This window comes from Micromonospora sp. NPDC049559, assembly GCF_040676675.1.
Classification (GTDB): Bacteria; Actinomycetota; Actinomycetes; order Mycobacteriales; family Micromonosporaceae; genus JBFAPK01.
In genome coordinates this window covers 1-57,151 of the sequence record NZ_JBFAPK010000050.1, presented here as the reverse complement: position 1 = coordinate 57,151, position 57,151 = coordinate 1, and the positions used below count along the sequence as shown (strand labels likewise).

The following is a 57,151-nucleotide window of genomic DNA, read 5'->3' as shown; positions in this document are numbered from 1 at the left end:
GACATCGCCATGATGTTCCAGCGCCCGGCGCTGCTGCCCTGGCGCTCGGTGCTGGACAACGTGCTGCTGCCGGTGGAGATCTTCGGCTGGAAGCGGGCCCAGCACCGGGCGCGGGCGCAGGAGCTGCTGGAGATCGTCGGCCTGACCGGCTTCGAGAAGCGGCTGCCGCACGAACTCTCCGGCGGCATGCAGCAGCGCGTCTCGCTCTGCCGGGCGCTGATCCAGAACCCCAAGGTCCTGCTGATGGACGAGCCGTTCTCGGCCCTGGACGCGCTCACCCGCGAGGAACTCGCCGTCGAGTTGCAGCGCATCCACCTCCAGCTGGGCACCACGATCCTCTTCGTGACGCACTCGATCCAGGAGGCCGTCCTGCTGGCCGACCGGGTCGCCGTACTGAGCGCCCGTCCCGGGCGGATCCGCAAGCTGGTGGAGGTCGGCATCCCGCGACCGCGCACCTTCGGGCACAACGCGCACCTGGAAGAGGTCGCCGCCTGCTCGGCCGAGCTGCACGAGCTGCTGCTGACCAACGAGCATCTACCGGCGACGACGGGCGCGGAGGCGACGCCGGCGGCCAAGTAACACCGTTCCGCCGAACCTCGCCCGCCGGGAACGTGGGTGGCGGGCGAACCGGGCGCGCCGTAACGTGCCCGGCGTGACCTATCGGACCTGGAGCAGGGTGCTGCTCGCGGCGGTCGTCGCGGGTGTGCTGGCCGGTGCCGGTCAGCTCGGCCTCGCGTACGGCCTGGGTGTCGCACGGATCGCGCGCAGCTTCGACGGCGGCACGGTGAACCAGTGGTACGCCCAGCTCTCCTGGGTGAGCTGGTTCGCGATGGTCGCCGTGGTGGTCGCGGCGGTGGTCACGGAGCGGCTGGCCCGCCGGCGGCGGTTCCCCCGTACGGTCGCGGCCCAGCTCGCGCTCGCCGCCGCCGCCGCGCTCGGGGCCGCCATCGTCGCGCCGCTGAGCATGCAGCCCGCGCTCGGCGCCCAGCTCGCCGGGGCCAGCCCGGTGCGGGCCGTCGGCCTCTGCGCCGCGCTCGGGGCGGTGGTCGGGCTGCTCGCCGCCCTCACCGCGCTCCGGCTGCGCCCGGCGGGCTGGAACGCCCTCGGGCTCGCCGGCGGCGTCTGGTTCCTGGCCCTCTTCTCCGTCCTCCCCTCGCTCGGGCCGGACGACCCCCTCCCCTCGGTACGCCTCGGCGTGCCGGATTCGCCCTGGTTCGGCGGTACGAGGCAGGGTCTCGCGGTCGCCACGATGCCGGTACTCGCCCTGCTCGCGGGCGCGGCGACCGGGGCGCTGGGCCGTTGGCGCGGGCTGCCCACGCGTCAGGTCGCCGCCGCGGGCGTCGTCGGACCCGCCATGCTCGCACTCGCGTACCTCCTCGCGGGGCCCGGTCGTGCGGCGGACGGCTATCAGGTCGCGCCATACTGGGCGGCGGTGATCTCGGTTGCCGCGGGCGCGCTCGGCTCGGCACTCGTCACCGTGGCTCGGTGGCCGTTGACGGTCGGTGACACCACGGGTGCCCAGAGCGCGACCTCGGGCGAGTCACCGCAGCACCTGGTGGATGCCGGCACCGACAGGCGCCACCACGACCCGGGAGAGGAAACCCGCGACAGCATGGACACGCCTGAGTCCTCGATCAGCCAGGAGCTGGGGACCGGTGCCGCACCGATCCCCGCCCAGCGCGCAGCGCACGACGCCGACGCCGGCCAGCCGGGCGACGACCACCCGGCGGCGGGCGCGAGCACGGGCATGACGACGCTGAGCTGGGCCGGTGACGCCCCGACAGTGGGCTGGTCCGGGGAGTCCGCCACGCCGCGACCGGGGGCCGGCTCCGACGCCGACCCGGGCGCACATCGCCCCACCACCGAGGACTTCTGGCCGGCGTGGTCCACGCAACAGACCACCCACGCCCTCGCCGACAGCTACCACGACGGCGACCGCTGGCAGCCCGAACCGCCGGAGCCCGTCACCCGTACCAGCGACAGCTGGGACGCCTTCGCCGCCGCGGAACGGGAGATCGGCCGGCACAGCGGTCCGCTCAACGAGGTCCGCCCCCGCCACCGGGACGATTCGGGCGCCTTCGACCACTTCACCCCCGGCCCCCCGCAACCCGAGGCCCGGCCCGCGCCCGAACCCTTCCTTCCGAGCCCTGCCCCGATTCCGAACCCGGCCCCGAGCGGTCAACCAACCCTCACGCCGGTACCCGTCAACCCGCCGCCCAGCGCGCCGACGCCCCTCACCCAACTGCCGGTCGGACCGCCCCCGGTCGCGCCGGCCCCGATCGCCCCACCCCCCGTCACGCCGACTCCGATCGCGCCACCCCCCGTCGCGCCGCAGCCGATCGCGCAGCCGTCCGCCCCGCCGACCCCCCTCACGCAGCTGCCCACCGCGCCGACACCGGTCGCACCGCCGCCCGTGGCACCGCAACCCGTCGCGCCACCGCCGACGGTGCCCGGCACCGCCACGACCGCACCGACCACGACCGCACCGAGCGCGGCCACCCCGTTCCCGGCCGCGCCACCGTTCGCGGCGGACCCCGCACCGGCACCCCGGCCAACGGCCGAACCCCTGCCGACGCTCGATACCCCGCCGGTGGAGCCGTACGCCGCCCCGACCGCGGCAACACCAACGTCACCCCCGCCGGCACCGGCGCCGGCACCGCGGGAGATCAACCCCGAGCTGCTCGGCGCGGACCGCCTCGCCGCCCCGGCCCGGCGCGAGGTCGCCCCCGAACCCGCCGCCCCGGCCGGTACCGGAACGACCGACACCACCGGCGACGCGAACCCCACCGGCAAGCGCGCCCGGCGCGGACTGTTCCGGCGCAACAAGGGCGCCGACGAGGGCGGCAAGCGCGGTACGGCGACCGACCAGGTGCCCGAGCACGACGAGGAGTACGTCGACTGGGTGAGCGGGCTCGGCGCCGACGACGACGTCGATCCCAGCCTCCGCCGGTCGCTGCGCCCGTCCGCCCGCGACCTCGCCGAGGAGTAACGAGGGCTGCCCCGAGCGGACCACGTCCACCGGACGCGGACCGCTCGGGCACCAACCGCCCGGCCCACGACGGGCCGGGGCCAACGACCGGTCAGGCGAGCGGCAGGTACACCTTGCCCCCCGCCTCGACGAACTCCGTCGACTTGTCCCGCATGCCGCGCTCGGCGTACTCCTTCAGCTCCTGCGTGATCTTCATGGAGCAGAACTTCGGTCCGCACATGGAGCAGAAGTGCGCCGTCTTCGCGGGCTGCGCCGGCAGCGTCGCGTCGTGGTACGACCGGGCGGTCTCGGGGTCCAGCGAGAGGTTGAACTGGTCCTCCCAGCGGAACTCGAACCGCGCCTTGCTCAGCGCGTCGTCCCACGCCTGCGCGCCCGGGTGGCCCTTGGCCAGGTCCGCCGCGTGCGCGGCGATCTTGTACGCGATCACGCCCGCCTTCACGTCGTCCCGGTCCGGCAGCCCGAGGTGCTCCTTCGGGGTGACGTAGCAGAGCATGGCGGTGCCGAACATGCCGATCATCGCGGCGCCGATCGCCGACGTGATGTGGTCGTACGCCGGGGCGATGTCGGTGGTGAGCGGGCCGAGCGTGTAGAAGGGCGCCTCGTGGCAGAGCTCCTGCTGGAGGTCCACGTTCTCCTTGATCTTGTGCATCGGGACGTGCCCGGGGCCCTCGATCATGACCTGCACGTCGTGCTCCCAGGCGATTTTGGTCAGCTCGCCGAGGGTACGCAGCTCGGCGAACTGCGCCTCGTCGTTGGCGTCCGCGATCGAGCCCGGCCGCAGCCCGTCGCCGAGGGAGAAGGTCACGTCGTACCGGGCGAGGATCTCGCAGAGCTCCGCGAAGTTCGTGTAGAGGAAGTTCTCCTCGTGGTGCGCGAGGCACCAGGCCGCCATGATCGAGCCGCCGCGCGACACGATGCCGGTAACCCGGTTCACCGCCAGCGGCACGTACGCCAGCCGCACCCCCGCGTGCACCGTCATGTAGTCCACGCCCTGTTCGGCCTGCTCGATGACGGTGTCCCGGTAGACCTCCCAGGAGAGCTTCACCGGATCGCCGTCGACCTTCTCCAGCGCCTGGTAGATCGGCACCGTGCCGATCGGTACCGGCGAGTTGCGGACGATCGCCTCGCGGGTCTCGTGGATCCGCTTGCCCGTCGAGAGGTCCATCACGGTGTCCGCGCCCCAGCGGGTGGCCCAGGTCAGCTTCTCCACCTCCTCGGCGATCGAGGAGCTGACCGCCGAGGTGCCGATGTTGGCGTTCACCTTCACCAGGAAGCGGTTGCCGATGATCATCGGCTCGGACTCCGGGTGGTTGACGTTGACCGGCAGCACGGCGCGACCGGCCGCCACCTCGTCGCGTACCAGCTCGGGCGGGAGCTGTTCGCGCAGCGCGACGAACTCCATCTCCGGTGTCACCACGCCCGCCCGGGCGTACGCGAGCTGGGTGGGTCGCCGACCGCCGGCACCGGCCAGCGGCGTACCGGCACCGCGCACCGGCGCCACGTCGCCGCGCTCGGCGATCCACGGCCCGCGCAGCGGGGCGAGCCCGACCTCCGGGTCCGATCCGGGCCCGGAGGTGTCGTAGAGCCGGACCGGCGGGTTGTCTCCGGTCAGCTCCACCTCGGCGAACGGTACCCGGATGTCCGGGCGCGATCCCTCGGCGTAGACCTTGCGTCGTGCCTGCATACGAGCGCCTCCTCATAGATCGGCCGGACCAGGTTGGTCGACCGGACCGAACAGCTCAGCCGGACCAGTGGAAGTGGTCCAGCGGTCCGTGACCGCCGCCCAGCACCCACTCGCGGGAACCGGCGAGCGCACGGGCCACGTACTCCTTGGCGAACCGCACCGCGGCCGGCACCTCGTCGCCGAGGGCGACCCGCGCGGCAATCGCGGCGGAGAAGGAACAGCCGGTGCCGTGGGTGTTGCCGGTGGCGACCCGGGGGCCGCGCAGCAGCGTCACGCCGGAGCCGGTCCAGAACGCGTCGACCGCCTCGGCGCCGTGGCGTCCGCCGCCGGCCGCCGTCGGGTCGCCGGGCCCCGGCGCGTCCCGGTCCGCGTCCCCGCCGGTCACCACCACGTACGCCGGCCCGCCGGCCGCGATCTCGGCCGCCGCCCTGGCCATCTCGTCCGGGGTGTCAACGGGCCGGCCGACGATCGCGCCCGCCTCCTCCCGGTTCGGGGTCACCACCAGGGCGTACGGCAGCAGCCGCTCGACGGCCGCGACCACGCTGAGCCGGTGCCCGCTGGTCGAGACGAGGACCGGGTCGACGACCAGGTTGGGCAGCAGCCCCGCGCGGGCCTGGGCGGCGACCGCGTCCGCCACCGCCTCGGTACCGAGCATTCCGGTCTTCACCGCCGCGACCGGCAGGTCGGCCAGGACCGCCTCGATCTGACCGGTCACGATCCGGGCGGGAAGCGGCAGGACGTCGCGTACCTCGCGGGTGTTCTGCGCGGTGACCGCCGTGAGCACGGAGGTGCCGAAGAGGCCCAGGGCGGCGAAGACCTTGAGGTCGGCCTGGATGCCGGCGCCGCCGCCGGAGTCGGAGCCGGCGATGGTGAGCGCCACCGGTGGCGTCACCGCGCCGCCCCGATCCCGTCGTGCGCCGCCGCGCCGTCCGTGTCGTGCGCCGCCACGCCGATCCCGTCCTGCGCCGCCGCGCCGTCCGCGTCGCGCGGGATCGCCGGGTCGACCGCGCCGCCGCCGGCCGCCGCCGCGACCAGCGCGCGGACCAGTCGCGCCGGGTCGTCGGCGGCCATCACGGCACCCATCACGGCGACCCCGGTGGCGCCCGCGGCCAGGCACTCGGCGACCTGCCGGGGGCCGGTGACGCCGCCTAGGGCGAGCACCGGCACCGGGGCACGGCGGACCAGCTCGGCCAGCCCCGACGGGCCGAGCGGTGGCCCGTAGCCCGGCTTGGAGCGGCTCGGATAGACCGGCGAGAGGGTCACATAGTCCTCTGTGGAGAGCCGGGCCAGCTCGGCCCGGTCGTGGCAGGAGCGCCCGACCAGGCGCAGCCGGGGCGGCGGATACGGGCCGGCGGCCGGCAGGTGCACGGCCGTACCGCCGAGCGGGTCGGGACCGGCGACGACGAGGGTGCCGCCGGCCGGCGCGAGGATCGCGCGCAGCCGCTCGGCCAGCGCCAGCCGCTCCGGCCGGGGCAGTTCCTTCTCCCGCAGCACCACCCAGCGCAGCCCGCCGTCGACCGCGGCGCGCACCACGTCGGGCAGCGGCCGGCTGGCGAGCCGCTGGTCGGTGAGGAGCACGATCCCCTCGGGCGGCGCGGGCCGCGCCACCTCGCCGGTTCCGGCCGGTCGGGCCGGGCCGCGCCGATCAGCCGATCGAGCCGTACCGCCGGGGGTCACAGCTCCGGCCGTCCCTCGTCCGGGGTGGAGGCGAGCGCGTGGAAGCGCCGGGGGATCCGGCCCGCCCGGGCCGCGAGCCAGCCCGCCTCGACGGCGTGCCGCATCGCGGTCGCCATCCGGACCGGGTCGGCGGCCCGGGTGACCGCGCTGGCGACCATCACCCCGTCACAGCCCAGCTCCATGGCGAGCGCGGCCTCGGAGGCGGTACCGATGCCCGCGTCGAGGATCACCGGCACCTCGACGCTCTGCCGGATCAGCCGGATGTGGTGGGGGTTGCCGATGCCCAGCCCCGACCCGATCGGCGCGCCCGCCGGCATCACCGCGGCGCAGCCGACGTCGACCAGCCGGCGGGCGAGGATCGGGTCGTCGGTGGTGTACGGCAGCACGGTGAAGCCGTCGGCCACCAGCCGCTCGGCGGCGCTCAGCAGCTCGACCGCGTCGGGGAGCAGCGTCCGCTCGTCCCCAATCACCTCCAGCTTCACCCACTCGGTACCGAACGCCTCCCGGGCCAGGTGGGCGACCTTGACCGCCTCGGTCGCCGTATAGCAGCCGGCCGTGTTCGGCAGCAGCCGTACGCCGCACCGGTCCAGCAGGTCGAGCAGGCCGCCGTTCATCGTCGCGGCGGCGTCGACCCGGCGCAGCGCGAGCGTGACCAGCGCCGTACCGGAGGCACGGATCGCCTGTTCCAGCACGTGCAGGTTCGCCGCACCGCCGGTACCGAGGATGAGCCGCGAGCCGAGCGTCCGCCCGGCCAGCACCCACCGGTCGGCGTCCTCGGCGCTCGACCCGGTCCCGGCGTCCGTCCCGGGCGTGCCCGCCCGCTCGGCGGTACCGGCCGGCGCGTCCACCCCGCTCACCCGCCCTGCGAGGCGGTCAGCACCTCGACCCGGTCGCCGTCGCGCAGCACCGTCGCCGGCCAGCCGGCCCGCGGGACCACCTCGCCGTTGACCGCGACCGCCACGCCGCGGGTCTGCGCGGTCACCGCCGCGACCAGCTCGGCCACGGTCGCCCGGTCGGAGAGCGTCCGACCCACCCCATTCACCGTCAACCTCACTCCGACCCTCATTTCTCGTTGTTCGGCAGCGAACCGACCTCGCCCCGGCCCGCCCCCGGGCTCTCGGTGCCGTTCGGCCGCCCGGACCGCCCCGGGCGCTCGGACGGCACCGGGCGCTCGGACCGCCCCGGGCGCTCGGACCGCACCGGGCGCCCTGAGCGCTCCGCTTGCTCGCCCGGCGCCGCGCCGGGCGGACCGAACCGGTCCGGCGCGAACGGCGCCAGCCCCGGCGCGGGTACGCCGGTGGCGATCAGCTCGGCGAGGAGGTCGGCGGTGACCGGCGTCAGCAGGACGCCGTGCCGGTAGTGACCGGTGGCCGCGACGACCCCGGGCCGGTCGGGCAGCGCGCCGAGGATCGGGGCGTTGTCCGGCGTACCGGGGCGCAGCCCGGCGGACGCCTCGACCAGGTGGTACTCGGCGATCTCCGGGATCAGGTCGACCGCCGCGCGCAGCAGTTCCGACACCGCCCCGGCGGTCACCGACCGGTCCACGCGCTCCTCGACGGTCGCGCCGACCACCACCTCGCCGTCGGTACGCGGCACCAGGTAGGCCGAGCGGCCGTCGGCGTACCCGCGGATCACGTGCCGGAACCCGGGGGCGGCCTCGCCGGGCGCGCGCAGCCGCAGCACCTGCCCCTTGACCGGGCGGATCGGCAGCCCCGCCAGTTCGGCGGCCTGGCAGCCGGCGGCGACCACCACCACGCCGGCGTCCACGTCGGACAGGCGGCGTACCCGGGTCGGCACGACCTCGACCCCGACCCGGCGTACGGCGGTGAGCAGCGCGGCGACCAGCCGGCGCGGGTCGACCTGGTGGTCGTCGGGCGCGTGCGCCCCGCCGCGCACCCGGGGCGAGAGCAGCGGCTCGCGTTCGCGCAGCTCCCCCGCGCGCAACGGGGTGATCGGCAGCCCGAGTTCCCCCTGGTACGTCCAGAGCCGGCTCGCCTCGGCGACGTCGTCGCGGGTGAGCCCGACCACCAGCGTCCCGTCGGTGCGGTAGCCGCAGTCCAGGCCGGAGAGGTCGGCGAGTTCGGCCGCGAAGCCGGGCCAGCGGGCCGCGGAGTCCACCTGGAGGCGGGTCAGCTCCTCCTCGCCGAAGTACGCCTCGCCGACCGGGGCGAGCATGCCGGCGGCGACCGCCACCGCACCGGAGCCCGGCGCCGGGTCGTACACGGTCACCCGCAGCCCGCGCGCCGCGCACCGCCACGCGACGGCCAGCCCGATCGGGCCGCCACCGACCACCGCGACGTCCGGCCGCCGGGCCGTCACCGCGGGCCCCGGGTGCCCTGGTGGGCCGGCGCCGCCTCACGGGGCAGCGCCGCGAGCAGTTCGGCGGTGGCCCGGGCCGGGTCGGCCGCGGCGGAGACCGCGCCGACCACCGCCACCCCGTACGCCCCGGCGGCCAGCAGCTCGGGCACCCGCCGGGCGGTCACCCCGCCGATGGCGATGACCGGTACGCCGACCGCGGCGACCACCCGCGCGATCCCGGGCGGCCCGATCGGGTCCGGCAGCCCGTCCTTGGTGCTGGTGTCGAAGCAGGGCCCGACGCCGAGGTAGCCGGCGCCGTCGGCGACCGCGGCCAGCGCCGGCTCCGGCGCGCGGGCGGTGGCGCCGAGCAGCGCCCCGGGGCCGAGCACCCGCCGGGCGGCGGCCACCGGCAGGTCGAGCGCGCCGACGTGGCCGCCCGCCGCGCCGACCGCGAGCGCGACGTGCAACCGGTCGTTGACCAGGCACGTCGCCCCGACGGGGGCGCACAGCTCGACGACGTGCCGGGCCAGCTCGTACGCCTCGCGGTCGCTGGCGGAGTCCTCGACCCGGACCTGTACGAGCAGCTCGGGTCCGGCCACCGAGAGCGCCGCGCGGACGACGCCGAGCGGGTCCCGGCCGGGCCGGGTGTCGGTGATGAGATGCAGTCGTGCCAGGGATGGCATGGCAACTCTCCTCCCTGCGCCGGCATGATCCGGATCAGGTTCGACGGTCGGGGGCTGCAGCCCCCCTCTCAGCCCGGTGCACCGGACTCCCGTGGGTTACGTGCCTGCCACGTTACGACGCGATCCCCCGATCCGCCAAGGGGCGGCCCGCAGGGAGTTACATCACGTTGCGACGCGGAGAACGACGAGTTACGCCGCCCCGACCGCCGGGCGGCAGGTACCGGGGGATTTGTCCCTCCTATCCGGATCGATCTCCCTCGGTTACCCAACCGTTACCTGATTTGTCTTGTCGTCGTATTGCCGGCCACCGATCTTCCGGCATTAATTTGTTCATCGACAGAGCAAAATTTGATGGTCCGGTTCCGGCACACCGGTCCACCAGCTAGTCGCGACCGTGCCAGGGCCGCCAGTCCTGTCGCGGAAGCCCCACCCCGCGTTCCGCCACGACCGGCGGGACGCGGCCCAGGCCCGGGACGGTCTTCGGCGAGCCGACCCGGGATTTCCGCTGTCCACCCCGGACGAACCTGTCCGCTCCGGACGAAGGAGATCCAACTTGTCCAGATCTCGCCGACGCCGCGCACCGCGCGGCGGGGCCCTCACGCACGCCGCACTGGCCCTGGCCGTCGCGCTCGGCTCGACGACGGCCGCCCTGTTCGCCGCCCCGACCGCCGCGACCGCAGCCCCCTCGGCCGCGCGGGCCGAGCGCGCCCCCGACCGGGCGACCAAGGCGCAGGCCGATCCCTACTCGGTGCTCGTCTTCTCCAAGACGGCGGGTTTCCGGCACGACTCGATCCCGGCCGGCATCGCCACGATCCGCCAGCTCGGCGAGGAGAACGGGTTCACCGTCGACGCGACCGAGGACGCCACGGCGTTCAACGACGCCAACCTCGCCAGGTACAAGGCGGTCATCTGGCTCTCCACCACCGGTGACGTACTCGACGCCGACCAGCAGGCGGCCTTCGAGCGGTACGTCCGGGCCGGTGGCGGGTACGCCGGCGTCCACGCCGCCTCCGACACCGAGTACAACTGGCCCTGGTACGGCGACCTGGTCGGCGCGTACTTCGCGTCGCACCCGGCGCAGCAGCAGGCCACCGTCAAGGTCGAGGACCACGCGCACCCGTCCACGGCACACCTGCCGGACGAGTGGTCGCGCTTCGACGAGTGGTACAACTTCCAGACCAACCCGCGCGGCAAGGTGCACGTGCTGGCCAGCCTCGACGAGACCAGCTACGCGCCGGGCGCCGGGGCGATGGGCGCCGACCACCCGACCGCCTGGTGCCACGACTACGACGGCGGGCGGGCCTGGTACACCGGCGGCGGCCACACCATCGAGTCGTACGCCGAACCGGAGTTCCGGGCGCACCTGCTCGGCGGCATCCAGACCGCCGCGGGCGTCGTGGACGCCGACTGCAGCGCCGGCCTGACCAGCAGCTTCGAGAAGGTGTCGCTGGACACCAACACCAACAACCCGATGGAACTCGACGTCGCCGCCGACGGCCGGGTCTTCTACGTCGAGCGGGACGGCCGGATCCAGATCGTCAAGCCGGACACCGGCACCACGGTCACCGCGGCCACGCTGAACGTCTTCACCGGCAACGAGGACGGCCTGCTCGGCATCCGGCTCGACCCGGACTTCGCCAGCAACAGGTGGCTCTACGTCTACTACGCGCCGAACGGCGGCGGACCGCGCAACTACCTGTCCCGCTTCACGGTCACCGGCGACACGGTCGACCTGGCCAGCGAGAAGATCCTGCTGCAGGTCGACACCCAACGCAACACCTGCTGCCACGCGGGCGGCAGCATCACCTTCGACAGCGCCGGCAACCTGTACCTGGCCGTCGGCGACAACACCAACCCGTTCGAGTCGGACGGCTTCAACCCGATCGACGAGCGGCCGGGCCGGCAGGACTACGACGCCCAGCGCAGCGCCGGCAACACCAACGACCTGCGCGGCAAGGTGCTGCGGATCCACCCCGAGGACGACGGCACGTACACGATCCCGAGCGGCAACCTCTTCCCGCCCGGTACCGCCAAGACGCGCCCCGAGATCTACGGGATGGGCTTCCGCAACCCGTTCCGGATCGGCGTCGACAAGAAGACCAACACCCTCTACGTGGCCGACTACGGCCCGGACGCCGGGGCGGTCAACCCGAACCGTGGCCCCGAGGGCACGGTCGAGTGGAACATCGTCGCCCAGGCCGGCAACTACGGCTGGCCGTACTGCCACGGTGCCAACTACGCCTACAACGACTACCAGTTCCCCTCCGGGCCGAGCGGGCCGAAGTTCGACTGCGCCGCCCCGGTGAACGACTCGCCCAACAACACCGGCCTGACCAACCTGCCGCCGGCGATTCCCGCCACCGTCGACTACGACTACAGCGGCAACCCGCTCTTCCCCGAGATCGGCGGCGGTGGCGCGCCGATGGCCGGCCCGGTCTACCGCTTCGACCCGGAGCTGGCCTCGGACCGCAAGTGGCCGGCGTACTACGACGGGAAGGCGCTCTTCGGCGAGTGGAACCAGTCGAAGATGTACACCTTCCAGCTCACCCCGGACGGCCGCTCGCTGGTCGACATCAACCAGTTGCTGACCGGGATGTCGCTGATCCGGCCGATGGACTTCGAGTTCGGCCCGGACGGCGCGCTCTACCTGATCGAGTGGGGCACCGGCTTCGGCGGCAACAACGACGACTCCGGCGTCTACCGGATCGACTACGTGGCCGGTGACCGGGCGCCGATCGCCGTGGCGGCGGGCGAGCCCACCTCCGGCCCGGCGCCGCTGACCGTACAGTTCTCCAGCGCCGGCTCGCGGGACCCGGACGGGGGCGTGCTGCGGTACGCCTGGGCGTTCGGCGACGGCGGCACCTCGACCGAGCCGAACCCGACGCACACCTACACCGAGCCGGGCAACTACACCGCCCAGCTGACCGTGACCAACCCGAAGGACCGTACCGCCGTCGCCAACGTACCGATCACGGTCGGCAACACGGCGCCGACGGTCACCATCGAGTTCCCGCCGGACGGTGGCTTCTTCAACTGGGGTGACCAGGTCAAGTACACGGTCAAGGTGACCGACCCGGAGGACGGGACGATCGACTGCGACCGGGTGAAGCTCCAGTTCTTCCTCGGCCACGACGAGCACGCCCACCCGATGGACGAGCACTTCGGCTGCTCCGGCACGGTACAGACCGCGCTCGCGTCGTCGCACGGCGCCGACGCGGACGTCTTCGCGGTCTTCGAGGCCACGTACACGGACGACGGCGGGGTCGGCGGTGCCCACCCGCTGACCGGCCGGGACATCGAGCAGTTGCAGCCCAAGCGCAAGCAGGCCGAGTACTACGCCGCCACCGGCCGGGCGCCGGACGGCATCGGCGGCGGGGACCCCGGCGTGCAGCGGGAGGCCACCGGTGACACGGCCGGCGGCTTCCAGAACATCGGCTTCATCGAGGACGGCGACTACTGGACGTTCGCGCCGGCCAACCTCACCGGCATCGACTCGCTGCGCTTCCGGGCGGCCTCGGCCACCACGGGCGGGCGGATCGAGGTACGCACCGGCGCGGTCGACGGTCCGGTGATCGCCACCGCCACGGTGCCCGGTACGGGTGACTGGCAGACCTACACCGACGTCACCGTGGATCTGACCACGCCGAGTACCGGCAGCGGGACACTCTTCTTCGTGGCCCGCAACCCGGTCGGCTCCACCGGCCAGGGCTCGTTCCTGAACGTCAACTGGGTCGACTTCCTCGGCCGGGGCGTGACCGAGAACTCGCCGCCGGTGGTGACCGCCACGGCGACCCCGACCACGGGCACCGCGCCGCTGGCGGTGACCTTCACCGGTACCGCCACCGACGGCGACGGCGACACCCCGCTGACGTACGCCTGGGACTTCGGCGACGGCGGCACGGCGAACACGCTGGAGGCCCGGCACACCTACACCGCCCCCGGCACGTTCACCGCGACGCTGACGGTGACCGACGCCAGGGGTGCGAAGTCGTACGCGACCGCACAGGTGCGCGTCGAGGCGCCGAACACGTCCTGCTTCGGGGCCCGCTCGGACGACTTCACCGGTACGATCCTGGACCGGCAGCGCTGGTCCACGGTCGTGCGCGAGAACCAGCTCTACTCGGTACGGGACGGCGCCCTGGTGCTGCCGACCTCGGTCGGCGACCTGTACGGTACCCGCAACGACGCCACCAACCTGGTGCTGCAACCGGCACCGGGCGGGGCCTGGCAGGCGACGACGAAGGTGACGTTGCCGACCACGGCGGACTACCAGCAGGCCGGCCTGCTCGTCTACGGCGACGACGAGAACTACGCCAAGCTGGACCTGCTGCACTCGGGCAGCCGGCGGATCGAGTTCATCCGGGAGACCGCGGGCACCCCGCGCAACGAGGGCGCCGACAGCGCCGCCGCCCCCGCCGGTGACTCCGTCTACCTGCGGCTGACCAGCGACGGCAGCAACCTCAGCGCGGCGTTCTCGGCCGACGGGCAGACCTTCACGCCGGTCGGCCGGGCAGCCGCCCTCGCCGGCATCGTCAACCCGAAGGTGGGGCTCTTCGCCCTCAACGGCGGTACCACCGCCCCGGTGGTGGACGCCACCTTCGACTGGTTCCAGGTCTCGCCGGACGCCCCGGCCGAGGCGGTCGAGCCGTCGGACGAGTTCACCGGTACCGCGCTGGACAAGTGCCGGTGGGACGCGATCGTCCGGGAGGACGCGACCGGGTACCGGCTGAGCGACGGCGCGCTGCACGTCGACGTGCCGAACGGCGACATCTACGGCACCGGCAACAGCGGGCCGAAGAACTTCATCCTCCAGACAGCGCCGACGGGTGACTGGACGCTGGAGACCAAGGTCGACGGCAGCCTGCTGAACGAGCAGTACCAGCAGGCCGGACTCATCGTCTACGCCGACGACGACAACTACCTGAAGTTCGACTTCATCGCCGACAACACGGTCGGCCAGCCGGTGTCGCGGCGGATCGAGTTCCGCAGTGAGATCGCGGGCGCGGTACAGAACCCGCAGCCGCAGGCGCAGAACCTCACCAGCGCGGTGTGGCTGCTGCGGCTGGCCCGCACGGGCGACGTCTACACCGCGTCGTACTCGGCCGACGGGGTGACCTGGACGGCGCTCGAACCGCTCACCAACGCCGCGGTGGGGGCGACGCCGAAGGTCGGGCTCTTCACCCTCGGCGCCAGCCAGACCGCGTCCAAGACCGCCTCGTTCGACTACTTCCGATTGACCGGGGCGGCCAGCGACACGGTCGCGCCGGTGACGGCGGCGGCGATCTCCGGCACGCCGGCGGGCGGCTGGTACACCGGACCGGTCACCGTCACGCTGACCGCCACCGACAACGAGGGCGGCAGCGGCGTGGACCGCACCGAGTACCAGCTCGACGCGGCGAGCGGCTGGACCCCGTACACCGGGCCGGTGGCGGTCTCCGGTGACGGGGCGCACCAGCTGCGGTTCCGTACGGTCGACAAGGCGGGCAACGTCGAGGCGACGAAGACCACCGACGTGAAGATCGACGGTACGGCGCCGGTGAGCACGGCCTCGTTCGCGCCCGCGAACGACGGTGGGTGGCACGCCGGGAAGGTCCCGGTGACGCTCGCCGCGACGGATGCGGGCTCGGGCGTGGCGAAGATCGAGTGGTCGCTGGACGGTGGCGCCTGGACGCCGTACACCGAGCCGGTCGACGTGGCCGGGGACGGGCAGCACGAGCTGCTCTACCGGGCCACCGACACCGCCGGCAACGTCGAGACGCTGAAGTCGGCGCTGCTGCGCATCGACGGTACGAACCCGACGCTGCTCGTCTCGGGGCTGGCCGACGGCCAGCTCTACGGCGACAGCCAGGACGTACGCGTCTCCTGGCAGGCGGCGGACACCACCTCGGGCATCGCCTCCACCGTCGGCACCCTCGACGGCCGGGCGTACGCCAACGGCACCCTGCAGGCGATGTACGAGCTGCCGCTCGGCCTGCACGAACTGACCGTCACCGCGACGGACAAGGCGGGCAACCGCACCACCTCGTCCGTACGCTTCTTCGTCACCACCTCGTTCCGGGACATGCAGAACCTGCTGGACCGGTTCAAGGCGACCGGGCGGCTCTCGGCCAACGCGCACAAGCAGTTGTCGGCGAAGCTCTCCGACGCGCGCCTGGCCGAGGCGAAGGGCAAGGACGAGCAGGCGATCAAGCACCTGAACGCGTTCCGCGCGCTCGCCTCGGACGCCCGCCTGATCGGCGAGGCCGAGGTGCGCGACACGCTGGTACGGGACGCCGACGCCATGGTGGTCCGGCTGGGCGGCCAGCCGGGTGCCGCCGCGGTCAAGGCCAACGACGGCAGGACGCTGAAGGGGACCGGACGGCTCGACCCGGACCCGACCCGGATACCGCGGGGCGGCCGGCTGTAGGCACCGGTCGGGGTACCCCGTAACGGGTGCCGCGCGGGGTGGCCGGTCCGGCCGGACCGGCCATCCCGCACCGACCAGCTCTTTCCCGGCCCCGCCACCGGCGGGGCCGGGCCTTTTCCCGGCCCGCACCGCCGCCTCCCGGCACCGCCTCCCGGCGCCTCTCCTCCCGCTGCCGCCTCCCTGCACCGCCTCTCGCACGGCCCTCCCCACCGTCACCTCTCGCCCGCCGCCTCCCGGCGCCCCTCCCACTGCCGCCTCTCGCCCGCCGCCTCCCGCCCGCCGCGACGAAGGGAACTCCACATGGGACAGATTCGGACCCGCGCCGCCCGGGTGGCGTGGGCGACCCTGGCGCTGGCCGCCCTGGCCCTGGTGCCGCTGCCGCTCACCGCGACACCGGCCGCCGCGCACGGCGGGAAAATCAACCTGGTGGTGGCCGGTGACGGCGCGACCGGCGTGACGGCCCGGGCGACCTACGCTGACGGGCACGCACTCGACCAGTCGCCGCGGCTCGTGCTCAACGCCACCGGCGAGGGCGGGCGGAAGGTCGGGCCGGTCCAGCTCAACCCCACCGGCGAGGGGCAGGGCTTCTACAGCAGCGGTCCCCTGCTCGCCCCCGGGCGCTGGCAGGTGACGGTCACCGCGCCCGAACCGACGCCGGCCAGCGTCGTGGTCGTGGTCGAGGCCCGCGCGGCGCAGACCGCCCCGCCGGTCGCCGCCGCGCCGATTTCGGCGGCCGAGGGTGACGCCGCCCGCTGGATGTGGTGGGTGGCCGGCGCCGCACTGGCGGTCGCCGCGGTCGCCGGCGTGCTCCTGCTGTTCCGGGTACGCCGCGACGCCGCCACCCGCTGACCTTCCCGTACCACCCGACTACCCTCACCTGAACACCGGAGGCGTTACGGGCTTCCCGTAACGCCTCCGGTGTTCAGGTGACCGGGTGTCGCTCCCGGATCGCGCCGGCCACCTGGCCGACGATTCGTCCGGGATGCCGCAGTACGTCTTCAGCGGTGAAGCGCAGCACCAGCCAACCGGCCGCGCGCAGGGCGTTGAGGCGGGCCACGTCACGCTGGAAGTGCGCACGCTCGCGGTGGTGGTCGCCCTCGTACTCGATCGCTATCCGCCAGGCCGGATAGGCGAGGTCGACCCGGCCGAGGAAGCGTCCGGCACTGTCGTACACGTCGTGCTGGGCGGTCAGCGGCGGAGCGCCCGCGTCGCGCAGGAGCAGGCGCAGCCGGGTCTCCATCGGCGACTCGCTCAGCGGCTCGGCCAACGCCAGGACCTCGGCGAGCATGCGGCTGCCGGGCCAGCCCGGATGTGCCTCCCGGAAAGCGGCGAGGTCTTCGAGCCGCACCACCCGACGGTTCAGCAGGGGCATCCACGGCGACCACGGCCTCGGTACGGGGAGGCTGGCGCCCGAGGTCGAGGGCGGTACGTACCAGCGTGGTTACCGGCAGACCGGCGAAGCTGGTCACATCTGTGGCGGGTAACGCCGAGAGCCGTACGGATAGTCGAGCATTGGCGCGCATTCGGACCGGCTCGGGCAGCACACGTTGACAGCGGTCAGAGGATGGCGTCGAGGGCCGCCAGGTCGTCCGGGGTGGGCTGCCAGACGCCGGCCTCGGCGTTGGCGCGTACCTGCTCGGGCCGGGTCGCTCCGGCGATCACGGAGGCCACGGCCGGCCGGGCCGCGAGCCCGCCGATCGCCACCTGGAGCACCGACACGGACCGCTCGGCGGCGTACTTCTCGATCGCCTCGATGGTGTCCCAGTCGGCGGCGGCGAGCCGCGCGGCGTACCGTCCGCCGCCGGCGAGCCGGCTGCCCGCCGGAGGCTGCTCACCGCGCTTGTACTTGCCGGTCAGCAGCCCGTTGGCGAGCGGGAAGTACGGCAGCATGCCCAGGCCGAACCGCCGCGCGGCCGGGATCACCTCCGCCTCCGGGCCGCGTTCGAGCAGGCTGTAGTGGTTCTGCACGCTGACGAACGGGGTCAGTCCGCGGTCCCGCGCGGTCCAGGCCGCGTCGGCGATCTGCCAGCCCGCGAAGTTCGAGTTGCCGAGGTAGCGGACCTTGCCCGCGGTGACCAGATCGTGCAGCGCGGCGAGCGTCTCCTCGATCGGCGTGCCCGGGTCGGGCTCGTGCATCTGGTACAGGTCGATGTAGTCGGTACCCAGGCGGCGCAGCGACGCCTCGACGGCCCGCATGACGTACCGCCGCGAGCCGCGCGCGCCGTGGTCCGGTCCGTTCATCCCGGACATGTCCATGCCGAACTTGGTCGCCAGCACCACCTCGTCCCGGCGGCCCCGCAGCGCGGCGCCGAGCTGCTCCTCCGAGGCGCCGTGCGGCTCGCCGTAGATGTCGGCCGTGTCGAAGAAGTTGATCCCGACGTCGAAGGCGGCGTCGACCACCGCCCGGGTGCCGTCCAGGTCCAGCTTGCGGCCGAAGTTGTTGCAGCCGATCCCGACCACCGACACCACGAGTCCGGAGTTGCCCAACCGGCGATAGGTCATCTCAGTCACGTGATCAACCCTATGCCCGACCGGGCCGGCGCAAACGGCGGCCGAGGGAAACGCCGCCCCGAGCACCGGCCCGGGCACCGGCACCGGCACCGGGGGCACCGCCCGCGGCCACGGCGGCCGAGGAGGCACCGCCCACCTAGGCCACGTCCCACACCGGCTCCGGGGTCTCGATCACCTCGCCGTCGCCCTGGAAGAGCACGAACCGGTCGAACGACCGGGTGAACCACCGGTCGTGGGTGACCGCGACGACCGTACCCTCGAACGCCGCCAGACCCTGCTCCAGCGACTCCGCGGAGGCCAGGTCGAGGTTGTCGGTCGGCTCGTCCAACAGCAGCAGGGTCGCTCCGGAGAGTTCCAGCAGGAGCACCAGGAAGCGGGCCTGCTGGCCGCCGGAGAGGCTGCCGAAGCGCTGGTCCCCCTGGCCGCTCAGCTCGTACCGGCTCAGCGCCGCCATCGCGGCGTGCCGGTCCATCCCGGCCCGGTGGTCGTCCCCGCGCCAGAGCACCTCGACGAGGGTCTTCTCCATCAGCTCGGGCCGGTCGTGGGTCTGCGAGAAGTGCCCCGGCCGCACCCGGGCGCCGAGGCGAGCGACGCCGTCGTGCCGTACCGGGGCGAGCGCCGATCCGCCGTCGAGCGGTACCAGCGCCGGGTCGGGGTCGGTGCCGCCGCGGGCGAGCAGCCGCAGGAAGTGCGACTTCCCCGTACCGTTGGCGCCGAGTACGGCGACCCGGTCGCCGTACCAGATCTCCAGGTCGAACGGGTACGTCAGCCCGTCCAGTTCGAGCTGCTCGCAGATCACGGCCCGTTTCCCGGTACGCCCGCCGACCAGCCGCATCCGGATGTCCTGGTCCTTCGGCGGCAGCGGCGGCGGCCCGGCCTCCTCGAACTTGCGCAGCCGGGTCTGGGCCGACTGGTAACGCGACGCCATGTCGGAGTTGTAGGCCGCCTTCTGCTTGTACATCAGCATCAGCTCGCGCAGCTTCTGGTGCTCCTCGTCCCAGCGGCGGCGCTTCTCCTCCAACTGGTCGTGCCGGGCGACCCGCGCCTCGTGCCAGGTGGCGAAGCCGCCCGGATGCACCCACGCCGACCCGCCCTCGACCGCCACCACCCGATCGGCGGTCTGGGCGAGCAGTTCCCGGTCGTGCGAGACGTAGAGCACGGACTTGCCGGAGGCCCTGATCCGCCCCTCCAGCCAGCGTTTGCCGGGTACGTCGAGGAAGTTGTCCGGCTCGTCGAGCAGCAGGACCTCGTCGGTGCCGCGCAGGAGCAGCTCCAGCGCGAACCGCTTCTGCTGCCCGCCGGAGAGGGTCCGGACCGGCCGGTCCCGTACCCGGTCCCACGGCAGGGAGAGGACGATCGTGGCGACGGTGTCGAAGAGGACCTCCGCGTCGTAACCGCCGACCTCGCCCCAGGCGGCCAGCGCCTCCGCGTACGCCAGCTGCGCCTTTCCCGCGGCGCTGCTGAACTTGCCCCGGCGCTCGGCGGCGTGCAGCGCCTCCTCGGCGCGCGCGAGCCGTTCCCCGGCGGCGCGCAGCGGCGGGGCGGAGACGGCCAGGGCGAGGTCGTACAGCGTGGAGTCGTCGCCGATCATGCCGATGAACTGCCGCATCACGCCGAGCCCGCCGACCCGGGCGATCGCACCGGTACGTACCGGCAAATCGCCGGCGACCATCCGGAGCAGCGTCGTCTTGCCCGCGCCGTTCGGGCCGACCAGGGCGACCTTCGCGCCCTCCCCCACCCGGAACGACACGCCGGAGAAGAGTTCCCGGCCGTCCGGGAGCGTGTGCGCGACCTCGGCGACGTCTACGTAACCCACGCCGGCATCCTGCCCGACCAGGCCGAGGAAGGGCACCTCACTTTCGGCGGCGCCGAACGGGTGAGCCCTCCGGCCGGTCGACCATCCGAGCGGTCAGCCACCCGGCCCCGCCGGGCCCGGTCAACAATCCGGCCCCGCCGGGGCCCGGTCGGCTATCCGGCTGCACCGGCGGGCGCCGGACGGGTCACCCGGAGCACCCGGTACCCCTTCTGGCTCGCGTGCCGCTCGACGTGCCAGCCCTCGTCGAGGAGCCAGCGCTGCAGCGAATCCCCGCCGAGGTGCCGGGCCACCACCAGCCAGGCCACGCCGTCGGGGGCGAGCCGCGGCAGCCAGCGGCGCAGCATGCCGTGCAGCTCGGTCTTGCCGACCCGGATCGGCGGGTTGGACCAGACCTGCGCGAACGAGAGGTCGGCCGGGACCTCGTCGGGCTCGGCCACGCGTACCCGGTCGGCCACGCCGGCGCGCGCGGCGTTCCCGGCGGTCAACTCCCGGGCCCGCGCGTTCACGTCGACCGCCCAGACCGTGGCCCGCGGTGCCTCGCTGGCCAGTACGCAGGTGATCGGGCCGAAGCCGCAGCCGAGGTCCAGAAGCGGACCGGCGGTGCCGGGCCCCGGCAGGTCGGCCTTGCGCAGCAGTACGGTGGTGCCGGGGTCGAGCCGGTCGGCGGAGAAGACGCCCGCAGCCGACCGGAGGGAGTAGTCGCGTCCGGCGACGGTGAACTCGACCTCGCGAGGGTTCAAGGCGGTACCGGGTTGCGGGCTGAAGTAGTGTTCGCCGGTCACGCCCCGCATTCTCGCCTACCGTCGGGCCGAGGCGACGCCGTGGGCCGCCCGGTCCGGCCGTACCCCCCGGCCACCGCCGGTTTTGTCTGCTCTTTCATCTACCGCCATTCCTCCACCGGCGCGGACATCCATCGATGTCCGCTACCCTGTGCGACATGCCGAGGGGGCGCGGACCTGGAGTTGGCGGCTGGCCGCCGACACCGGAGCACGAGCCGGGTGACCCGGACGGCGACGTTCCGAGATCGATCCCGGCGCAGCGGCGCCCCCGCCCCGACGAACCGGAGCATCACGCGACCCACGGCGGCGAGAGACACTCCACACCGGGACCGCGTGGGCGCTTCGGACCGCCGCCGGAAACCCCGCATGCCGGGGCCCCGCCGGGCCTCCCGCCGTACCCCACGCCGCCGTACCCCGCGCCACCGCGTCCACCGGCCACCGGGGCGGGCGGAGCGCCGCCCGGACGGCGCGGAACCGGCGCCTTCCCGGGCCGGTACGACTCCGGCGCCTTCCCGGGTCGGCATCAGCCCGGCATTCCCGCGGAGCGGCCGGATGCCGGCGCGGCCCGGCACGGCGCCAACACCTCTCGGCACGGCCCGGACGCCTTCCCGAATCCACCCGGCCCCGGCGCCTTGCGGGATCAGCGCGGCGGCGGGCTGTCCCGGAAGGCCCCGCACGACGGCTACCCTCCGCCGCCCCCGAGCGGGCAACCGCCCGTCGCGGCTTCCCGCCCCCTCCGGCTGCCCCCGGCGCCGCCCCGCCCGACCCCGCCCGCGACACCGTCATCGGCGTCACCGGCGACACCGCGCTCGGCCCCACCCGCGCCACCCCGCCCAGTCCCGCCGGTCGTACCGCGCCCGACCCCGCCCGGAACACCGCGCCCAGCCCCGCCCGAACGGCGAGGAGCGGCCCCGGAGGCCGGCCCCGGGACGGTGCGGCCGGTACCGCCCGCACCCCCCGGATCCGCGCCGCCTGCCGCGTCCCGGCCGGCCCCGCCGGGACGACCCGCCGACGGCTCGGGCTTCGGTGCCCGGACGGCGCCGCCACCCCGGCACTCGGCCACCGCCGACCCGGCCGTATTCAGCACCGGCGAGCGGTCCGGGCTGGCCAGGCCCGGCGCCACGATCCCGGCCCCCCGGACCGATACGGCTGCGGGCCGCCCCCGGCACGGTGCTTCGGCGCCCCCGCCCGGTACCGTCGCCGACCGCACCCGGGACGGCGTGCCACCGGCGGCGGGACCCGGCCCGGGCCGCCCCGTACGGGGTGACCGACCGTCCCGCGACGACGACCCCCGACCCGGCGACCGCCTGGCGTACGAGGGCCCACGCTGGGGCGCCACCTCCCCCGACGCCCGCGCGCCTCGGCGCGGCCCCACGCGAGCCGGGATGCCACCGCCGGACCGCCCGCACGAGGACGCGGCGGTGGCGCTCGGGTCCACCGGCGCACGATTCCAGCCGTTCGACCGGCTGATGCCTCCGGGGCCCGCGCCGGCCGCAGCACCCGCGGAGACACCAGCCCGACCGGCGGCCCGCGCCCGACCGGCGCGCACAGAACTGCCGCACACAGAACCACCGCGTAGAGAACCGCCGCACACAGAACCGGCGCGTAGAGAACCTACCCACACTGGATCCGCCCGTACCCGCGCCCGGGCCGCTCGGTCCGGGGAGCCGTCCACCTGGCAGACCGTGATCGTCGGGCTCGGCGGGCTCGCGCTGCTCGCCGTCTGCGGGATCGGCTCGTACTTCCTGCTCGCGGACGAGTGGCAGGGGCGGAGCATGCGCGCGGCCGAGGTCGCCGCCGAGCCGAGCGTGGCGGCACGGGACATCAGCAGCCGCGCGGTCGATCCGGCGCCGCTGACCATCAAGGAGGTCTACCCCGAGGAGCGGCTGGTGATCGCCTCGGGCGGGAAGGCGTACCAACTGCTCAAGACCGAGGCCGTGGACGACTGCCGGATGGCGGCCACCCAACAGATCAGCGGACTGCTGCAGCGCCTGGGCTGCAACCAGGTCGTCCGGGGAACGCTACGCACGTCCGACGGCAGGTACCTGCTCACCAGCGGGATCTTCAACCTCAACGACGCGACCGGCGCCGGCCAGGCCCGCGAGCAGATCAAGCCCATGGTGACCGGCGGGCGGGAACGTTTCCTCGGCATGGCGGCCGGTACGGGAACCGAGCCCGTCGCGACCGCCAACACCCAGGTCGGCTGGCACGTACGCGGGCACTTTCTGGTCTACTGCGTGCTCGCCCAGGCCGACGGGCAGCCGATCGCCAGCACCGACGCGGACGCCCAGCGGGTCATGTTCGAGGTGATCGAGCAGTACCTGCGCGGCGCGGTGCTCGAACGGCGGGCCACCGCGCCCCGCTGACGGACGGGCGGATCGCGCCGGCCGACCCGGCCGTGACCCGGCTGGCCCGATCACTGCTCCGCGGGGACCCGCAGCCGGCGGGTCAGCGCCGCGCGGTGCGCGTACTCGGTCGGGTCGTCCGGGTAGCCGACGGCGACGAGGGTGAGTCCGTGCGCCGGCGCTACCGTCACCTCGCTGGACCGCTCCCGGCGGCTCAGCAGGCTCGCCGGCCAGTCGGCCGGGCGCCGCCCTTCCCCCACCGCCAGCATCGCCCCGACCAGGCTGCGCACCATCGCCTGGCAGAACGCGTCCGCCTGCACGGTCGCGACGAGGATCCCATCCGGGTCCCGCCGCCACCGCAGGTCGGTGACCTCCCGCAGCGTCGTCGCGTTCTCCTTGCGCCGGCAGTACGCCGCGAAGTCGTGCTCGCCCACCAGGCCCGCCGCCGCGTCCCGCAGCGCGGCGAGTTCCAGCGGGCGCGGCCAGGCGAGCGTGTCGTGCCGGCGCAGGGGTTCCGCCCCGTGCGGGGCGTCGGTGACGCGGTACTCGTACCGGCGGTAGGTCGCCGAGAAGCGGGCGTCGAAGTCGGCCGGAACCTCGGTCGCGGCGTGGACCCGCACGTCGGGCGGGAGCATTCCGGCGAGCCGGCGCAGCAGCGTGGGGCCGAGCCGGGCCCAGACGGCGGTGGGGAAATCGACGTGGCAGACCTGACCGGTCGCGTGCACGCCGGCGTCGGTGCGACCGGCGACCGTCAGGCCGGTCACGCTCGCCGGTCCCGCGATGCGGGCCAGCGTCTCGGCAAGCACACCCGCGACGGTACGGCGGTCCGGCTGCGGCGCCCAACCGGAGAAGTCGGTGCCGTCGTACGCGACGTCGAGCCGTACCCGGGTCTGGTCTTCCGGTACTGACATACCCCTACCCCAGACATGGACCGGGCCCGGCACCCCTGTGGTGTGGGGATGCCGGGCCCGAATCGACCTTGCTCAGGACTTGTTCTCGGTGCCCTCGTCGGTGTCCTCGAGGGCGGCCGGCTTGTCGCCGGTCACCGACTCGGGAGCGTCGGCGTCCTGGTCCGAGGCGGCGGCCGGAGCGGCCTCCTCCTCGGGGGCGAGCGCCTCGACCTTGTCCTGCTGGGCGGCCTGCCGGGAGGCGGCCTTGCGGGTGGCCTTGGCGGGAGCCGCGACGGTCAGCTCCTCGACCAGCTCGATGATCGCCATCGGGGCGGCGTCACCCTTGCGCGGACCGGTCTTCACGATCCGGGTGTAGCCGCCGTTGCGGTTGGCGTACCGGGGCGCGATCTGGTCGAACAGGGCGTACACCACGTCCTTGTCCCGCACGACGGCCAGCACCCGGCGGCGCGAGGCCAGATCGCCGCGCTTGGCCTTGGTGATGAGCTGCTCCGCGAGGGGGCGCAGCCGCTTGGCCTTCGTCTCGGTGGTCTTGATCTTGCCGTGCTGGAACAACGACGTGGCCAGGTTGGCCAGCATCAGTCGCTCGTGCGCCGGGCTGCCGCCAAGACGGGGGCCCTTGGTGGGCGTGGGCATGGTTGGTGCTCCTCGTTTAAGGTCGGTCAGCCGCGGTTACAGCTGCTCGGTCTCGCGGTAGTCGTCGCTGTCGTAGTCAGCCTCGCCGAAGGAGTCCACGACTTGGGCCGGGTCGAAGTTGGGAGCCGAGTCCTTCAGCCCCAGACCCATCCCGGCGAGCTTCATCTTGACCTCGTCGATCGACTTCTGACCGAAATTGCGGATGTCGAGGAGGTCGGCCTCGGTACGCCCGATGAGTTCACCAACCGTGTTGATGCCCTCGCGCTTGAGGCAGTTGTAGGAGCGGACGGTGAGGTCCAGCTCCTCGATCGGCAGCGCCAGGTCGGCGGCGAGCTGCGCGTCCTGCGGCGACGGGCCGATGTCGATGCCCTCCGCCGACTCGTCCAGCTCGCGGGCCAGGCCGAAGAGCTCGACGAGGGTGGAACCGGCCGACGCCAGCGCCGTACGGGGACCGATCGACGGCTTGGTCTCGACGTCGATGATCAGCCGGTCGAAGTCCGTACGCTGCTCGACACGGGTCGCCTCGACGCGGTAGGTCACCTTCAGCACCGGCGAGTAGATCGAGTCCACCGGGATGCGGCCGATCTCGGCACCGGCCTGCTTGTTCTGCGCGGCGGTGACGTAGCCCCGGCCCCGCTCGACGGTCAGCTCCATGTCGAGCCGGCCCTTGCTGTTCAGGGTCGCGAGCTTGAGATCCGGGTTGTGCACGGAGACGCCGGCCGGCGGCTGGATGTCACCGGCGGTGACGTCGCCCGGCCCCTGCTTGCGCAGGTACATGCTGACCGGCTCGTCGTGGTCGGAGCTGACGCAGAGCTCCTTGACGTTCATGACGAGCTCGACCACGTCCTCCTTGACACCGGGGATCGTGGTGAACTCGTGCAGGACGCCGTCGACCTTGATCGAGGTCACGGCCGCGCCCGGGATCGACGACAGCAGCGTACGCCGCAGCGAGTTCCCGAGGGTGTAGCCGAAGCCCGGCTCGAGCGGTTCGATGGTGAACCGGGAGCGGGTCTCGCTGATCGACTCCTCGGAGAGGGTCGGCCGCTGGGTGATGAGCATTTCGTTCTCTTTTCGTTCGGGGCACCCGCCATTTGATGCCCACCAAACTGTCTTGGCGCCCGGTAGTGGTTCCTGGCAAGGCGCACGACGCCGCCGTGTGCGTTCTGTGCACACAAGGCGGCGCGCAACGCCGCCAGGGGCCACTACCGGGATGCCAAAAATTACTTCGAGTAGAGCTCGACGATGAGCTGCTCCTGCACCTGCGTGTCGATGACCTGCCGGGCGGGGAGCGAGTGCACCAGGATCTTCATCTGGCTCGGGATCGCCTCGAGCCACGCCGGTACGGTCTTCGAGCCGGCCTCGGCCTGCGCCACGATGAACGGCGTCAGCTCCTTGGACTTGGCCCGGACCTCGACGATGTCGTGCTCCTTGACGCGGTACGACGGGATGTCGACCTTCTTGCCGTTGACCGTGAAGTGACCGTGCTTCACCAGCTGGCGGGCCATGTCCCGGGACTTGGCGTAGCCGGCCCGGTAGACCACGTTGTCCAGCCGCGACTCGAGGATCTGCAGGAGGACCTCACCGGTCTTCGCCTGCTTGGCCACGGCCTCCTCGTAGTAGCTGTGGAACTGCTTCTCGAGCACGCCGTAGACGCGGCGGGCCTTCTGCTTCTCCCGCAGCTGGAGCAGGTACTCGGTCTCCTTGGTGCGACCCCGACCGTGCTGCCCGGGCGGGAACGGCCGGGACTCGAACGGGCACTTCGGGCCATCGCACTTGCTGCCCTTGAGGAACAGCTTCATCTTCTCCCGCCGGCAACGGCGGCAGTCAGCACCGGTGTAACGAGCCATCTTCCTCTACCTCTCAGACCCGACGACGCTTCGGCGGACGGCACCCGTTGTGCGGCTGCGGGGTGACGTCGGAGATCTGCCCGACCTCCAGCCCGACGGCCTGCAGCGAACGGATGGCGGTCTCCCGGCCGGAGCCGGGGCCCTTGACGAAGACGTCGACCTTGCGCATGCCGTGTTCCATCGCCCGACGCGCGGCGGCCTCGGCGGCGAGCTGCGCGGCGAACGGGGTCGACTTGCGGGAGCCCTTGAAGCCAACCTGGCCGGCGGAGGCCCAGGAGATGACGGCACCGGTCGGATCCGTGATGGAGACGATGGTGTTGTTGAAGGTGCTCTTGATGTGCGCCTGCCCGTGGGCGACGTTCTTGCGTTCCTTGCGCCGGACCTTCTTTACGGCGGCTCCGGCGCGAGCCTTCGGTGGCATAAGTCTGTGCGCTCCTATGGAAAACCCCGGCCGGCCCCGACGGGCCCGGACCGGTATTCCGGTCAGTTCTTACTTCTTGCCCGGCTTCTTCTTGCCGGCGACGGTCCGCTTCGGGCCCTTCCGGGTCCGCGCGTTGGTACGGGTCCGCTGGCCACGGACGGGCAGGCCCCGGCGGTGCCGGATGCCCTCGTAGCAGCCGATCTCGACCTTGCGGCGGATGTCAGCGGCGACCTCGCGGCGCAGGTCACCCTCAACCTTGTAGTTGGCCTCGATGTGGTTCCGGAGCTGCAGGAGCTCCTCGTCCGTGAGGTCCTTGGCGCGCTTGTCCGGCGAGATGCCGGTGGCGGCGAGCGTCTCGATCGCGCGGGTCCGGCCGACCCCGAAAATGTAGGTGAGCGCGATCTCCATCCGCTTGTCGCGGGGGAGATCGACGCCGACTAGACGTGCCATGTGCGGGCGTGCTCCTCGTGGTTTTCTCGCGGAGGTCTGGACCCGACCCACCCCGCCTGCCCAGGCCCGCCGGCGCGCCGGCGGGAACTGACGGGCCCCGGCCTCCGACCGGGGGTACGCCGTGCACGACTACGCGCGGCACGGCTGGGACGAGCTTCTAGTTGTAGTGCGATCTGCCCGCCGGAACTGGCCACCTCGCCGACGCCCCTCGGGGGCCGGCGACGGGACTCAGCCCTGGCGCTGCTTGTGGCGCGGGTCGCTGCTGCAGATGACCATGACCCGGCCGTGCCGGCGGATCACCCGGCAGTTGTTGCAGATCCTCTTGACGCTCGGCTTGACCTTCACGGTTTGCCTTACTTCCCAACTACGCCCGGCAGCGCGGGGCGTCGCCTGGCTTCGGAAACGGACATAGTGCTGATCCGGCCGCGTCAGGTGGTTGCGTGAACGAGGTTCACTTGTAGCGGTAGACGATGCGCCCGCGGGTCAGGTCGTACGGCGACAGCTCGACGACGACCCGGTCCTCGGGCAGGATGCGGATGTAGTGCTGCCGCATCTTGCCGCTGATGTGAGCCAGCACCTTGTGGCCATTGGCCAGCTCCACCCGGAACATGGCGTTCGGGAGTGGTTCGATGACCCGGCCCTCGATCTCGATGGCCCCGTCTTTTTTGGGCATGTCCTCCGCTGTCCTGACGTCGGTTTCTCCGGATGGCCCACAACGCCTTACACGAGCGGGCCCGATCCGCCTCAAGGGCCAAGACCTACGTCAAGAGCCACCCTGAAACAAGATCGACCACTCGCGCCAGCCGCGGCTCCGGGCTCCCATCGAAGCGCAGGATGGGCATGCCGGAGTGGACGCTGTGCGCCGATCAGCCAGTCTACGCTCGTACGAGCACGGACACCAAACCGAGGTGTGTCACGGCACGGAAGTGGTCGCGGCGCGGGGGTTCCGCGGGCGGGGGGATCCGGCCGGCCGGCACGGTCGGCGGGCGAGTCCGCCCGGCGAGTTCGGTGCTGCGGGCAGCCGTCGCCAGGCACGGCGACTTCGGCGCCCCGGGTCGGGGCCGCGTCAGCGCGCCCAGCCGCCCCGCCCGTACCGGTCCCGGCGGTCGCGCCGCCGCTGGCGGCCCGGCCGGTCACGGGGGTCGCCCCCGGAGAGGACCGTGATCGTACGGCCGAGCAGGATCGCGCCCCAGGGGCCGGCCACCCAGATCGGCCAGAAGCCGTGCGGTTGGCCGGTGGAGAGCGCCACGCCGCCCCAGATCACGGTGACCACGGCCACGCCGGCGACGTACTGGCCCCAGGACCAGGCGAGCCAGCGCCGGGCGCCAGGCCGGTACCGGTCGCCCGACTTCGGCGCCGGGGGCGGCACCGGTTCGGCGGCCGGCACCACCTGCGAGTCCCGGGGCGCGCGGGGCGCCGGCAGGTCGTCCAGCAGCCCGTCCAGGTCCGCGTATGTCTTGGCGGCGTAGGTCCGCTGGAGGCGCTCGTCGTACTCGTTGAGGTCGAGCCGGCCCTCGTTCAGCGCAATCCGGAGCCGCTCGGCCACCGCCTCCCGGTCCGCGTCCGCCGCCCGCATCTCGCCCCGCCGTTCCACGGCACCAAGCATGCCACCACCGCGCCAGGCTAGGACAGCGTGGAATCCGCCGGCTCGCGCGAGGTGACCAGGTCGCCGAGCCGGGCCCGGCCGCCGTCCGGGGCCGTCAGGACCCAGACGCCGTCGTCGAGCAGCGCGATCGAGTGCTCCACGTGGGCGGCGACGGAGCCGTCCCGGGTCACCACCGTCCAGCCGTCGTCCAGCTCGACGGTACGGGGCGAGCCAAGCGTGATCATCGGCTCGATGGCCAGCGCCATGCCCGGGATCAGCCGGGGTCCGCGGCCCGGGCGACCGTGGTTGAGCACGTGCGGGTCCTGGTGCATCTCGGTACCGATGCCGTGCCCGCCGTAGCCGTCCACGATCCCGTACCGGCCGCCCTTGCGTACCGCCATCTCCACCGCGTACGAGATGTCGGTGAGGCGGCCCCGGCCGTTGGCGGCGCCCCGTGCGGCCGCGGCGATCCCCGCCCACATCGCGTCCTCGGCCACCTCGGCCATGCGGAGCAGTTCCGGCCGGACCTCGCCGACGCCGACGGTGATGGCCGAGTCGCCGTGCCAGCCGTCGAGCACCGCGCCGCAGTCGATCGAGATGAGGTCCCCCTCGCGGAGCACCTGCTCGGCGGCCGGGATGGCGTGCACGACCTGCTCGTTGACGGAGGAGCAGATCGTCGCCGGATAGCCGTGGTATCCCTTGAAAGACGGTACGGCGCCGGCGTCCCGGATGACCGATTCGGCGATGGCGTCGAGATCCGCCGTGCTGACGCCCGGTGCGACCGCCTCCCGCATCCGGTTCAGGGCGGACGCGACCACCAGCCCGGCGGCCCGCATCTTGTCGATCTGCTCCGGGGTCTTCAGCTGGATGTCCAGCTGGTGACGGCGCATGCGGAACAACCTCTCCCTCGCGACCGCCGAGGGCTCGCCTCGCTCGCTCCTCGCGTTCGCAGCTGTTACCTTCGGCGAACCGCGGCCGCTGGCCCGCGCCTCGCGCGCCACCCGCGCCAGCGGTCGCCGCCTACCCGAACTACCCGGGCGCCGGTACGTCAAGCGCCCACGGTCGAACTTTAGCCCCCGTACGACCGGAGGGCGTCGATGGCGCGGACGGTGACGTCCTCGACCGGCCCGGTGGCGTCGATCCCGATGAGCTTGCCCTGGGCGCCGTAGTAGTCGATCAGCGGCGCCGTCTTGTCCGCGTACTCCCGGAGGCGCTCGGCGATCGTCTCGGCCTTGTCGTCGTCGCGCTGGAACAGCTCGGAGCCGCAGCGGTCGCAGATGCCCTCGTGCGTGGGGGCGTCGAACTCGATGTGCCAGATCTTGCCGCAGCCCCGGCAGGTGCGTCGGCCGGAGAGCCGCCGGATCACCTCGTCGTCGTCGACGACCAGCTCCATCACCAGGTCGAGCGCCGTGCCGAGGTCAGCGAGGAGCTTGTCCAGCGCGGCGGCCTGCGGCGTGGTCCGCGGGAAGCCGTCGAGCAGGAACCCCTCGCCGGCGTCCGGCTCGGCCAGCCGGTCGCGCACCATGTTGATGGTGACCTCGTCCGGTACCAGCTTGCCGGCATCCATGTACCGCTTGGCCTCGACCCCCAGGGGCGTGCCCTGGGAGACGTTGGCCCGGAAGATGTCCCCGGTCGAGATCTTGGGCACGGCCAGGTGGGCGGCGATGAACTCGGCCTGGGTCCCCTTGCCCGCCCCGGGGGGACCAACCAGAACGAGGCGCATCTACCGCAGGAACCCTTCGTAGTTCCGCTGCATGAGTTGGCTCTCGATCTGCTTCACGGTCTCCAGACCGACGCCGACCATGATCAGCACAGCGGTACCGCCGAACGGGAAGTTCTGGAACTGCTGGTTGTCCAGCCAGATGAAGAAGAAGTTCGGCAGGACCGAGATGATGCCCAGGTAGAGCGCGCCGGGGAGGGTGATCCTGCTGAGGATGAAGTCGAGGTAGTCGGCGGTCGGCTTGCCCGGGCGGATGCCGGGCACGAAGCCGCCGTACTTCTTCATGTTGTCCGCGACCTCGGTCGGGTTGAACGTGATGGACACGTAGAAGTACGTGAAGAAGATGATCAGCAGGAAGTAGCTCGCGATGTGCAGCGGCGCGCCCGGGGCGACGATGTTGTTCTGGAGCCAGGCCTGCCACTTCGCCGGGTTGTTCTGGTCGAAGAACTGCAGGGCCAGCTGCGGCAGGTAGAGCAGCGACGAGGCGAAGATGACCGGGATCACACCCGCCTGGTTGACCTTCAGCGGGATGTAGGTGGAGGTACCGCCGTACATCCGCCGACCGATCATGCGCTTCGCGTACTGCACCGGGATCCGGCGCTGTGCCTGCTCGATGAAGACGACCAGCGTGATGACCACCAGGACCAGGGCGATGACCAGGAAGAACATCTCCCAGCCCTTGCTGGTCTTGATCGTCCAGCCCTCACCGGGCAGCCGCGCCGCGATCGAGGTGAAGATCAGGACCGACATGCCGTTGCCGACGCCGCGGTCGGTGATCAGCTCGCCGAGCCACATCACCACGCCGGTACCGGCGGTCATCGTGATCACCAGGGTGGTCAGCGTGAGCCAGTCCGGGAGGCCGGTGCCCTCGGGGATGATCGCGAACTTCGGGTCCGACTGGGGGCAGTTGCCCTGGAAGAGCTGGCCGGAGCGGGCCAGCGCCACGAACGCGGAGGCCTGCAGGATGCCGAGGCCCAGCGTCAGGTAGCGGGTGTACTGGGTGATCTTCGCCTGGCCCGCCTGGCCCTCCTTGCGGAGCTGCTCGAGCCGCGGGATCACGACCGTGAGCAGCTGCAGGATGATCGAGGCGGTGATGTAGGGCATGATGCCCAGCGCGAAGACCGAGAGCGACAGCAGCGCCCCGCCGGAGAAGAGGTTCAGCAGGGTGAAGACGCCCCCTGTGTCACCGCTCTCGACGGCCTTGAGGCAGTTCTGCACGTTGCCGTACGAGACGCCGGGGCTGGGCAGTGTCGCGCCGAGCCGGTAGACCGCGATGATGGCTACTGTGAACAGCAGCTTCTTGCGCAGGTCAGGCGTGCGGAACGCACTGAGAAAGGCGGAGAGCAACTTCTTCCTCCTGCGCAAGGCGGGCCTTGGGTGATCCGTGGCCGGTCGGGGTGGTTGTCAGGCGAGTGCCCGATATCCCTAGCTGGGAACGGACTCTAACAGCCCGGCGCGTGTCTGGGCAGGTGCGCCCGGGAACATACACCGGCTCCGATATTAGCGGGACCAAGGTCCCTTGGTAGACCGTGGCGCCCGTCAGTTGGGAACAACTGGACGAGCGCCACGGTACCTTGCGTGCTAGAGCTCGGTGACCGAGCCGCCGGCAGCGGTGATCTTCTCCTTGGCCGACGCGCTGAACGCGTTCGCCGACACCTGGAGCGTCACACCACCGAGGTCGCCGGTGCCGAGAATCTTGACCGGCTGACCCTTGCGGACCGCGCCCGCCTCGACCAGCTCGACCGGGCCGACCTGGCCGCCGTTGGGGAACAGTTCGGCGAGCCGGTCCAGGTTGACCACCTGGTACACGACCTTGAACTGGTTCTTGAAGCCCTTGAGCTTCGGCAGCCGCATGTGGATGGGCATCTGCCCACCCTCGAAGGCCGCGGAGATGTTCTTGCGGGCCTTCGAACCCTTGGTGCCTCGACCGGCGGTCTTGCCCTTGGAGCCCTCACCGCGACCCACACGGGTCTTGGCGGTCTTGGCACCGGGAGCCGGGCGCAGGTGATGGACCTTGATCGTCATTACTCGACCTCCTCGACCTTCACGAGGTGGTTCACCGTGAAGATCATGCCCCGAATCTCGGGGCGGTCCTCCTTGACCACCACGTCGTTGATCCGCTTGAGACCGAGCGACCGCAGGGACTCGCGCTGGTTGCGCTTGCTGCCGATCTCGGACCGGACCTGGGTGACCTTGAGACGGGCCATCAGGACGTCACCCCCGCCCGCGTCGCCAGCATGGCCGCCGGCGCCACGTCCTCGACCGGGAGACCACGACGCTTCGCGACCGCCTCGGGCGACTCCAGCCCCTTCAGGGCGGCGACGGTGGCGTGCACGATGTTGATCGGGTTCGACGAGCCGAGGCTCTTGGAGAGCACGTCGTGGATGCCCGCGCACTCCAGCACGGCACGCACCGGACCACCGGCGATGACACCGGTACCGGCGCTGGCCGGCTTGAGCAGCACGACGCCGGCGGCGTCCTCGCCCTGGACCGGGTGCGGGATCGTCGAGGCGATCCGCGGCACCTTGAAGAAGTGCTTCTTGGCCTCCTCGACGCCCTTGGCGATCGCCGCGGGCACCTCCTTGGCCTTTCCGTACCCCACGCCGACCGTGCCGTCGCCGTCGCCCACGATCACCAGAGCGGTGAAGCTGAAGCGACGACCACCCTTGACCACCTTGGCGACGCGGTTGATCGCGACGACCCGCTCGAGGTGCGGGGTCTTGTCGACGGGCGCGTTCCCGCGGCCGCCCTCGCGGCGGTTGTCGCGGCGACCACCCTCGCTGCCACCGGACCCGCCGCCACGGCGCTGTTGACCTGGCATCAGCAGCCTTCCTTCCTGTTCGTGACGGGGTTAGAAATCGAGCCCGGCTTCGCGGGCGGCGTCCGCCAGAGCGGCCAGCCGCCCAGCGTACTTGTTGCCGCCGCGATCGAACACGACCTGAGTGATGCCCGCGGCCTTGGCCCGCTCGGCGAGCAGCGTGCCGACCTTGCCGGCCAGCGCGCTCTTGTCGCCCTCGGTGCCGCGGATGGTGGCGTCCAGGGTCGAGGCGGAGACCAGGGTGTGCCCCTTGGTGTCGTCGACGATCTGGGCCACGACGTGCCGCAGCGAGCGGGTGACCACGAGGCGCGGACGCTCGGCCGTACCGCTGACCTTCCGGCGTACCCGGAAGTGCCGACGCGCCCGCCCGACGGCGCGCTGAGCGGCGACGCCGCGGCGACGCTTGAGCAGCGTGGCGCTCACTTCTTACCTGCCTTTCCAGCCTTACGGCGGATGACCTCGCCCTGGTACTTCACGCCCTTGCCCTTGTAGGGCTCCGGCGGCCGGATCTTCCGGATGTTCGCGGCGACCTCACCGACCTGCTGCTTGTCGATGCCCGAGATGTGGAACAGGGTCGGCCGCTCCACCGTGAAGGTGATGCCGGCCGGCGGCGTCACCAGGACCGGGTGCGAGAAACCGAGCGCGAACTCGAGGTCCGATCCCTTCGCGGTGACCCGGTAGCCGGTACCGGCGATCTCGAGGGTCTTGCGGTACCCCTCGGTCACGCCGACGATCATGTTCGCGACCAGCGTGCGGCTCAGGCCGTGCAGCTCCTTGGCCTTGCGCTCGTCGTTCGGCCGGTTGACGTGCAGCTGGCCGTCCTCGCCCCGCTCCGCCGTGATCGGCTCGGCCAGGGTGTGCGAGAGCTCACCCTTGGGACCCTTCACCCGGACGGTCGGCCCCTCGATCGTGACGTCAACACCGGCGGGCACCGGGATCGACTTACGTCCAATACGCGACATTTCTACCTGTCTCCCGTTACCAGACGAAGGCGAGGACTTCCCCGCCAACGCTCCGCTTGCGGGCCTGCTTGTCGGTGAGCAGCCCCTGGGACGTCGAAATGATCGCCACGCCCAGCCCACCGAGCACCCGCGGGAGCCCGTCCGACTTGGCGTACACCCGCAGACCGGGCTTGGACACGCGCTTGATGCCCGCCAGGCTCCGCTCACGGTTCTGGCCGTACTTCAGCTCGACGACCAGTCGCTTGCCGACGACGCCCTCCTCGGGCTCCTCGACCGACCAGGTGGCGATGTAGCCCTCGGACTTGAGCACCTCGGCGATGTTCGCCTTGATCTTCGAGTAGGGCATCGTCACCCGGTCGTGGTACGCCTGGTTGGCGTTACGCAGACGCGTGAGCATGTCTGCGATCGGGTCGGTCATAGTCATGGGTTGTTGTCAGCCTTTCTCACCGCGGTTCCCGGGGCGCTCGGGCCCGGGGCCTACGGCGTTGCGATCCTCGCCCCGACCGTTGGTCGGGACGCAGCTGGGCCTTTACCAGGATGCCTTGGACACGCCGGGCAGCTCACCGCGGTGGGCCATCTCCCGGATGCACACCCGGCAGAGGCCGAACTTGCGGTAGACCGCCTTCGGACGCCCGCAGCGCTGGCAGCGGGTGTACGCGCGAACCGAGAACTTCGGCTTCGCGGCAGCCTTGAGGATCAGCGCCTTCTTCGCCATTCGCTCAGTTCTCCTTGAACGGGAAGCCCAGGAGCTTCAGCAGCTCCCGACCCTCGTCGTCGGTCTTGGCGGTGGTCACCACCGTGATGTCCATGCCCCGGGTCCGATCGATCCGGTCCTGGTCGATCTCGTGGAACACCGACTGCTCGGTCAAGCCGAACGTGTAGTTGCCGTTGCCGTCGAGCTTGCGCCCGTCGAGGCCACGGAAGTCGCGGATACGCGGCAGCGCGATGGAAAGCAGCCGGTCCAGGAACTCCCACATCCGGTCGCCGCGCAGGGTCACCTTCGCGCCGATCGGCATCCCCTCGCGCAGCTTGAACTGCGCGATGGACTTGGTCGCCCGCCGGACCTGCGGCTTCTGGCCGGTGATCGTGGCCAGGTCGCGGACCGCGCCGTCGATCAGCTTCGCGTCCCGGGCCGCCTCGCCGACACCCATGTTGACGACGATCTTGACGAGACCCGGAACCTGCATCGGGTTGGCGTACTCGTACCGCTCCCGCAGTTTCGCGACGATCTCGTTGCGGTACCGCTCCTTGAGGCGCGGCGTGATCTTCGTTTCGGTAGCCGTGGTCATCACAGGTCCTTACCGGTGCTACGCGCGATCCGAACCTTCTGGCCGTTCTCGTCGATCCGGTACCCGACCCGCGTCGGGTTGCCGTCGGAGTCCAGGACCTGCACGTTCGACACGTGGATCGGGGCCTCCTGCGTGACGATGCCACCGGTCTTGGCGCCGCGCTGGGTGGTGCTGATACGGGTGTGCTTCTTGACCCGGTTCACGCCCTCGACCAGGACCTTGTCCTGCCGCGGGTAGGCCGCGATGACCTTGCCCTTGGCGCCCTTGTCCTTGCCGGCGATGACGACGACCGTGTCGCCCTTCTTGACCTTCACGGTCACAACACCTCCGGCGCGAGAGAAATGATCTTCATGAACCGCTTGTCCCGCAGCTCACGGCCGACCGGGCCGAAGATACGGGTACCGCGCGGGTCCCCACCGTCCTTGATGATGACGGCCGCGTTCTCGTCGAAACGGATGTACGACCCGTCCGGCCGCCGCTTCTCCTTGGCGGTGCGGACGACGACCGCCTTCACGACGTCGCCCTTCTTCACCCCGGCACCGGGGATCGCGTCCTTGACGGTGGCCACGATGACGTCGCCGATGCTCGCGTAGCGCCGACCGGAGCCACCGAGCACCCGGATGCACAGGATCTCCCGGGCACCCGTGTTGTCGGCGACGCGCAGTCGCGACTCCTGCTGAATCACGTCTATCTCCTATGTCTGCCAGTTCTCGGCCGGCCGCGCCGGCCGAGCTTGGCGGAACCAGAACCGCCGTACGGGGGCTCTTACTTGGCCTTCTCGAGGATCTCCACGACCCGCCACCGCTTGGTGGCGGACAGCGGGCGGGTCTCCATGAGCAGCACCCGGTCGCCGATGCCGCACGCGTTCTGCTCGTCGTGCGCCTTCAGCTTGCTGGTGCGGCGCATGACCTTGCCGTACAGCGCGTGCTTGACCCGGTCCTCGACCTCGACGACCACGGTCTTTTCCATCTTGTCGCTGACCACGAGGCCCTCACGCACCTTGCGCTGCGGGCGCGCGGCGGCGGCCGTGTTGTTCTCTTCGCTCATGATGCAGTCACCTCAGTCGGCGCGGCCGAGAGCCCCAGCTCGCGCTCACGCATGATCGTGTAGATCCGGGCGATCTCCCGACGGATGACCTGCAGCCGGCGGTTGTTGTCCAGCTGGCCGGTCGCGGCCTGCACGCGGAGGTTGAACAGCTCCGCCTTGGCCTCCCGGAGCTTCGTGACCAGCTCCTCCTCGGAGAGCTCACGCAGCTCGGCGGCCTTAACGCCCGCTGCCATCAGGATTCACCCACTTCGCGCGTCACAATGCGGCACTTCATCGGGAGCTTGTGGATCGCGCGACGCATCGCCTCTCGCGCGATCTGCTCGTTGGGGAAGGACATCTCGAAGAGGACCCGCCCCGGCTTCACGTTCGCGACCCACCACTCGGGTGAGCCCTTACCGGAACCCATCCGGGTTTCGGCCGGCTTCTTGGTCAGCGCCTGGTCCGGGAAGACCGTGATCCAGACCTTGCCACCACGCTTGATGTGACGGGTCATCGCGATACGGGCCGACTCGATCTGCCGGTTCGTCACGTACGCCGGTTCGAGCGCCTGGATTCCGAACTCGCCGAACACCACCCGGTTGCCGCCCTTGGAGGCGCCGCTCCGTTCGGGGTGGTGCGGCTTGCGGAAGCCCTTCGGGGGCTTACGCGGCATCAGCATCTGTCAGCCCTCCTGCTGCGTTTCTGCCGGGGCCGGCGCCGCGGCGACCGCGGTGCTGTCGACCGACTCACCGGTCGGGGTGTCACCGCTGCTCTGCGCGCGGTCCGCCGCGGCGGCCCGCCCGGCCTCGGTACCGCCGGCGGTCGTGCCGGAGGAGCCGGACCGACCGCGACGCGGCCGCTCGGGACGGTCGCCACGCTCCCGGCGCGGACGCGCCGGACCCGCCTCGGCCGGAGCCTCCCGGCCCGGCACGGCGTCACCCTTGTAGATCCACACCTTCACGCCGATGCGGCCGAAGGTCGTACGCGCCTCGAAGAAGCCGTACTCGATGTTGGCCCGCAGCGTGTGCAGCGGCACCCGGCCCTCGCGGTAGAACTCGGTACGGCTCATCTCGGCGCCGCCGAGCCGGCCGGAAACCTGCACCCGGATGCCCCGCACGATCGGGTTCTTCATCGCGGACTGCATCGCCTTGCGCATCGCCCGCCGGAAGCTGACCCGGCTGGAGAGCTGCTCGGCCACGCCCTGGGCGACCAGCTGCGCGTCCGACTCGGGGCTCTTCACCTCGAGGATGTTGAGCTGCACCTGCTTGCCGGTGAGCTTCTCCAGCTCGCCCCGGATCCGGTCCGCCTCCGCACCCTTCCGGCCGATGACGATGCCCGGCCGGGCGGTGTGGATGTCGACCCGTACCCGGTCCCGGGTGCGCTCGATGTCGACCTTGGAAATCCCCGCGCGCTCCAGGCCCTTGGACATCATCCGCCGGATCTTCACGTCCTCGGCGATGTAGTCCTTGTAGAGCTTGTCCGCGTACCAACGCGACTTCCAGTCGGTCGAGATGCCGAGCCGGAACCCGTGCGGGTGAACCTTCTGCCCCATTACTCGGCGCCCTCCGTCTTGCTCTCCGTCTCAGCGGCCTCGGCCTGGGGGGCCTCCGCCGCCTTCTTGGCCGGCGCCGCCTTCTTGGCCGCCGCGGCCTTGCTCGGCCGTGCCGTCGGCGCGACGGCCTCGACCGCGATCGTGATGTGGCAGGTGCGCTTGCGGATCCGGTACGCCCGGCCCTGCGCGCGCGGCTGGAACCGCTTCAGCGTCGGGCCCTCGTCGACGTACGCCTCGCTGACGAGCAGCGCGTCGGGGTCCAGCCGCTCGTTGTTCTCCGCGTTGGCGATCGCGCTGGCGAGCACCTTGTACACCTGCTCACTCGCGGCCTGCGGCGCGAACTGCAGCACCGTGAGCGCCTCTTTCGCGGGCAGACCGCGGACGAGGTTGACCACCCGGCGCGCCTTGTTCGGCGAGATGCGCACGTGCCGCGCAACCGCCCGCGCGCCCGGAAGAACCGGAGCGTCGCCCTTCACTGGCATCGCTGTAACCCCTTGATCCTTTATCGTTCGGCCAGGTCCGCCTGGTGTCTCGGCCCAGCGGACCGGACATCAGTCGGCGAACTTCAGCGCCGGCGGCTCTTCCGGTCGTCCTTCTCGTGACCCTTGAACGTACGGGTCAGCGCGAACTCGCCGAGCTTGTGCCCGACCATCGCCTCGGTGACGAACACCGGGACGTGCTTGCGCCCGTCGTGTACGGCGATCGTGTGTCCGAGCATCTCCGGGATGATCGTCGAGCGCCGCGACCAGGTCTTGATGACGTTCTTCGAGCCCTTGTCGTTCTGCGTCTCCACCTTCTTGAGCAGGTGGTCGTCGACGAACGGGCCCTTCTTCAGGCTGCGAGGCATGTCTACCTAATCTCCTTAGCCGCGCTTGCGCGTCGCGTAGCGGCGGCGGACGATCAGCCGGTCGCTCGGCTGGCCCTTACGACGGGTGCGGCCCTCGGGCTTACCCTGCGGGTTCACCGGGTGGCGACCACCGGAGGTCTTGCCCTCACCACCACCGTGCGGGTGGTCGACCGGGTTCATCGCGACACCACGGACGGTCGGGCGCTTGCCCTTCCACCGCATCCGGCCGGCCTTACCCCAGTTGATGTTCGACTGGTCGGCGTTGCCGATCTCGCCGATGGTGGCGCGGCAGCGCACGTCGACCCGCCGGATCTCGCCCGAGGGCATCCGGAGCGTCGCGTAGGCGCCCTCGCGGCCGAGCAGCTGGATGCCGACGCCGGCCGAACGGGCCAGCTTGGCACCGCCGCCCGGGCGCAGCTCCACGCCGTGGATCGTGCTACCGACCGGGATGTTCCGCAGCGGCAGGTTGTTGCCCGGCTTGATGTCGGCGCTCGGGCCCGACTCGACCGTGTCGCCCTGCTTGAGGTCCTTGGGGGCGATGATGTACCGCTTCTCGCCGTCCGCGTAGTGCAGCAGCGCGATCCGGGCGGTCCGGTTCGGGTCGTACTCGATGTGCGCGACCTTCGCCGGTACGCCGTCCTTGTCGACCCGCTTGAAGTCGATCAGACGGTACTGGCGCTTGTGCCCGCCGCCCTGGTGCCGCGCGGTGATCCGGCCGTGGGCGTTGCGCCCGCCCTTCTTCGGCAGCGGAGCCAGCAGCGACTTCTCGGGAGTCGAGCGGGTGATCTCGGCAAAGTCGGCGACGCTGGAGCCACGCCGGCCCGGCGTCGTCGGCTTGTACTTACGGATAGCCATTGTCTATACCCCTCAGCTGACCGGGCCGCCGAAGGCCTCGATGCGGTCACCGTCGGCCAGCTTCACCATCGCCCGCTTGGTGGCCTTGCGCTGGCCGAACCCGGTGCGGGTGCGCTTGCGCTTGCCCTCGCGGTTGAGCGTGTTCACCGTCAGGACGCGGACGTTGAAGATCTGCTGGATCGCGATCTTGATTTCGGTCTTGTTGGCGTCCGGGTGGACCAAGAACGTGTACCAGTTCTTGTTGAGCTCGCTGTAGCTCTTCTCCGAGACCACCGGCGCCACGATGATGTCGCGCGGATCGGGGATCGTCGTCACTTCGCAGCCTCCTCGGCGGCCTCGGTCCGGACGCGAAGGAACTCGTCGAGCGCGTCCTTGGTGAAGACCACGTCATCGGCCGTCAGCACGTCGTACGTGTTGAGCTGGCCAGCCTCGATCAGGTGCACCCGCTGCTGCTCGGTGTTGCGCAGGTTGCGCAGCGAGAGCCAGTTGAGCTCGTCGGTCGCGCTCAGCACGATCAGCACCCGCTTGGCCTCGGTGACCTTGTTCAGGGTCGCGATCGCCGCCTTGGTCGACGGCTTCTCGCCACCGACGAAGGTCTCGACCACGTGCACCTGGCCGGCGCGGGCCCGGTCGGAGAGGGCGCCACGCAGGGCGGCGGCCTTCATCTTCTTCGGGGTCCGCTGGGCGTAGTCGCGCGGGACCGGGCCGTGGACGACGCCACCGCCGGCGAACTGCGGCGCGCGGATCGAACCCTGCCGGGCCCGACCGGTGCCCTTCTGCTTGTACGGCTTCTTGCCGCCGCCGGCGACCTCGCCGCGGGTCTTGGCCTTGTGGGTGCCCTGTCGCGCGGCGGCGAGCTGGGCGACCACGACCTGGTGCATCAGCGCGATGTTCGCCTGCACGTCGAAGACGCTGTCCGGCAGCTCGACGGAGCCGCCCTTGGTGCCCTCGGCGGTCAGGATGTCAACGGTGGTCACTTGGCCGCACCGCCCTTCTTCGCCTGCGCCTTCGCCGCGGAGCGGACCAGGACCAGCGCGCCCTTGGGGCCGGGGATGGCGCCCTTGACGAGCAGCAGGTTGTTCTCGGTGTCGACGGCCTGGACGGTCAGGTTCTGCACGGTGTAGCGCACGCTGCCCATCCGACCCGCCATCCGGACGCCCTTGAAGACGCGACCCGGGGTGGCGCAGGCGCCGATCGAGCCCGGCGAGCGGTGCTTGCGCTCGACACCGTGGCTCGCGCGCAGGCCGTGGAAGCCGTGCCGCTTCATCACACCGGCGAAGCCCTTGCCCTTGGTCTTACCGGTCACGTCCACCGGAGCCCCCGGCGGGAACGCGTCGACGGTGACCTCCTGGCCGAGCTCGTACGAGTCCGCGTCGACCGTGCGCAGCTCGACGATGTGCCGCCGCGGCGCCACGCCGGACTTCGCGAAGTGACCGGCCCTCGGCTTGTTCACCTTCCGCGGGTCGATCGCGCCGTACGCCAACTGGACCGCCGAGTAGCCGTCCTTGTCGGCCGTACGGACCTGAGTCACGACGCACGGGCCGGCCTGCACCACGGTCACGGGGACAACGCGGTTGTTGTCCCAGACCTGGGTCATGCCGAGCTTGGCGCCCAGGATGCCCTTTACTTGCCTGTCCATTAGTCCGGTCCCTACAGCTTGATCTCGATGTCGACGCCAGCCGGCAGGTCGAGGCGCATGAGCGAGTCGACCGTCTTGGGGGTCGGGTCGATGATGTCGATCAGACGCTTGTGCGTGCGCATCTCGAAGTGCTCGCGCGAGTCCTTGTACTTGTGCGGCGAACGGATCACGCAGAAACGGTTGATCTCCGTGGGCAGCGGCACCGGGCCCGCGACCTGCGCCCCGGTGCGCGTCACCGTCTCGACGATCTTCCGCGCCGAGGAGTCGACGACCTCGTGGTCATAGGCCTTGAGCCGGATGCGGATCTTCTGTCCCGCCATGGTGGCTTCTGTTCCTTCTCTCGATGCCGCTGTCTTGCGGGGCCCTGCCCCACTCCGCCGACCCCCGCGGTCGGGCGTGTCGCGCCCGGTGGCCAGACTCCGCCCCGAATAGTCCGAGGGACTCTGGCCGCGCGGGAAGTCGAGGCGCCGGTCGTGCCTGGCACTGCCCCGACGCCGTGCGAGGGTGGTTGACCACGAGGGGCCAACCACCCTACGCGCGACTGTTCTCCGATCCGATACCCGGTGGCCGGGCACAGACCAGCGAATGGTCGGTACGCAACCTGACTAGTATGCCGTATCGCTGAACGGCATGCTAATCGGGGTTACCCAAATTACTTGACGATCTTCGTGACGAAGCCCGCGCCGACGGTCCGGCCGCCCTCGCGGATCGCGAACTTGAGGTTCTCCTCCATCGCGATCGGCTGGATCAGCTTGACGCTCATGGTGGTGTTGTCACCCGGCATGACCATCTCGGTGCCCTCGGGCAGCGTGACGACGCCCGTAACGTCCGTGGTCCGGAAGTAGAACTGCGGACGGTAGTTCTGGAAGAACGGGGTGTGCCGGCCGCCCTCCTCCTTGGAGAGGATGTAGACCGTCGCCTCGAACTCCGTGTGCGGGGTGGTGGTACCCGGCTTGATGACCACCATGCCGCGCTCGACGTCCTCGCGCTTGATACCCCGCAGCAGCAGACCGACGTTCTCGCCCGCGCGGGCCTCGTCGAGCAGCTTGCGGAACATCTCGATGCCGGTGACGACCGTCTTCTGCGACTTCTCGCGGATACCGACGATCTCCACCTCCTCGTTCGGCTTGAGCACGCCGCGCTCCGCGCGACCGGTGACGACCGTGCCACGACCGGTGATCGTGAAGACGTCCTCGATCGGCATCAGGAACGGCTTCTCGGTCTCCCGCTCCGGCTGCGGAATCGCGGTGTCGACCGCGTTCATCAGCTCCATGAGCTTTTCGGTCCACTCTTCGTCGCCCTCGAGCGCCTTGAGCGCCGAGACCCGCACGACCGGCAGGTCGTCACCCGGGTACTCCTGCGTCGACAGCAGCTCGCGGACCTCGAGCTCGACCAGCTCGAGCAGCTCCTCGTCGTCCACCATGTCGCTCTTGTTGAGCGCGACCACGATGTACGGCACGCCGACCTGGCGGGCCAGCAGCACGTGCTCGCGGGTCTGCGGCATGGGGCCGTCGGTCGCCGCCACCACCAGGATCGCGCCGTCCATCTGCGCGGCACCGGTGATCATGTTCTTGATGTAGTCGGCGTGACCGGGGCAGTCGACGTGCGCGTAGTGCCGCGCCTCGGTCTGGTACTCGACGTGCGCGATCGAGATCGTGATACCGCGGGCCTTCTCCTCCGGCGCCTTGTCGATCTCGTCGAACGGCGTGTACGGGTTGACGTCCGGGTACTTGTCGTGCAGGACCTTCGTGATGGCCGCCGTCAGCGTCGTCTTACCGTGGTCGATGTGACCAATGGTGCCGATGTTGACGTGCGGCTTAGTCCGCTCGAACTTCGCCTTCGCCACTGGTGTCCTCCTGTGGACTTCTTGGTTCGTACGCCCGGCGCGCCATCTGGCGCTTAGGACTCTGTCGACAGCCTCCCCGGCCCCTGAGAACCGGGGAGCAAGGCCACCCGGCCGGCCGTTTCCGGCCGGGTAGCCGTTGGGTCTTGCGGTGGTGAAACCTTCAGGCCCGGTCTCGCGCAGCTCGGCCCGTCAAGGCCGCGAGCGAACTACTCGCCCGTTGCCTTCGCGATGATCTCCTTCGCCACGTTGGCCGGAACCTCGGCGTAGGAGTCGAACTGCATGCTGTAGCTAGCCCGGCCCTGGGTCTTCGACCGCAGATCGCCGACATAGCCGAACATCTCCGACAGCGGCACCAGGGCGCGGACGACGCGGGCACCGCCGCGCTCCTCCATCGCCTGGATGATGCCACGGCGGGAGTTGAGGTCGCCGATCACGTCGCCCATGCTCTCCTCGGGCGTCGTTACCTCGACGGACATCATCGGCTCGAGGAGCGCCGGGTCGGCCTTGCGGGCCGCCTCCTTGAGCACCATCGAGCCGGCGATCTTGAACGCCATCTCGGACGAGTCGACCTCGTGGTACTGACCGTCGAGCAGCGTCAGCTTCAGCCCGACCAGCGGGTAGCCGGCCAGGATGCCGTACTGCATGGCGTCCTGCGCACCGGCGTCCACCGACGGGATGAACTCCTTCGGGATGCGGCCACCGGTCACGGCGTTCGCGAACTCGTAGGTCGGCGACTCGTTGTCGAGCGGCAGCGGCTCGACGCTGACGATGACCCGCGCGTACTGGCCCGAACCACCGGTCTGCTTCTTGTGCGTGTACTCGACCTTCTCCACCTTGCGGCGGATGGTCTCGCGGTACGCCACCTGCGGCTTGCCGATGTTGGCCTCGACGTTGAACTCGCGCCGCATCCGGTCCACCAGGATGTCCAGGTGCAGCTCGCCCATGCCGGCGATGACCGTCTGCCCGGTCTCCTCGTCGTTCTTGACGCGGAAGGTCGGGTCCTCCTCCGCCAGCCGCTGGATCGCGGTGCCCAGCTTCTCCTGGTCGGACTTGGTCTTCGGCTCGATCGCCACCTCGATGACCGGCTCCGGGAAGGTCATCGACTCCAGGATGACCGGGTTGGCCGGGTCACAGAGGGTGTCGCCGGTGGTGGTCTGCTTCAGACCCTGCACGGCGATGATGTCGCCAGCCTGGGCGGAGCTGCGCTCCTCCCGCTTGTTGGCGTGCATCTGGTAGATCTTGCCGATCCGCTCCTTGCGGTCCTTGGTGGAGTTGATCACCTGCGAACCGGACTCGAGCTTGCCGGAGTAGACCCGGACGTAGGTCAGCTTGCCCAGGTGCTTGTCCGTCTGGATCTTGAAGGCCAGACCCGAGAAGGGCTCGGTCACGGAGGGCTTGCGCTGCATCGGGGTTTCGCCGTCGAGCGCGGTGCCCTCGATCGCCGGGATGTCCAGCGGCGAGGGCAGGTACGCGACGACCGCGTCCAGCATCGGCTGGATGCCCTTGTTCTTGAACGCGGTACCGCAGAGCACCGGGTTGGCGTTGCCGGCGATCGTGGCGCGCCGGATGGCCGCCCTGATCTCGTCCGCGGAGAGCTCCTCACCCTCGAGGTACTTCTCCATCACCGCGTCGTCGACGTCGGCCAGCGTCTCCAGCAGCTTCTCGCGCCACTCCGCGGCCGAGTCGGCGAGGTCGGCCGGGATCTCCTCGACCGCGTAGTCCTCGCCCTTCTGGGTCTCGCCGCGCCAGGTCAGCGCCCGCATCTCGATCAGGTCGACGACGCCGATGAAGTCGGCCTCGGCGCCGATCGGGACCTGCAGCACCAGCGGCGTGGCGTTGAGCCGGTCGACCATCATCTGCACGCAGCGGAAGAAGTCGGCACCGGTCCGGTCCAGCTTGTTGACGAAGCACATCCGCGGGACGTTGTACTTGTCCGCCTGCCGCCAGACGTTCTCCGTCTGCGGCTCCACACCGGCGACACCGTCGTAGACGGCGACCGCGCCGTCGAGCACACGCAGCGACCGCTCGACCTCGACCGTGAAGTCGACGTGGCCGGGCGTGTCGATGATCTGGATCGTGTGGCCCTTCCACTCACACTTGGTGGCGGCGGAGGTGATGGTGATACCCCGCTCCTGCTCCTGCTCCATCCAGTCCATGACGGCAGCGCCCTCGTGGACCTCACCGATCTTGTACGTGATACCGGTGTAGAACAGGATCCGCTCAGTGGTCGTGGTCTTACCGGCATCGATGTGCGCCATGATGCCGATGTTGCGTACCTTGGCGAGCGCTTCTGCGGCGGCCACGTCAATCCCTACTCTTCGTCATCGTCGTCGTCTCGGACCTGCGACCACGCTTCCGGTCTCCGCCCGGTGGGTACCGGACTCGGGCCGAAGACGTGGCTCGTTACCAGCGGTAGTGCGCGAAGGCCTTGTTGGACTCGGCCATCTTGTGGGTGTCCTCGCGCCGCTTGACGGCGGCACCGAGGCCGTTGCTCGCGTCGAGCAGCTCGTTCATCAGGCGCTCGACCATGGTCTTCTCGCGGCGCGCCTTGGAGTACGTCACCAGCCAGCGCAGCCCGAGCGTGGTGGCCCGGGCCGGACGCACCTCGACCGGCACCTGGTAGGTCGCGCCACCGACGCGGCGGCTGCGGACCTCGAGGGTCGGCTTCACGTTGTCCATCGCCCGCTTGAGCGTGACTACCGGGTCGGTGCCCGACTTCTCGCGGCAGCCCTCGAGCGCGCCGTACACGATGCGCTCGGCGAGCTGACGCTTGCCACGCAGCAGGATCTTGTTCACGAGCTGGGTGACCAGCGGCGAGTTGTACACCGGGTCAGCGACCAGCGGTCGCCGCGGAGCGGGTCCCTTACGCGGCATGTCAGCTCTTCTCCTTCTTCGCGCCGTAACGGCTGCGCGCCTGCTTGCGGTTGCGGACACCCTGGGTGTCGAGCGAACCGCGAACGATCTTGTAACGCACGCCGGGGAGGTCCTTCACCCGGCCGCCGCGGACGAGCACGATGGAGTGCTCCTGCAGGTTGTGACCGACGCCCGGGATGTACGCGGTGACCTCGATCTGGCTGCTGAGCTTGACACGAGCGACCTTGCGCAGCGCCGAGTTCGGCTTCTTCGGGGTGGTGGTGTAAACGCGCGTGCATACACCGCGCCGCTGAGGGCTGCCCTTCAGCGCCGGCGTCTTGGTCTTACTCGTCTTGGCCTGGCGGCCCTTGCGGACCAACTGCTGGATCGTGGGCACCGGGTTTCTCCGCTCCCTTCGGCCACTCCTCGCGGCCGCGTCGCTCGTCATAGCCGCTCTCGCGAGCGACTCTCCTACATTCCGACCGGACCTTCGGCTGGAGGCCCGGCACCCGCGGTCGGGCGTGTCGCCCGGTTCACGGTCCCGGCGCGTCGCTCACGCGCGCACCGGATCTGTTCACACGCGCTCTCGCGCGCTCGATCTTCGGCTTTTTCGTGCCGCAACCGATCACGAGACGCTACTCGGGCGCACACACGAGTTGCCCGGGCACGCCCGGGCTCAGGGGAAAGAGTACCCACCGTGAGCGTGCAGGTCAAAACGGGGGCTTCGGAAGACTGCACCAAATCCCTCGGCGGGCCGCGCCGCAGTCCCCTTGTCCGGGCCGTCCCGCCGTTCCGTCCGCAATGAGTGACTCCGACTGTCAAGTGTACCGGCTCCGGTCGGCAGCGACCCGCGGGGCCCACCTGCCCGTCCAGCGGCTCAGTCGAGGTGCAGCAGCAGGCTGATCGCGAACGCCAACACCGTCGCCACCAGGCCGGCGCCGCCACAGGCCAGGCCGGCGATGGCCAGCCCACGGCCGGTGAACCGGATCGCCGGGGGCGGTCCGACCCGGCGGATCTGGCGCAGCCCGAGCAGCCCCAGCACGATCGCGGCGGCGCTGGCGAGGCCGCCCAACACCGCGAACGCGCCCGCCACCCAGCCGGCCGACGGGCCGGCCACCCCGAAGCAGGCGACCAGCACCGCGACCAGGATCGAGGCGATGCCCACCACCAGCGACCCGATCGCCAAGCCGGACGTGACGGGGGGCACATCCAGGTGCACCAGGGCGAAGTGCGTACCGGGGACCGCCTCGACCCGCCGGGGCGCCTGCCGCGAGTCCCGCGGTGGCGGCGGCGGTACCGCGGCGGGCAGCCCGCCGCCGGGGGGCATCCCGCTTGCGGGCGACGCCCCGGGCAGCGGCGAGGCGCCCGGTACCGGGTATCCCGACGGCTGCGCGACCGGCGCGTACGGGGCTGCCGGCCGCATCGCGCCGGCGGTCCACGGCCCCGGCGGGTACGCCCCGGGCGATCCGACCGGCCAGGGCGCGGCCGGATACCCCACCGGCGGGTACGCCCCGGGCGGGAATGTCCCGGGCGGATACGGCGCCATCGGCGGGGATGGAGCGGCTGGCGGCGCCGGTACCGCGGTCGGGGGTGGTGCGGCGGGGTCGGCGGGCGCTGGCGCTGGCAGCCCGGAGGCGGGCTCGGCGTCCTCCGGGGTCGAATCACCCGGCAGGCTGTAGGACGGGGAGTGGTACTGCACCTCGTGCCCCGGGGGCTGCTCCGGCCGTCGCCAGGCCGCGTCGTCCGGCGGCGATGGCTGCCCCTCTTGCGTCACCGATGGTCCCCCTCCGACAGCCGGATCGCGCCGCACCCGGCGCCGCCGGCGAACCAGTACGAGCAGTTCGGGCCGGTACGAAACAGTGCCGCGCCGGGACTCGGGCCGGGCGTCCGGGACGTCCCGGCGGGGCCGGGTCCGGCGACGAACCCAGCATGAGGCTACCCGCGCCGCGCTCGCCCCAGCGCCCGACCAACCTCCGGCCAGGACGCCCGACCAGGCCCCGCCCGGCACACCCGGCCGGCCCTCGCCCGGCACACCCGACCAACCTCGGACCAAACCGCCCGACACGCTCTCGGTTGCCACGCCCTCGACCGCACGCCCCATCGACCCCAACCGGCGAGGATGCCCCGGAGGCCACCGGCGTGGACGATGCCCGGACGCCGCCGCCGGTTCCGGACGGGGCGTCAGTCGACGTTCGGGGCGAAGTCGTGGCCGCCCGGGTCGGCCGCGACGTGCAGCACTCCGACGATCACCGCGGCGACCAGCGCGGCCGTCACGAGCACGAGCCCCGTCCAGGCGAGCCGCTCCCCCCGGCGCAGCCAGACGGCCCCGGTCAGGTAACCCGCCGAGGCGTACGCCTCCCGCCGGGCCTGCTTCGCCAGCAGCAGCGCCATGGTCGCCGGGACGATCCCCCCGACGAAGAGACCGGTGAGCGCGGCCACCAACCCCAGCGCGAAGACCGTACGGGCCTTGGTCGAACGGACCGGATCCGGGTCGAGCGGGTGCCGCGGGGCCGGACCGGGTACCGCCACCGGCATCGCGCGGCCGGGCTCGGCCACCGGCATCATCTCCACCTCGTCAGCCTACAAAGACGCGGGCGCCCCGCGCGCCGTCGGTGACGGCGGGCGGGGCGCCCGGTGCGGTTACCTCAGCGGTACGACCCGAAGTCGAAGTCGTCCAGCGGCACCGCCTGGCCGCTCGCCGGCCCGAAGCCGTAATCGGTCTCCGGGTAGCCGGTCATCGAGTAGACCTTGGCCTTCGCCTCCTCGGTCGGCTCCACCCGGACGTTGCGGTACCGGCTGATACCGGTACCGGCCGGGATGAGCTTACCGATGATGACGTTCTCCTTGAGCCCGATCAGCGAGTCGCTGCGGGCGTGGATCGCCGCGTCCGTGAGCACCCGGGTGGTCTCCTGGAAGGAGGCCGCCGAGAGCCACGAGTCGGTGGCCAGCGACGCCTTGGTGATACCCATCAGCTGCGGACGACCCGCCGCGGGCTCACCGCCCTCGGCGACGAGCCGGCGGTTCTCCGACTCGAAGAGCGCCCGGTCGACCAGCACACCCGGCAGGAACTCGGTCGAGCCGGAGTCGATCACCGTGACCCGCTTGAGCATCTGGCGGATGATGATCTCGATGTGCTTGTCGTGGATGAGCACACCCTGCGACCGGTAGACCTCCTGGACCTCCTGGGTCAGGTGGACCTGGACCGCCCGCGGGCCGAGGATCCGGAGCAGCTCGTGCGGGTCGATGGTGCCCTCGGTGAGCTTCTCGCCGACCTCGACGTGCGCACCGTCCTGGACACCCGGCCGCAGCCGGACCCGCTTCGAGATCTTGTCGTAGACGATCTCGTCGCTGCCGTCGTCCGGCACCACGATGATCTTCCGCGACCGCTCGCCGTCCTCGATCCGGATGCGCCCGGGGGTGTCGGCGATGGGCGCCTTGCCCTTGGGCACCCGGGCCTCGAAGATCTCCGTGACACGCGGCAGACCCTGCGTGATGTCCTCACCGGCGACACCACCGGTGTGGAACGTACGCATGGTCAGCTGGGTACCGGGCTCACCGATCGACTGGGCGGCGATGATGCCGACCGCCTCGCCGACGTCCACGGTCTTGCCCGTCGGCAGCGAGCGCCCGTAGCAGGCACCGCAGACGCCGAGCTTCGACTCGCAGGTGAGCACGCTGCGCACGCGGACCGTCTCGACCCCGGCGGCGACGAGCTTGTCGATCAGTACGGAGTTGAGGTCCGCACCCCGCTCGATCACCAGGTTGCCGTTGGCGTCCTTGACGTCGTCGGCCAGGGTACGGGCGTGCACGCTGGTCTCGGCGTGCTCGTGCACCACGACCCGGCCGTCGTCGAGCCGCTGGCCGACCTGCATCTGGATGGCGCGGTCGGTACCGCAGTCCTCCTCGCGGATGATCACGTCCTGCGAGACGTCCACCAGACGACGGGTCAGGTAACCCGAGTCGGCGGTACGCAGGGCGGTGTCCGCGAGACCCTTACGGGCACCGTGCGTGGAGATGAAGTACTCCAGCACGGAGAGACCCTCCCGGTAGCTGGCCTTGATCGGCCGCGGGATGATCTCGCCCTTCGGGTTGGCCACCAGACCACGGATCGCCGCGATCTGCCGGAGCTGGAGCAGGTTACCGCGGGCACCCGAGTTGATCATCTTCCACAGCGGGTTCTCCTGCGGCAGCGCGGTCTCCATCTCCTTGGCGATCTCGTTGGTCGCCTTGGTCCAGATCTCGATGAGCTCGCCGCGACGCTCCTCGGCGGTCATCAGACCACGCTGGTACTGCTTGTCGATCCGGTCGGCTTCCTTCTCGTACCGCTCCAGGATGTCCGGCTTGCGCGGCGGCGCGATGACGTCCTGCATGCCGATCGTCACGCCGGACCAGGTGGCCCAGTGGAACCCGGCCTCCTTGAGCCCGTCGAGGGTCGCGGCCAGCGCCACCTTCGGGAAGCGCTCGGCGAGGTCGTTCACGATCGCCGAGAGCTGGCCCTTGCGGATCTCGTAGTTCACGAAGCGGTAGCCCTGCGGCAGCGTCTCGTTGAACAGGACCCGGCCGAGCGTGGTCTCGACGGTCAGCGGCTCGCCCGGCGTCCAGTCCTCCGGCGCGGTCCACGGCTCGGCACCGACGCCGTTGTCCACGCCGATGACGCCCCGAAGACGGATCTTCACGGGGGTCTGCAGGTGCAGCTCACCGTTGTCGAACGCCATCCGCGCCTCGGCGTCCGAGCTGAACGCCCGCCCCTCGCCGACCTCACCGGGGGTGAGGTGGGTCAGGTGGTAGAGGCCGATGACCATGTCCTGGGTGGGCATGGTGACCGGCTTGCCGTCGGCCGGCTTGAGGATGTTGTTCGACGACAGCATCAGGATCCGCGCCTCGGCCTGGGCCTCGGCGGAGAGCGGTACGTGCACCGCCATCTGGTCACCGTCGAAGTCGGCGTTGAACGCGGTGCAGACCAGCGGGTGGATCTGGATCGCCTTGCCCTCGACCAGCTGCGGCTCGAAGGCCTGGATACCCAGCCGGTGCAGGGTCGGCGCCCGGTTCAGCAGTACCGGGTGCTCGCCGATGACCTCTTCCAGCACGTCCCACACGACCGGCCGCTGCCGCTCGACCATCCGCTTCGCGGACTTGATGTTCTGCGCGTGGTTCAGGTCGACCAGGCGCTTCATCACGAACGGCTTGAACAGCTCCAGCGCCATCTGCTTGGGCAGGCCGCACTGGTGCAGCTTGAGCTGCGGGCCGACCACGATGACCGAACGGCCCGAGTAGTCGACGCGCTTGCCCAGCAGGTTCTGCCGGAACCGGCCCTGCTTGCCCTTGAGCATGTCGGAGAGCGACTTGAGCGGGCGGTTACCCGGACCGGTGACCGGCCGGCCGCGGCGGCCGTTGTCGAACAGCGCGTCGACGGCCTCCTGCAGCATCCGCTTCTCGTTGTTGACGATGATCTCGGGCGCGCCCAGGTCGATCAGGCGCTTGAGCCGGTTGTTCCGGTTGATCACGCGGCGGTACAGGTCGTTCAGGTCGGACGTGGCGAAGCGGCCACCGTCGAGCTGCACCATCGGGCGCAGGTCCGGCGGGATGACCGGTACGCAGTCCAGCACCATGCCGAGCGGCGAGTTGCGGGTGTTCAGGAACGCCGCGACGACCTTGAGTCGCTTGAGCGCCCGGATTTTCCGCTGGCCCTTGCCGGTACGGATGACCTCGCGCAGGTTCTCGGCCTCGGCGTCGAGGTCCATGTTCTGGACCAGCGCCTTGATCGCCTCCGCGCCCATGCCGCCGGTGAAGTACTCCCCGAACCGGTCGCGCAGCTCCCGGTAGAGCAGCTCGTCGGTGACCAGCTGCTTCGGCTCCAGCTTGCGGAAGGTGTCGAGCACCTCGTCGAGCCGGTCGATCTCGCGCTGCGCCCGGTCGCGGATCTGGCGCATCTCGCGCTCGCCGCCCTCTTTGACCTTGCGCCGCACGTCCGCCTTGGCGCCCTCCGCCTCGAGCTCGGCGAGGTCGGCCTCCAGCTTGGCGGCCCGCTTCTCGATCTCCGAGTCGCGGCTGTTCTCCGCCTGACGCTTCTCGGCCAGGATCTCGTTCTCGATGGTGGAGAGGTCGCGGTGCCGTGCCTCGGTGTCGACGCCGGTCACCACGTACGAGGCGAAGTAGATGATCTTTTCGAGGTCCTTGGGGGCCAGGTCGAGCAGGTAGCCCAGCCGGCTCGGGACGCCCTTGAAGTACCAGATGTGCGTGACGGACGCGGCCAGCTCGATGTGGCCCATCCGCTCACGGCGCACCTTGGAGCGGGTCACCTCGACGCCGCAGCGCTCGCAGATGATGCCCTTGAAGCGGACCCGCTTGTACTTACCGCAGTAGCACTCCCAGTCCCGCTGCGGACCGAAGATCTTCTCGCAGAAGAGCCCGTCCTTCTCCGGCTTCAGGGTGCGGTAGTTGATCGTCTCGGGCTTCTTGACCTCGCCGTGCGACCACTGACGGATGTCGTCGGCGGTGGCAAGGCCAATGCGCAGCTCGTCGAAGAAATTGACGTCGAGCACGTTATATGTCCCTCGTGTCGTGTCGTACTTGCTGGCTCGTGGGCTGGGTCGGGGGCCCGGTCACCCGGAGCGGGACGAAACCTCGCCGTCCCGCCGGGTCGATCCGGCCCCCGACCGCAACCTCAGATCTCCTCGACGCTGCTCACGCCTTCACCAGGACGCCGGGACAGGTCGATGCCGAGCTCTTCCGCGGCCCGGAACACCTCGTCGTCGGTCTCGCGCATCTCGAGGGCCACACCGTCGCTGGAGAGCACCTCGACGTTGAGGCACAGCGACTGCAGCTCCTTGAGCAGCACCTTGAACGACTCCGGAATGCCCGGTTCCGGGATGTTCTCGCCCTTGACGATCGCCTCGTAGACCTTGACCCGGCCCAGGACGTCGTCGGACTTGATCGTCAGCAGCTCCTGCAGGGCGTACGCGGCGCCGTACGCCTGCATCGCCCAGCACTCCATCTCGCCGAACCGCTGGCCACCGAACTGCGCCTTACCACCCAGCGGCTGCTGGGTGATCATCGAGTACGGGCCGGTCGACCGAGCGTGGATCTTGTCGTCGACCAGATGGTTCAGCTTGAGGATGTAGATGTAGCCAACCGCGATCGGGTCGGGCAGCGGCTCGCCGGAGCGACCGTCGAACAGCTGCGCCTTGCCGCTCGCGCCGATCAGCTGCTTGCCGTCCCGGTTGGGCAGGGTCGACGAGAGCAGACCGGAGATCTCCTCCTCCTTGGCGCCGTCGAAGACCGGCGTCGCCACGTTGGTGTCGGGCTCCGACTCGTCGGCCGAGATCGAGCGCAGCGCGCGCTTCCACTCGGCGTCGTCCCCGTCGACCTTCCAACCGGTCTTGGCCACCCACCCGAGGTGGGTCTCCAGTACCTGACCGATGTTCATCCGGCTCGGCACACCCAGCGGGTTGAGCACGATGTCGACCGGCGTGCCGTCCTCCAGGAACGGCATGTCCTCGACCGGAAGGATCTTGGAGATGACACCCTTGTTACCGTGCCGGCCGGCGAGCTTGTCGCCGTCCTGGATCTTCCGCTTCTGGGCGACGTAGACCCGGACCAGCTCGTTCACCCCCGGCGGCAGCTCGTCGCCGTCCTCCCGGGAGAAGGTCCGTACGCCGATGACCGTGCCGGTCTCGCCGTGCGGCACCTTCAGCGAGGTGTCCCGGACCTCGCGCGCCTTCTCACCGAAGATCGCGCGGAGCAGCCGCTCCTCGGGCGTCAGCTCGGTCTCACCCTTGGGCGTGACCTTGCCGACCAGGATGTCGCCGGTGACGACCTCCGCACCGATCCGGATGATCCCGCGCTCGTCGAGGTCGGCGAGCATCTCCTCGCTGACGTTCGGGATGTCGCGGGTGATCTCCTCCGGACCCAGCTTGGTGTCCCGGGCGTCGACCTCGTGCTCCTCGATGTGGATCGAGGTGAGCGCGTCCTGCTGCACGAGGCGCTGCGACAGGATGATCGCGTCCTCGTAGTTGTGCCCCTCCCAGGGCATGAACGCCACGAGCAGGTTGCGCCCGAGCGCCATCTCGCCCTCGTCGGTGCAGGGCCCGTCGGCGATGACCTGGCCGGCCTCGACCCGGTCACCCTCGAAGACGATCGGCTTCTGGTTGACGCAGGAGCCGGCGTTCGAGCGACGGAACTTGTGCAGCAGGTAGGTACGACGGTGGCCGTCGTCCTGGTGCACCGTCACGTAGTCGGCGCACAGGTCCTCGACCACGCCGCCGACCTCGGCGACGACCACGTCACCGGCGTCGACCGCGGCCCGGTACTCCATGCCCGTACCGACCAGCGGCGCCTCGGCCTTGACCAGCGGCACCGCCTGGCGCTGCATGTTCGCGCCCATCAGCGCCCGGTTGGCGTCGTCGTGCTCCAGGAACGGGATCATGGCGGTCGCGACCGACACCATCTGGCGCGGCGAGACGTCCATGTAGTCGACCGCCGCCGGTGCGACGAAGTCGACCTCACCGCCCTTCCGGCGGACCAGCACCCGGTCCTCGGCGAAGCTGCCGTCGCTGGAGAGCGGGGCGTTGGCCTGCGCCTTGACGAACCGGTCCTCCTCGTCCGCGGTCAGGTAGTCGATCTGGTCGGTGACCCGACCATCGATGACCTTGAGGTACGGCGTCTCGATGAAGCCGAACGGGTTGACCCGGCCGAAGGTCGACAGGGCACCGATCAGGCCGATGTTCGGGCCTTCCGGCGTCTCGATCGGGCACATCCGGCCGTAGTGGGACGGGTGCACGTCACGGACCTCGAAGCCGGCCCGCTCGCGGGACAGACCGCCCGGGCCGAGCGCGCTCAGCCGGCGCCGGTGGGTCAGGCCCGCCAGCGGGTTGGTCTGGTCCATGAACTGGGACAGCTGCGACGTACCGAAGAACTCCTTGATCGCCGCCACCACCGGGCGGATGTTGATCAGGGTCTGCGGCGTGATCGCCTCGACGTCCTGGGTCGTCATCCGCTCCCGGACGACGCGCTCCATCCGGGAGAGGCCCACCCGGACCTGGTTCTGGATGAGCTCGCCCACGGTACGCAGGCGACGGTTGCCGAAGTGGTCGATGTCGTCGGCCTCGTAGCCCTCCTCACCGGCGTGCAGCCGGCAGAGGTACTCGACGGTGGCGACGATGTCGTCCTCGGTGAGCGTGCCGGTGGTGATCGGCACCTCGAGCCCGAGCTTCTTGTTGAACTTGTACCGACCGACCTTGGCTACGTCGTACCGCTTCGGGTTGAAGAAGAGGTTGTCGAGCAGCGTCTGGGCGTTCTCCCGCGTCGGCGGCTCACCCGGCCGCAGCTTGCGGTAGATGTCCAACAGCGCCTCGTCCGCCCCGGCGATGTGGTCCTTCTCCAGGGTGGTCATCATCAGCTCGGACCAACCGAACCGTTCGCGGATCTGTTCGCTGGTCCAGCCGATCGCCTTGAGCAGGACCGTGACGGCCTGCCGGCGCTTGCGGTCGATACGGACACCCACGGTGTCGCGCTTGTCGATGTCGAACTCCAGCCAGGCACCCCGGCTCGGGATGACCTTGACGCTGGAGAGGTCGCGGTCGGAGGTCTTGTCCGGCTGCTTGTCGAAGTACACGCCCGGGGACCGGACGAGCTGGCTGACCACGACGCGCTCGGTGCCGTTGATGATGAAGGTGCCCTTCGGCGTCATCATCGGGAAGTCACCCATGAACACCGTCTGGCTCTTGATCTCGCCAGTGGTGTTGTTGGTGAACTCCGCCGTCACGAACAGCGGGGCGCAGTAGGTCAGGTCCTTCTCCTTGCACTCCTCGATCGAGGCCTTGACCTCGTCGAAGCGCGGGGAGGAGAACGACAGGGACATGGTGCCGGAGAAGTCCTCAATGGGACTGATCTCGTCGAGAATTTCCGCGAGACCCGAGCGAGCGTGCGGGTCGTCGGCCGACCGGCCCTGCCAAGCCTCGTTGCCAACCAGCCAGTCGAAGGACTCGTTCTGGATGGCCAGGAGGTTGGGGACCTCGAGGTGTTCGGTGATCCGGCCGAATGAGATTCGGCGAGGAGCGAAAGCGCTCGACGTACGACTGGTCTTCGCAGGGCGGGAAGCTGCCAAGATGCGTCCTTCCGAGGACCGGTGCTGCAGAACGGCTGTTACGCGTGCACTCCAATGACCCCACTCCAAATATCCAGAATCGGACATTCCGAGCAGGGGTCAAGTCGGAAGGCAGCGCAAACTAGCAGTGTAGCCGAACGGCTAACCGCTGTCCAGCCCACCCTGCAGGATGTCGCGGAGCGTGCCTCCGGCACCTTGATCGGTGCCGCCGGGCCGCTCAGAACGCGGCAAATCCCGCCGAGCCGCCGGGCGCTCGACCGCGGCGGTGGAGCATGCCGCTGTCGTTACCCGAACGATGGCCGTCGCAAGCGCGGAAGGTCTTGCTGATGTCAGCGTGCCTGCCGCTGCGGGCCGCGTCAAGGGCTGTCACGCGGGTCGACTTCCTCATTACCCGACAGTCAGGCGATCCGCCCAGGCCAGAGCCATGACCCGCCGGGATCAACTCGCTGATCACCGGGCGCGCCGCGACCGGCCGAACGCGAAGCGGGCGGCGATCCGTTCCCGGATCGCCGCCCCCCCGCGGCGCCCCCGGGGCGGCGGCGCCCCCCAGGCGACCCGCCCCCACCGCTACCCCCCCCGGGCCCGCCCCGCAGAATAGTCAACT

General features: G+C 71.0%; 57 protein-coding genes and 1 riboswitch (1 of these 58 cut by a window edge). Of the genes, 5 read left to right on the top strand and 52 right to left on the bottom strand.

Annotated elements, in window-relative coordinates; genetic code table 11:
• On the top strand, positions 1–579 hold the 3' portion of the coding sequence (locus AB0J86_RS35100; protein ID WP_363862008.1) for an ABC transporter ATP-binding protein. 222 nt of this gene lie to the left of the window's left edge; the window shows 579 of its 801 coding nt (coding positions 223–801); its start codon lies off the left edge, out of view; the stop codon is at positions 577–579.
• A 73-nt stretch (positions 580–652) separates the two neighbouring features.
• Complete coding sequence (locus AB0J86_RS35095; RefSeq protein WP_363861999.1) at positions 653–2,989, top strand: hypothetical protein; 2,337 nt, start codon at positions 653–655, stop codon at positions 2,987–2,989.
• Between the two features lie 91 nt (positions 2,990–3,080).
• Here AB0J86_RS35095 and thiC read toward each other — a convergent pair whose 3' ends face one another.
• From thiC to thiE, 7 genes are all read right to left on the bottom strand, one after another.
• Positions 3,081–4,673, bottom strand: coding sequence for a phosphomethylpyrimidine synthase ThiC (gene thiC / locus AB0J86_RS35090; RefSeq protein ID WP_363861998.1), 1,593 nt, complete (start codon positions 4,671–4,673; stop codon positions 3,081–3,083).
• A 55-nt stretch (positions 4,674–4,728) separates the two neighbouring features.
• On the bottom strand, positions 4,729–5,565 hold the full coding sequence (locus tag AB0J86_RS35085; protein WP_363861997.1) for a PfkB family carbohydrate kinase: 837 nt from the start codon (positions 5,563–5,565) through the stop codon (positions 4,729–4,731).
• Positions 5,562–6,281: a thiamine phosphate synthase gene (locus AB0J86_RS35080; protein ID WP_363861996.1), complete on the bottom strand. Its 720-nt coding sequence runs from the start codon at positions 6,279–6,281 to the stop codon at positions 5,562–5,564. Before AB0J86_RS35080 ends, AB0J86_RS35085 begins: the two co-directional genes overlap by 4 nt.
• A gap of 65 nt (positions 6,282–6,346) precedes the next feature.
• On the bottom strand, positions 6,347–7,108 hold the full coding sequence (locus AB0J86_RS35075; protein WP_363862007.1) for a thiazole synthase: 762 nt from the start codon (positions 7,106–7,108) through the stop codon (positions 6,347–6,349).
• 95 nt (positions 7,109–7,203) lie between these two features.
• Entirely contained in the window at positions 7,204–7,404 is a 201-nt protein-coding gene (thiS, locus tag AB0J86_RS35070) for a sulfur carrier protein ThiS (protein ID WP_363861995.1), read from the bottom strand.
• Between the two features lie 8 nt (positions 7,405–7,412).
• Complete coding sequence (thiO, locus tag AB0J86_RS35065) at positions 7,413–8,669, bottom strand: glycine oxidase ThiO (protein WP_363861994.1); 1,257 nt, start codon at positions 8,667–8,669, stop codon at positions 7,413–7,415.
• Entirely contained in the window at positions 8,666–9,331 is a 666-nt protein-coding gene (thiE, locus tag AB0J86_RS35060) for a thiamine phosphate synthase (RefSeq protein ID WP_363861993.1), read from the bottom strand. The genes thiO and thiE overlap by 4 nt, the downstream gene beginning before the upstream one ends.
• A riboswitch (TPP riboswitch) is annotated at positions 9,326–9,433 on the bottom strand. (Overlaps the previous gene by 6 nt.)
• A gap of 646 nt (positions 9,434–10,079) precedes the next feature.
• Between thiE and AB0J86_RS35055 the strand changes: the two genes are divergently transcribed.
• Complete coding sequence (locus AB0J86_RS35055) at positions 10,080–15,737, top strand: ThuA domain-containing protein (protein ID WP_363862006.1); 5,658 nt, start codon at positions 10,080–10,082, stop codon at positions 15,735–15,737.
• A 300-nt stretch (positions 15,738–16,037) separates the two neighbouring features.
• Complete coding sequence (locus tag AB0J86_RS35050) at positions 16,038–16,586, top strand: hypothetical protein (protein WP_363861992.1); 549 nt, start codon at positions 16,038–16,040, stop codon at positions 16,584–16,586.
• Between the two features lie 73 nt (positions 16,587–16,659).
• Here the strand turns inward: AB0J86_RS35050 and AB0J86_RS35045 are convergent, their stop codons facing one another.
• The 4 genes from AB0J86_RS35045 to AB0J86_RS35030 all read right to left on the bottom strand — a co-directional run bounded on the left by AB0J86_RS35045 (position 16,660) and on the right by AB0J86_RS35030 (position 20,846).
• Positions 16,660–17,109 carry a DUF559 domain-containing protein gene (locus AB0J86_RS35045; RefSeq protein WP_363861991.1) on the bottom strand — a complete coding sequence of 150 codons (450 nt, stop codon included), beginning with the start codon at positions 17,107–17,109 and terminating at the stop codon, positions 16,660–16,662.
• Between the two features lie 185 nt (positions 17,110–17,294).
• Positions 17,295–18,239, bottom strand: coding sequence for an aldo/keto reductase (locus AB0J86_RS35040; RefSeq protein WP_363862005.1), 945 nt, complete (start codon positions 18,237–18,239; stop codon positions 17,295–17,297).
• A gap of 145 nt (positions 18,240–18,384) precedes the next feature.
• Positions 18,385–20,064 (bottom strand): ATP-binding cassette domain-containing protein, encoded by a 1,680-nt coding sequence (locus AB0J86_RS35035; RefSeq protein ID WP_363861990.1) that lies wholly within the window; start codon positions 20,062–20,064, stop codon positions 18,385–18,387.
• A gap of 152 nt (positions 20,065–20,216) precedes the next feature.
• Entirely contained in the window at positions 20,217–20,846 is a 630-nt protein-coding gene (locus tag AB0J86_RS35030) for a methyltransferase (RefSeq protein ID WP_363861989.1), read from the bottom strand.
• Positions 20,847–22,528: 1,682 nt separating this feature from the next.
• Here AB0J86_RS35030 and AB0J86_RS35025 point away from each other — a divergent pair.
• A complete protein-coding gene (locus tag AB0J86_RS35025; protein WP_363861988.1) occupies positions 22,529–23,209 on the top strand; it encodes a hypothetical protein in 681 nt (226 codons plus the stop codon).
• A 50-nt stretch (positions 23,210–23,259) separates the two neighbouring features.
• Here AB0J86_RS35025 and truA read toward each other — a convergent pair whose 3' ends face one another.
• The 41 genes from truA to AB0J86_RS34820 all read right to left on the bottom strand — a co-directional run bounded on the left by truA (position 23,260) and on the right by AB0J86_RS34820 (position 56,547).
• Complete coding sequence (gene truA / locus AB0J86_RS35020; RefSeq protein WP_363861987.1) at positions 23,260–24,099, bottom strand: tRNA pseudouridine(38-40) synthase TruA; 840 nt, start codon at positions 24,097–24,099, stop codon at positions 23,260–23,262.
• Positions 24,100–24,171: 72 nt separating this feature from the next.
• Entirely contained in the window at positions 24,172–24,732 is a 561-nt protein-coding gene (gene rplQ, locus AB0J86_RS35015; protein WP_363861986.1) for a 50S ribosomal protein L17, read from the bottom strand.
• Between the two features lie 36 nt (positions 24,733–24,768).
• Positions 24,769–25,791 (bottom strand): DNA-directed RNA polymerase subunit alpha, encoded by a 1,023-nt coding sequence (locus AB0J86_RS35010; protein ID WP_363861985.1) that lies wholly within the window; start codon positions 25,789–25,791, stop codon positions 24,769–24,771.
• 161 nt (positions 25,792–25,952) lie between these two features.
• A complete protein-coding gene (rpsD, locus tag AB0J86_RS35005) occupies positions 25,953–26,579 on the bottom strand; it encodes a 30S ribosomal protein S4 (protein WP_363861984.1) in 627 nt (208 codons plus the stop codon).
• Between the two features lie 13 nt (positions 26,580–26,592).
• The gene (gene rpsK / locus AB0J86_RS35000; RefSeq protein WP_007073011.1) at positions 26,593–27,000 is read right to left on the bottom strand and encodes a 30S ribosomal protein S11; all 408 of its coding nucleotides are present in this window, start codon (positions 26,998–27,000) and stop codon (positions 26,593–26,595) included.
• A 69-nt stretch (positions 27,001–27,069) separates the two neighbouring features.
• Positions 27,070–27,450, bottom strand: coding sequence for a 30S ribosomal protein S13 (gene rpsM / locus AB0J86_RS34995; RefSeq protein WP_363861983.1), 381 nt, complete (start codon positions 27,448–27,450; stop codon positions 27,070–27,072).
• A 228-nt stretch (positions 27,451–27,678) separates the two neighbouring features.
• Positions 27,679–27,795, bottom strand: a complete 117-nt coding sequence (gene rpmJ, locus AB0J86_RS34990; RefSeq protein WP_089012514.1) for a 50S ribosomal protein L36 — start codon at positions 27,793–27,795, stop codon at positions 27,679–27,681.
• 106 nt (positions 27,796–27,901) lie between these two features.
• Positions 27,902–28,123, bottom strand: coding sequence for a translation initiation factor IF-1 (gene infA / locus AB0J86_RS34985; protein ID WP_007073013.1), 222 nt, complete (start codon positions 28,121–28,123; stop codon positions 27,902–27,904).
• 393 nt (positions 28,124–28,516) lie between these two features.
• Positions 28,517–29,056: a DUF1707 domain-containing protein gene (locus AB0J86_RS34980; protein WP_363861982.1), complete on the bottom strand. Its 540-nt coding sequence runs from the start codon at positions 29,054–29,056 to the stop codon at positions 28,517–28,519.
• A gap of 17 nt (positions 29,057–29,073) precedes the next feature.
• On the bottom strand, positions 29,074–29,925 hold the full coding sequence (gene map / locus AB0J86_RS34975; protein WP_363861981.1) for a type I methionyl aminopeptidase: 852 nt from the start codon (positions 29,923–29,925) through the stop codon (positions 29,074–29,076).
• A 179-nt stretch (positions 29,926–30,104) separates the two neighbouring features.
• Complete coding sequence (locus tag AB0J86_RS34970; RefSeq protein WP_363861980.1) at positions 30,105–30,758, bottom strand: adenylate kinase; 654 nt, start codon at positions 30,756–30,758, stop codon at positions 30,105–30,107.
• Positions 30,759–32,102, bottom strand: coding sequence for a preprotein translocase subunit SecY (secY, locus tag AB0J86_RS34965; RefSeq protein ID WP_363861979.1), 1,344 nt, complete (start codon positions 32,100–32,102; stop codon positions 30,759–30,761).
• A gap of 234 nt (positions 32,103–32,336) precedes the next feature.
• The gene (rplO, locus tag AB0J86_RS34960; protein ID WP_363861978.1) at positions 32,337–32,780 is read right to left on the bottom strand and encodes a 50S ribosomal protein L15; all 444 of its coding nucleotides are present in this window, start codon (positions 32,778–32,780) and stop codon (positions 32,337–32,339) included.
• On the bottom strand, positions 32,780–32,962 hold the full coding sequence (gene rpmD, locus AB0J86_RS34955; RefSeq protein ID WP_363861977.1) for a 50S ribosomal protein L30: 183 nt from the start codon (positions 32,960–32,962) through the stop codon (positions 32,780–32,782). The genes rplO and rpmD overlap by 1 nt, the downstream gene beginning before the upstream one ends.
• Positions 32,962–33,576 carry a 30S ribosomal protein S5 gene (rpsE, locus tag AB0J86_RS34950; protein ID WP_363861976.1) on the bottom strand — a complete coding sequence of 205 codons (615 nt, stop codon included), beginning with the start codon at positions 33,574–33,576 and terminating at the stop codon, positions 32,962–32,964. The genes rpmD and rpsE overlap by 1 nt, the downstream gene beginning before the upstream one ends.
• Before the next feature lie 30 nt (positions 33,577–33,606).
• Positions 33,607–33,996 carry a 50S ribosomal protein L18 gene (gene rplR / locus AB0J86_RS34945; RefSeq protein WP_363861975.1) on the bottom strand — a complete coding sequence of 130 codons (390 nt, stop codon included), beginning with the start codon at positions 33,994–33,996 and terminating at the stop codon, positions 33,607–33,609.
• Positions 33,993–34,535, bottom strand: coding sequence for a 50S ribosomal protein L6 (rplF, locus tag AB0J86_RS34940; RefSeq protein WP_363861974.1), 543 nt, complete (start codon positions 34,533–34,535; stop codon positions 33,993–33,995). Before rplF ends, rplR begins: the two co-directional genes overlap by 4 nt.
• A gap of 16 nt (positions 34,536–34,551) precedes the next feature.
• Positions 34,552–34,959: a 30S ribosomal protein S8 gene (gene rpsH, locus AB0J86_RS34935; RefSeq protein ID WP_363861973.1), complete on the bottom strand. Its 408-nt coding sequence runs from the start codon at positions 34,957–34,959 to the stop codon at positions 34,552–34,554.
• Positions 34,960–35,064: 105 nt separating this feature from the next.
• Positions 35,065–35,250 carry a type Z 30S ribosomal protein S14 gene (locus AB0J86_RS34930; protein ID WP_007073023.1) on the bottom strand — a complete coding sequence of 62 codons (186 nt, stop codon included), beginning with the start codon at positions 35,248–35,250 and terminating at the stop codon, positions 35,065–35,067.
• 4 nt (positions 35,251–35,254) lie between these two features.
• On the bottom strand, positions 35,255–35,824 hold the full coding sequence (gene rplE, locus AB0J86_RS34925; protein WP_363861972.1) for a 50S ribosomal protein L5: 570 nt from the start codon (positions 35,822–35,824) through the stop codon (positions 35,255–35,257).
• Positions 35,824–36,144: a 50S ribosomal protein L24 gene (gene rplX / locus AB0J86_RS34920; RefSeq protein WP_363861971.1), complete on the bottom strand. Its 321-nt coding sequence runs from the start codon at positions 36,142–36,144 to the stop codon at positions 35,824–35,826. The genes rplE and rplX overlap by 1 nt, the downstream gene beginning before the upstream one ends.
• Positions 36,141–36,509 carry a 50S ribosomal protein L14 gene (rplN, locus tag AB0J86_RS34915; RefSeq protein ID WP_007073026.1) on the bottom strand — a complete coding sequence of 123 codons (369 nt, stop codon included), beginning with the start codon at positions 36,507–36,509 and terminating at the stop codon, positions 36,141–36,143. The genes rplX and rplN overlap by 4 nt, the downstream gene beginning before the upstream one ends.
• Positions 36,510–36,589: 80 nt before the next feature.
• The gene (gene rpsQ / locus AB0J86_RS34910) at positions 36,590–36,871 is read right to left on the bottom strand and encodes a 30S ribosomal protein S17 (protein WP_363861970.1); all 282 of its coding nucleotides are present in this window, start codon (positions 36,869–36,871) and stop codon (positions 36,590–36,592) included.
• Entirely contained in the window at positions 36,868–37,104 is a 237-nt protein-coding gene (gene rpmC, locus AB0J86_RS34905; RefSeq protein WP_088982056.1) for a 50S ribosomal protein L29, read from the bottom strand. Before rpmC ends, rpsQ begins: the two co-directional genes overlap by 4 nt.
• Entirely contained in the window at positions 37,104–37,529 is a 426-nt protein-coding gene (gene rplP, locus AB0J86_RS34900) for a 50S ribosomal protein L16 (protein ID WP_363861969.1), read from the bottom strand. The genes rpmC and rplP overlap by 1 nt, the downstream gene beginning before the upstream one ends.
• A 3-nt stretch (positions 37,530–37,532) precedes the next feature.
• Complete coding sequence (rpsC, locus tag AB0J86_RS34895; RefSeq protein ID WP_363861968.1) at positions 37,533–38,402, bottom strand: 30S ribosomal protein S3; 870 nt, start codon at positions 38,400–38,402, stop codon at positions 37,533–37,535.
• Positions 38,402–38,884 carry a 50S ribosomal protein L22 gene (gene rplV, locus AB0J86_RS34890; protein ID WP_363861967.1) on the bottom strand — a complete coding sequence of 161 codons (483 nt, stop codon included), beginning with the start codon at positions 38,882–38,884 and terminating at the stop codon, positions 38,402–38,404. The genes rpsC and rplV overlap by 1 nt, the downstream gene beginning before the upstream one ends.
• A gap of 83 nt (positions 38,885–38,967) precedes the next feature.
• Complete coding sequence (gene rpsS / locus AB0J86_RS34885) at positions 38,968–39,249, bottom strand: 30S ribosomal protein S19 (protein ID WP_007073032.1); 282 nt, start codon at positions 39,247–39,249, stop codon at positions 38,968–38,970.
• Between the two features lie 15 nt (positions 39,250–39,264).
• A complete protein-coding gene (gene rplB / locus AB0J86_RS34880; protein WP_363861966.1) occupies positions 39,265–40,104 on the bottom strand; it encodes a 50S ribosomal protein L2 in 840 nt (279 codons plus the stop codon).
• Positions 40,105–40,116: 12 nt separating this feature from the next.
• The gene (rplW, locus tag AB0J86_RS34875) at positions 40,117–40,419 is read right to left on the bottom strand and encodes a 50S ribosomal protein L23 (RefSeq protein ID WP_363861965.1); all 303 of its coding nucleotides are present in this window, start codon (positions 40,417–40,419) and stop codon (positions 40,117–40,119) included.
• Positions 40,416–41,081: a 50S ribosomal protein L4 gene (gene rplD, locus AB0J86_RS34870; protein ID WP_363861964.1), complete on the bottom strand. Its 666-nt coding sequence runs from the start codon at positions 41,079–41,081 to the stop codon at positions 40,416–40,418. The genes rplW and rplD overlap by 4 nt, the downstream gene beginning before the upstream one ends.
• Positions 41,078–41,743 carry a 50S ribosomal protein L3 gene (rplC, locus tag AB0J86_RS34865; protein WP_363861963.1) on the bottom strand — a complete coding sequence of 222 codons (666 nt, stop codon included), beginning with the start codon at positions 41,741–41,743 and terminating at the stop codon, positions 41,078–41,080. Before rplC ends, rplD begins: the two co-directional genes overlap by 4 nt.
• Before the next feature lie 11 nt (positions 41,744–41,754).
• Positions 41,755–42,063, bottom strand: coding sequence for a 30S ribosomal protein S10 (rpsJ, locus tag AB0J86_RS34860; RefSeq protein ID WP_007073037.1), 309 nt, complete (start codon positions 42,061–42,063; stop codon positions 41,755–41,757).
• Positions 42,064–42,395: 332 nt separating this feature from the next.
• A complete protein-coding gene (gene tuf, locus AB0J86_RS34855; RefSeq protein WP_363861962.1) occupies positions 42,396–43,589 on the bottom strand; it encodes an elongation factor Tu in 1,194 nt (397 codons plus the stop codon).
• 206 nt (positions 43,590–43,795) lie between these two features.
• On the bottom strand, positions 43,796–45,892 hold the full coding sequence (gene fusA / locus AB0J86_RS34850; RefSeq protein WP_363861961.1) for an elongation factor G: 2,097 nt from the start codon (positions 45,890–45,892) through the stop codon (positions 43,796–43,798).
• Positions 45,893–45,992: 100 nt separating this feature from the next.
• A complete protein-coding gene (gene rpsG, locus AB0J86_RS34845; RefSeq protein ID WP_212823082.1) occupies positions 45,993–46,463 on the bottom strand; it encodes a 30S ribosomal protein S7 in 471 nt (156 codons plus the stop codon).
• 1 nt (position 46,464) lies between these two features.
• On the bottom strand, positions 46,465–46,839 hold the full coding sequence (gene rpsL / locus AB0J86_RS34840) for a 30S ribosomal protein S12 (protein WP_014440718.1): 375 nt from the start codon (positions 46,837–46,839) through the stop codon (positions 46,465–46,467).
• A gap of 480 nt (positions 46,840–47,319) precedes the next feature.
• The gene (locus AB0J86_RS34835) at positions 47,320–47,865 is read right to left on the bottom strand and encodes a DUF4190 domain-containing protein (RefSeq protein ID WP_363861960.1); all 546 of its coding nucleotides are present in this window, start codon (positions 47,863–47,865) and stop codon (positions 47,320–47,322) included.
• A gap of 758 nt (positions 47,866–48,623) precedes the next feature.
• The gene (locus tag AB0J86_RS34830; protein WP_363862004.1) at positions 48,624–49,004 is read right to left on the bottom strand and encodes a hypothetical protein; all 381 of its coding nucleotides are present in this window, start codon (positions 49,002–49,004) and stop codon (positions 48,624–48,626) included.
• Positions 49,005–49,087: 83 nt separating this feature from the next.
• Positions 49,088–52,984 carry a DNA-directed RNA polymerase subunit beta' gene (locus AB0J86_RS34825; RefSeq protein WP_363861959.1) on the bottom strand — a complete coding sequence of 1,299 codons (3,897 nt, stop codon included), beginning with the start codon at positions 52,982–52,984 and terminating at the stop codon, positions 49,088–49,090.
• Positions 52,985–53,106: 122 nt separating this feature from the next.
• Entirely contained in the window at positions 53,107–56,547 is a 3,441-nt protein-coding gene (locus AB0J86_RS34820) for a DNA-directed RNA polymerase subunit beta (RefSeq protein WP_363861958.1), read from the bottom strand.
• Positions 56,548–57,151: the final 604 nt, after the last annotated feature.

Coding starts and splice junctions, on each gene's coding strand:
- rpsS (WP_007073032.1), bottom strand. CDS start 39,249: ATGCCTCGCAGCCTGAAGAAGGGCCCGTTCGTCGACGACCACCTGCTC.
- rpsM (WP_363861983.1), bottom strand. CDS start 27,450: ATGGCACGTCTAGTCGGCGTCGATCTCCCCCGCGACAAGCGGATGGAG.
- AB0J86_RS35045 (WP_363861991.1), bottom strand. CDS start 17,109: ATGCCCCTGCTGAACCGTCGGGTGGTGCGGCTCGAAGACCTCGCCGCT.
- rpsD (WP_363861984.1), bottom strand. CDS start 26,579: ATGGCTCGTTACACCGGTGCTGACTGCCGCCGTTGCCGGCGGGAGAAG.
- rplB (WP_363861966.1), bottom strand. CDS start 40,104: ATGGCTATCCGTAAGTACAAGCCGACGACGCCGGGCCGGCGTGGCTCC.
- AB0J86_RS34830 (WP_363862004.1), bottom strand. CDS start 49,004: ATGCCGGTGGCCGAGCCCGGCCGCGCGATGCCGGTGGCGGTACCCGGT.
- AB0J86_RS34980 (WP_363861982.1), bottom strand. CDS start 29,056: ATGCTTGGTGCCGTGGAACGGCGGGGCGAGATGCGGGCGGCGGACGCG.
- rplF (WP_363861974.1), bottom strand. CDS start 34,535: ATGTCGCGTATTGGACGTAAGTCGATCCCGGTGCCCGCCGGTGTTGAC.
- rplO (WP_363861978.1), bottom strand. CDS start 32,780: ATGACGATCAAGGTCCATCACCTGCGCCCGGCTCCCGGTGCCAAGACC.
- infA (WP_007073013.1), bottom strand. CDS start 28,123: ATGCCCAAAAAAGACGGGGCCATCGAGATCGAGGGCCGGGTCATCGAA.
- rpsC (WP_363861968.1), bottom strand. CDS start 38,402: ATGGGGCAGAAGGTTCACCCGCACGGGTTCCGGCTCGGCATCTCGACC.
- rpsE (WP_363861976.1), bottom strand. CDS start 33,576: ATGCCAGGTCAACAGCGCCGTGGCGGCGGGTCCGGTGGCAGCGAGGGT.
- AB0J86_RS35050 (WP_363861992.1), top strand. CDS start 16,038: ATGGGACAGATTCGGACCCGCGCCGCCCGGGTGGCGTGGGCGACCCTG.
- rplQ (WP_363861986.1), bottom strand. CDS start 24,732: ATGCCCACGCCCACCAAGGGCCCCCGTCTTGGCGGCAGCCCGGCGCAC.
- AB0J86_RS35040 (WP_363862005.1), bottom strand. CDS start 18,239: ATGACCTATCGCCGGTTGGGCAACTCCGGACTCGTGGTGTCGGTGGTC.
- truA (WP_363861987.1), bottom strand. CDS start 24,099: ATGTCAGTACCGGAAGACCAGACCCGGGTACGGCTCGACGTCGCGTAC.
- thiC (WP_363861998.1), bottom strand. CDS start 4,673: ATGCAGGCACGACGCAAGGTCTACGCCGAGGGATCGCGCCCGGACATC.
- rpsH (WP_363861973.1), bottom strand. CDS start 34,959: ATGACTATGACCGACCCGATCGCAGACATGCTCACGCGTCTGCGTAAC.
- rplV (WP_363861967.1), bottom strand. CDS start 38,884: ATGCCAGTGAAGGGCGACGCTCCGGTTCTTCCGGGCGCGCGGGCGGTT.
- AB0J86_RS35010 (WP_363861985.1), bottom strand. CDS start 25,791: ATGCTCATCACCCAGCGGCCGACCCTCTCCGAGGAGTCGATCAGCGAG.
- rpsG (WP_212823082.1), bottom strand. CDS start 46,463: ATGCCGCGTAAGGGACCCGCTCCGCGGCGACCGCTGGTCGCTGACCCG.
- rpmD (WP_363861977.1), bottom strand. CDS start 32,962: ATGGCCCGTCTCAAGGTCACCCAGGTCCGGTCCGAGATCGGCAGCAAG.
- map (WP_363861981.1), bottom strand. CDS start 29,925: ATGCGCCGTCACCAGCTGGACATCCAGCTGAAGACCCCGGAGCAGATC.
- rpsQ (WP_363861970.1), bottom strand. CDS start 36,871: ATGAGCGAAGAGAACAACACGGCCGCCGCCGCGCGCCCGCAGCGCAAG.
- AB0J86_RS34930 (WP_007073023.1), bottom strand. CDS start 35,250: ATGGCGAAGAAGGCGCTGATCCTCAAGGCTGCCGCGAAGCCGAAGTTC.
- thiE (WP_363861993.1), bottom strand. CDS start 9,331: ATGCCATCCCTGGCACGACTGCATCTCATCACCGACACCCGGCCCGGC.
- AB0J86_RS34970 (WP_363861980.1), bottom strand. CDS start 30,758: ATGCGCCTCGTTCTGGTTGGTCCCCCCGGGGCGGGCAAGGGGACCCAG.
- rplP (WP_363861969.1), bottom strand. CDS start 37,529: ATGCTGATGCCGCGTAAGCCCCCGAAGGGCTTCCGCAAGCCGCACCAC.
- rplC (WP_363861963.1), bottom strand. CDS start 41,743: ATGGACAGGCAAGTAAAGGGCATCCTGGGCGCCAAGCTCGGCATGACC.
- rplE (WP_363861972.1), bottom strand. CDS start 35,824: ATGACCACGGCTACCGAAACGAAGATCACGCCGCGCCTCAAGGAGCGG.
- rpmC (WP_088982056.1), bottom strand. CDS start 37,104: ATGGCAGCGGGCGTTAAGGCCGCCGAGCTGCGTGAGCTCTCCGAGGAG.
- AB0J86_RS34835 (WP_363861960.1), bottom strand. CDS start 47,865: ATGCGGCCGGCAGCCCCGTACGCGCCGGTCGCGCAGCCGTCGGGATAC.
- rpsK (WP_007073011.1), bottom strand. CDS start 27,000: ATGCCACCGAAGGCTCGCGCCGGAGCCGCCGTAAAGAAGGTCCGGCGC.
- rpsJ (WP_007073037.1), bottom strand. CDS start 42,063: ATGGCGGGACAGAAGATCCGCATCCGGCTCAAGGCCTATGACCACGAG.